This window comes from Actibacterium sp. MT2.3-13A, assembly GCF_018139985.1.
In the GTDB taxonomy this organism is placed as follows: domain Bacteria; phylum Pseudomonadota; class Alphaproteobacteria; order Rhodobacterales; family Rhodobacteraceae; genus JAGSOU01.
In genome coordinates, this window is the sequence record NZ_JAGSOU010000023.1 from 1 (window position 1) to 43,996 (window position 43,996).

The 43,996-nt window shown below is 68.6% G+C and carries 35 protein-coding genes, 1 tRNA gene and 1 pseudogene; 22 read left to right on the forward strand and 15 right to left on the reverse strand.

Going from position 1 to position 43,996, the window contains the following annotated elements; genetic code table 11:
* The 11 genes and pseudogenes from KCI33_RS17965 to KCI33_RS15815 form a co-directional block, all read left to right on the forward strand.
* Positions 1–96: pseudogene (locus KCI33_RS17965) on the forward strand (ferredoxin--NADP reductase); the annotation flags it as partial.
* Positions 97–204: 108 nt separating this feature from the next.
* A tRNA-Met gene (locus KCI33_RS15765) sits at positions 205–281 on the forward strand.
* Positions 282–823: 542 nt separating this feature from the next.
* Positions 824–1,690, forward strand: coding sequence for a xanthine dehydrogenase family protein subunit M (locus KCI33_RS15775; protein WP_212525765.1), 867 nt, complete (start codon positions 824–826; stop codon positions 1,688–1,690).
* Entirely contained in the window at positions 1,687–2,166 is a 480-nt protein-coding gene (locus KCI33_RS15780; protein WP_212525766.1) for a (2Fe-2S)-binding protein, read from the forward strand. Before KCI33_RS15775 ends, KCI33_RS15780 begins: the two co-directional genes overlap by 4 nt.
* Positions 2,166–4,415, forward strand: a complete 2,250-nt coding sequence (locus tag KCI33_RS15785) for a xanthine dehydrogenase family protein molybdopterin-binding subunit (protein ID WP_212525767.1) — start codon at positions 2,166–2,168, stop codon at positions 4,413–4,415. Before KCI33_RS15780 ends, KCI33_RS15785 begins: the two co-directional genes overlap by 1 nt.
* Before the next feature lie 16 nt (positions 4,416–4,431).
* Entirely contained in the window at positions 4,432–4,677 is a 246-nt protein-coding gene (locus tag KCI33_RS15790; protein WP_212525768.1) for a MoaD/ThiS family protein, read from the forward strand.
* 255 nt (positions 4,678–4,932) lie between these two features.
* Complete coding sequence (locus KCI33_RS15795) at positions 4,933–5,589, forward strand: hypothetical protein (RefSeq protein ID WP_212525769.1); 657 nt, start codon at positions 4,933–4,935, stop codon at positions 5,587–5,589.
* Positions 5,586–6,647, forward strand: a complete 1,062-nt coding sequence (locus KCI33_RS15800) for an ABC transporter ATP-binding protein (RefSeq protein ID WP_212525770.1) — start codon at positions 5,586–5,588, stop codon at positions 6,645–6,647. The genes KCI33_RS15795 and KCI33_RS15800 overlap by 4 nt, the downstream gene beginning before the upstream one ends.
* 161 nt (positions 6,648–6,808) lie before the next feature.
* Entirely contained in the window at positions 6,809–7,915 is a 1,107-nt protein-coding gene (locus KCI33_RS15805) for an extracellular solute-binding protein (protein WP_212525771.1), read from the forward strand.
* A gap of 43 nt (positions 7,916–7,958) precedes the next feature.
* Positions 7,959–8,834: an ABC transporter permease gene (locus tag KCI33_RS15810; RefSeq protein WP_212525772.1), complete on the forward strand. Its 876-nt coding sequence runs from the start codon at positions 7,959–7,961 to the stop codon at positions 8,832–8,834.
* Positions 8,831–9,625 carry an ABC transporter permease subunit gene (locus KCI33_RS15815; protein ID WP_212525773.1) on the forward strand — a complete coding sequence of 265 codons (795 nt, stop codon included), beginning with the start codon at positions 8,831–8,833 and terminating at the stop codon, positions 9,623–9,625. Before KCI33_RS15810 ends, KCI33_RS15815 begins: the two co-directional genes overlap by 4 nt.
* Positions 9,626–10,001: 376 nt before the next feature.
* Here KCI33_RS15815 and KCI33_RS15820 read toward each other — a convergent pair whose 3' ends face one another.
* Positions 10,002–10,916: a LysR family transcriptional regulator gene (locus tag KCI33_RS15820; RefSeq protein ID WP_212525774.1), complete on the reverse strand. Its 915-nt coding sequence runs from the start codon at positions 10,914–10,916 to the stop codon at positions 10,002–10,004.
* A gap of 97 nt (positions 10,917–11,013) precedes the next feature.
* On the opposite strand from KCI33_RS15820, the gene KCI33_RS15825 reads away from it, so the two are divergent.
* The 5 genes from KCI33_RS15825 (at position 11,014) to KCI33_RS15845 (ending at position 15,887) form a co-directional block, all read left to right on the forward strand.
* A complete protein-coding gene (locus tag KCI33_RS15825; RefSeq protein ID WP_212525775.1) occupies positions 11,014–11,988 on the forward strand; it encodes a TRAP transporter substrate-binding protein in 975 nt (324 codons plus the stop codon).
* Between the two features lie 72 nt (positions 11,989–12,060).
* Positions 12,061–12,561, forward strand: coding sequence for a TRAP transporter small permease subunit (locus KCI33_RS15830; protein WP_212525776.1), 501 nt, complete (start codon positions 12,061–12,063; stop codon positions 12,559–12,561).
* Positions 12,558–13,856 carry a TRAP transporter large permease gene (locus tag KCI33_RS15835; RefSeq protein ID WP_212525777.1) on the forward strand — a complete coding sequence of 433 codons (1,299 nt, stop codon included), beginning with the start codon at positions 12,558–12,560 and terminating at the stop codon, positions 13,854–13,856. Before KCI33_RS15830 ends, KCI33_RS15835 begins: the two co-directional genes overlap by 4 nt.
* A 10-nt stretch (positions 13,857–13,866) precedes the next feature.
* Positions 13,867–15,006, forward strand: a complete 1,140-nt coding sequence (locus tag KCI33_RS15840) for a mandelate racemase/muconate lactonizing enzyme family protein (protein ID WP_212525778.1) — start codon at positions 13,867–13,869, stop codon at positions 15,004–15,006.
* A gap of 293 nt (positions 15,007–15,299) precedes the next feature.
* Positions 15,300–15,887, forward strand: coding sequence for a carbon monoxide dehydrogenase subunit G (locus tag KCI33_RS15845; RefSeq protein WP_212525779.1), 588 nt, complete (start codon positions 15,300–15,302; stop codon positions 15,885–15,887).
* On the opposite strand, the gene KCI33_RS15850 is transcribed toward KCI33_RS15845, so the two are convergent.
* The gene (locus tag KCI33_RS15850; RefSeq protein WP_212525780.1) at positions 15,884–16,525 is read right to left on the reverse strand and encodes a TetR/AcrR family transcriptional regulator; all 642 of its coding nucleotides are present in this window, start codon (positions 16,523–16,525) and stop codon (positions 15,884–15,886) included. The genes KCI33_RS15845 and KCI33_RS15850 overlap by 4 nt on opposite strands.
* Before the next feature lie 111 nt (positions 16,526–16,636).
* Here KCI33_RS15850 and KCI33_RS15855 point away from each other — a divergent pair, with 111 nt between their 5' ends.
* The 6 genes from KCI33_RS15855 to KCI33_RS15880 all read left to right on the forward strand — a co-directional run bounded on the left by KCI33_RS15855 (position 16,637) and on the right by KCI33_RS15880 (position 23,474).
* A complete protein-coding gene (locus KCI33_RS15855; protein ID WP_212525781.1) occupies positions 16,637–17,506 on the forward strand; it encodes a xanthine dehydrogenase family protein subunit M in 870 nt (289 codons plus the stop codon).
* Positions 17,499–17,984 (forward strand): (2Fe-2S)-binding protein, encoded by a 486-nt coding sequence (locus tag KCI33_RS15860; RefSeq protein WP_212525782.1) that lies wholly within the window; start codon positions 17,499–17,501, stop codon positions 17,982–17,984. The genes KCI33_RS15855 and KCI33_RS15860 overlap by 8 nt, the downstream gene beginning before the upstream one ends.
* Positions 17,981–20,350: a xanthine dehydrogenase family protein molybdopterin-binding subunit gene (locus KCI33_RS15865; RefSeq protein WP_212525783.1), complete on the forward strand. Its 2,370-nt coding sequence runs from the start codon at positions 17,981–17,983 to the stop codon at positions 20,348–20,350. The genes KCI33_RS15860 and KCI33_RS15865 overlap by 4 nt, the downstream gene beginning before the upstream one ends.
* A 76-nt stretch (positions 20,351–20,426) precedes the next feature.
* Positions 20,427–21,497, forward strand: coding sequence for a C4-dicarboxylate TRAP transporter substrate-binding protein (locus KCI33_RS15870; protein ID WP_212525784.1), 1,071 nt, complete (start codon positions 20,427–20,429; stop codon positions 21,495–21,497).
* A 65-nt stretch (positions 21,498–21,562) separates the two neighbouring features.
* A complete protein-coding gene (locus tag KCI33_RS15875) occupies positions 21,563–22,111 on the forward strand; it encodes a TRAP transporter small permease (protein ID WP_212525785.1) in 549 nt (182 codons plus the stop codon).
* A gap of 40 nt (positions 22,112–22,151) precedes the next feature.
* A complete protein-coding gene (locus tag KCI33_RS15880; protein WP_212525786.1) occupies positions 22,152–23,474 on the forward strand; it encodes a TRAP transporter large permease subunit in 1,323 nt (440 codons plus the stop codon).
* 133 nt (positions 23,475–23,607) lie between these two features.
* Here KCI33_RS15880 and KCI33_RS15885 read toward each other — a convergent pair whose 3' ends face one another.
* From KCI33_RS15885 to KCI33_RS18075, 13 genes are all read right to left on the reverse strand, one after another.
* Positions 23,608–24,786, reverse strand: a complete 1,179-nt coding sequence (locus tag KCI33_RS15885; RefSeq protein WP_212525787.1) for an MFS transporter — start codon at positions 24,784–24,786, stop codon at positions 23,608–23,610.
* A 90-nt stretch (positions 24,787–24,876) separates the two neighbouring features.
* Positions 24,877–27,975, reverse strand: coding sequence for an efflux RND transporter permease subunit (locus KCI33_RS15890; protein WP_212525788.1), 3,099 nt, complete (start codon positions 27,973–27,975; stop codon positions 24,877–24,879).
* A 24-nt stretch (positions 27,976–27,999) separates the two neighbouring features.
* Positions 28,000–29,133: an efflux RND transporter periplasmic adaptor subunit gene (locus KCI33_RS15895; protein WP_212525789.1), complete on the reverse strand. Its 1,134-nt coding sequence runs from the start codon at positions 29,131–29,133 to the stop codon at positions 28,000–28,002.
* Between the two features lie 231 nt (positions 29,134–29,364).
* On the reverse strand, positions 29,365–30,240 hold the full coding sequence (locus KCI33_RS15900; protein ID WP_212525790.1) for an EamA family transporter: 876 nt from the start codon (positions 30,238–30,240) through the stop codon (positions 29,365–29,367).
* Between the two features lie 57 nt (positions 30,241–30,297).
* The gene (locus tag KCI33_RS15905) at positions 30,298–30,936 is read right to left on the reverse strand and encodes a DsbA family protein (RefSeq protein WP_212525791.1); all 639 of its coding nucleotides are present in this window, start codon (positions 30,934–30,936) and stop codon (positions 30,298–30,300) included.
* On the reverse strand, positions 30,936–31,577 hold the full coding sequence (gene wrbA, locus KCI33_RS15910; protein WP_212525792.1) for an NAD(P)H:quinone oxidoreductase: 642 nt from the start codon (positions 31,575–31,577) through the stop codon (positions 30,936–30,938). Before wrbA ends, KCI33_RS15905 begins: the two co-directional genes overlap by 1 nt.
* Before the next feature lie 108 nt (positions 31,578–31,685).
* Entirely contained in the window at positions 31,686–32,579 is an 894-nt protein-coding gene (locus KCI33_RS15915) for a LysR family transcriptional regulator (RefSeq protein WP_212525793.1), read from the reverse strand.
* A 112-nt stretch (positions 32,580–32,691) separates the two neighbouring features.
* Complete coding sequence (locus KCI33_RS15920) at positions 32,692–36,438, reverse strand: translocation/assembly module TamB domain-containing protein (protein WP_212525794.1); 3,747 nt, start codon at positions 36,436–36,438, stop codon at positions 32,692–32,694.
* Entirely contained in the window at positions 36,438–38,234 is a 1,797-nt protein-coding gene (locus tag KCI33_RS15925) for an autotransporter assembly complex family protein (RefSeq protein ID WP_249139106.1), read from the reverse strand. Before KCI33_RS15925 ends, KCI33_RS15920 begins: the two co-directional genes overlap by 1 nt.
* 154 nt (positions 38,235–38,388) lie before the next feature.
* Positions 38,389–39,513 (reverse strand): ABC transporter permease, encoded by a 1,125-nt coding sequence (locus KCI33_RS15930; protein WP_212525795.1) that lies wholly within the window; start codon positions 39,511–39,513, stop codon positions 38,389–38,391.
* Between the two features lie 3 nt (positions 39,514–39,516).
* The gene (rbbA, locus tag KCI33_RS15935) at positions 39,517–42,249 is read right to left on the reverse strand and encodes a ribosome-associated ATPase/putative transporter RbbA (protein WP_212525796.1); all 2,733 of its coding nucleotides are present in this window, start codon (positions 42,247–42,249) and stop codon (positions 39,517–39,519) included.
* A complete protein-coding gene (locus KCI33_RS15940; protein WP_212525797.1) occupies positions 42,239–43,219 on the reverse strand; it encodes an HlyD family efflux transporter periplasmic adaptor subunit in 981 nt (326 codons plus the stop codon). The genes rbbA and KCI33_RS15940 overlap by 11 nt, the downstream gene beginning before the upstream one ends.
* Positions 43,220–43,350: 131 nt before the next feature.
* Positions 43,351–43,996 (reverse strand): energy transducer TonB (locus tag KCI33_RS18075; protein ID WP_212525798.1); only part of this gene is annotated, 646 nt, incomplete at its 5' end.

A 43,996-nucleotide genomic window follows, 5' to 3' on the forward strand; every position in this document is an offset into this window, starting at 1 on the left:
CTGGAGATCAAGGCCCTGCTGGAGGGCTACGGGCTGCGCGAGGGCGCCAATTCCGACCCCGCGGAATATGTGGTCGAGAAGGCCTTCGTGGACTGAGGCGGGGCGTGCCGCGGAGGCCCGGCGCGCGGGGCCGGGAATTCCCGGAAAATGCGCGATTTCTCTCTTGACGCTCCGCGCCCCCTCCCCTAAATCCCCTCGCACCGTGGCGGAGTAGCTCAGTTGGTTAGAGCAGCGGAATCATAATCCGCGTGTCGGGGGTTCAAGTCCCTCCTCCGCTACCAAAACAATCCCACCAGCGCGAAGAACTGCATGCAGTCATCCATGGCATGGGTGTGCCACGCCGCCCCGACATTTCGTCGCTCTTTCGGCAGATCCCTTGGGCTGGGCGCGTGCTCCAGCTTCAGACTCAACAAGCTGACGGGATAAGGGGCCACCCCTAACCCGACGTTCAGCTTCCGCGCGCTCCGGCATGGCGCAGCCGCGCCCTTCATCGGGCAGAGTTGGCCTCCGAAGAAGATTCAGGCACTGCTCGGGCACTCCTCGATCAACATGACCATGGATGTCTAGGGCCATCTCTTCGAGAGCCCGGAAGCGGACGCTCAGTTGTTCGCTCAGGTGGAGGGAACGCCGCTGGCCGCCTGACGAATTCTGAACTCTAGGGTTGAGAAAGTCATGAGCTTTGGCGAGAAAGAAGAAACAGCCAAAGCGAACTTTGCCCCGCATTCGTGTCCCAAGGACAATGTTAAAGCTCTTACTCCGTGAGATGGCCCCGGAATGTGGTCGCTGGGTCGTACACGCGAACTGAAGGTGCCGATAGCGACAAATGCAGTATCTATCTCCAACCACCATCGAAGAGGCCGTCGGCTTGCTGAGCGCACAGACCGGCGACTGTAGAATTCTGGCCGGGGGAACGGACCTTCTGGTTCAGTTGCGTTCAGGTCAGACCGAACCGGAGACCATCCTCGATATCAAGCGGATCGACGACCTTCGTCAGATCAGCCGTGAAGATGGGGGATGGCGCATCGGCGCGGCGGTTTCAGGTGCGGAAATGGGCGAGCATGCGGCGCTTGCCACCGACTGGCCCGGCGTGGTTGAGGCCGTCAATCTGATCGGTTCGACGCAGATCCAGGGGCGGGCGACGCTGGCAGGGAACCTTTGCAATGCTTCTCCGTCCGCCGACAGCGTGCCCGCCATGGTCGCCGCCGGCGCGGTGGCCCGGGTCGTCGGCCCGGACGGGAGCCGCGACGTTCCCGTTCTCGACATCCCGACAGGCCCAGGGCGGACCTCCCTGGCGCGGGACGAGTTTATTGCCTCGATCTTCCTGCCCGCCCGCGCCGAACGATCCGCGGATGCCTACCTGCGCTTCATTCCGCGCACGGAGATGGACATCGCGGTTGTCGGTTGCGGTGTCTTCTTGAAGCTTGGCGAAGACGGGACCTGCACCGATGCGCGCGTGGCGCTTGGGGCCGTGGCTCCCAAGGTGCTGCTGGTTGAAGACGCGGCCCGGGCGTTGATCGGCACATCGCTTGATGACGCGGCGCTTCAGGCGTTGGCCAGCGCCTGTTCAGCCGCCGCCAAGCCGATTTCCGACAAACGCGGCACGGCCGAATTCCGCGTCCATGTGAGCGGCGTGCTGGCCCGCCGGGCTGCCCTGATCGCAAAGAACCGCGCGGGAGGTGCGGCACAATGAGCAAGATACACGTGACGACCACCGTCAACGGCGATCCTGTTGAGTTTCTCTGCGAGGCCAGTGAATCCCTGCTCGATGTCCTGCGCGACCGGCTCTCGTTGACCGGCTCGAAGGAGGGTTGCGGCACAGGTGACTGCGGGGCCTGCTCGGTTACCGTCGGCGGCCGACTCGTCTGTTCCTGCCTGGTTCTGGGGGCCGAGGTCGAGGGGCGCTCCGTCGAGACGATCGAGGGCATGGCCGAGGGTGAAACCCTTCACCCTTTGCAGCGCATGTTCATCAAGCATGCCGCCCTGCAATGCGGCATCTGCACGCCGGGCATTCTCGTGGCGGCCAAGTCCCTTCTCGAACGGAACCCGGACCCGACCGAAGAGGAGGTCCGTTACTGGCTTGCCGGAAACCTGTGCCGCTGCACAGGATATGACAAGATCATCCGCGCCGTGCTCGCCGCAGCGGCGGAAATGCGGGAGGCATCGTGATGGCGCTCGGCAGCAAACGGGACACCAGCAAGCGCGACTTCAAGATTGTCGGCACCAGGCCGCTCCGACCCGACGGCATCGACAAGGTCACGGGCCGCGCCCGTTACGGCGCGGACATGTCGGCCCCCGGCATGCTGGTGGGCCTGGTCCTGCGTAGCCCCCATGCCCACGCCCGCATCAAATCAATCGACACGTCCAGGGCCGAGGCGCTGACCGGCGTGCACGCCGTCGTCACGCGGGCCGATTTCGGCGACGTGGAGGATGCGGCCACCGCGGACACGCTGGACAATTGCATGGCGGGGGCCAAGGCGCTCTACGATGGCCATGCCGTTGCCGCCGTCGCAGCCGCGTCGGACGCCGTCGCCAAACAGGCGCTGAAGCTGATCGAGGTCGAATACGAGCCGCTGCCCCATGTCACCGACGTGGACGAGGCCATGGCCCCCGGGGCCCCGGTGCTGCACGAAGGCCGAACGGACGAGACCGTGCCGCAGGGCATGTCGGCCAATGTGATTTCGCGTTGCCAGTTCGGCCACGGCGACATCGAGGCCGGGTTGGCCAAGGCTGACCGCGTCCTCAAACGCACATACCGGACCGAGGCCACGCACCAGGGGTATATCGAGCCGCACGCGTGCCTTGCCTCCATGGGCCCCGACGGACAGGCTGATCTGTGGTGCTGCACGCAGGGTCACTACATGGTCCGCAACACCTGCGCCGCGATCCTCGGGCTTGAGCAGGGGAAGCTGCGCGTGACCGCCTCCGAGATCGGTGGCGGCTTCGGGGGAAAGACCACCGTCTTTCTCGAACCTGTGGCGCTGATGCTCTCCAAGAAGGCGGGGCGCCCCGTCAAGATGGTCATGACGCGCTCTGAGGTTCTGCGCGCCACCGGGCCTACGGCGTCAAGCTCGATCGACGTGCGCATCGGCATGACCAAGGACGGCCGCATCACCGCCGGGTTTGCCGAGCTGCGGTATCAGGGAGGCGCTTATCCCGGGTCGCCGGTGAACATGGGGGCCATGTCCGCCTTCGCGCCCTATGACCTGGAAAACGTCAGGACCATCGGCTGGGACGTTGTCACCAATCGGCCGAGACAGGCGGCCTACCGCGCCCCCGGCGCGCCGATTGCGGCCTTCGCGGTCGAGAGTGCGATCGATGAACTCGCCAAGGGGTTCGGCCTTGATCCCCTGGAGGTGCGTCTCAAGAATGCCGCGCGCGAGGGGACCCGGGCGTCATACGGCCCCACATATCGCGCCATCGGACTTGAGGCGACGCTGCGCACCGCCAAAGACCACCCCCACTGGACTGCGCCGCTCGGACCGAACCAGGGGCGCGGCGTGGCCTGCGGGTTCTGGTTCAACTTCGGCGGCGACACCTGCGTGAGCCTGAATATCACCCCCGACGGAACGGTGACGCTTACTGAAGGGAACCCGGATATCGGCGGCTCGCGTGCGTCGATGTCGATGATGGCGGCCGAAGAACTGGGCATTCCCTACGACAAGGTTCGCACGGTGATCGCCGATACCGGATCGCTGGGGCAGAACGAGGTGACCGATGGCAGCCGCGTGACCTTCGCAGTGGGCCTCGCCACGATCGAGGCCGCTCGTGCCGCCAAGCGCGAGATGTGCAGGCGGGCGGCGAAAGTGTGGGGCATCGACGAGGAGGCCGTTGTCTGGGAGGACGGCGCTGCCAAGCCGTCAGGCCCGAATGCGGGAGAGTTCCCGCCGATGACGCTCGAGGAGATCGCGGCCATCGCCTCGAATACCGGCGGACCCATTGCAGGGCATTTCGAGGTCAACGCCGAGGGCGCCGGCGTCAGCTTTGCCACCCACATGGTGGACACCGAGGTGGATCCGGAAACCGGCGCGGTGAGGGTCCTCCGCTACACCGTCTTCCAGGACGCGGGCAAGGCCGTCCACCCCGACTATGTCGAAGGCCAGTTCCAGGGCGGTGCTGCGCAGGGGATCGGCTGGGCGCTCAACGAGGAATACATTTACGGAGAGGACGGCACCCTTCAGAACCCCGGCTTCCTGGACTACCGTATCCCGGTCGCTTCCGATCTGCCGATGATCGATACGGTGATCCTGGAGATTCCCAACCCCGGTCACCCGTATGGCGTTCGCGGCGTGGGTGAGACCTCGATCGTGCCGCCGCTTGCGGCGGTTGCCAACTCGGTGTCGGATGCCTCGGGAGTGCGCTTGACCGACCTGCCGTTGTCGCCGCCGAAGGTGCTCGCGGCGATCCAATCGAGGTAGCAGAGGCGCGAAACCGATGGTTCAGGTCCGGCTCTGGGGATCGCTTGCCTCTGCCATCGGTGACCAGACCGAGGTGGAGATCGAGGCGGGTACACTGGGAGAGTTGCTGGAAGGTCTGGCCGAGCGCTATCCGGCCCTCCGGCCGCAGCTCGACAGGGGCGTATCCGTCGCGATCGACGGACTCCTGTATAACGACAGCTGGTTCACGCCGATCAAGGAAGACAGCGAGGTCGTGCTGTTGGCCCGGTTGGAGGGGGGATAGCGGGTAATTTGTTTCGATACCGGGACGCCCTGGCCGGAAGGGCACCGTCCGTCGAAAAGTTCTTCAGAGCTGAGACCGTTTCTTTCCTGTGGGTTCGTGGCGCGTTTCGAAGCGTTTCGCCCATAAAAAGGGCGCACTTGAAGTGCGACGCACGCCCACGGGGACAATATGTCGATAAATTGTCGCTTTACTTCCGAAAGCGGGTTATACGTCGCCAAACGACGACAAGCGGATTGCGCGGCGCGGGGGCGAAGAATGATCTTGGTGACTGGCTTCGAGAGCTATGGAGGGCGCGCAGTGAATCCGGCGGAAATGGTCGCGCGCGCGCTGGATGGCAGCCGCATCGGCGGCGCGGAGGTCAAGGGCGTCACCCTGCCTGTAGACTACGCAGCCATGCGTGAATCCGTGCCGCGGCTATTGGATGAATTGCGCCCGAGAGCAGTTGTTTCCCTGGGGCTTTGGCCGGGCGAGGCAATGATCCGGCTGGAGCGTGTTGCGCTGAACCATGCAGCGTTCGAGATCGCCGACAACACCGGCCTGCTGCTGGAGGAGACGATAGACCCGGAAGCCCCGGCGGCCTTCAGGGCCACCCTTCCGGTCGAGAAGATCTGCGCCGGTCTCCGCAAGCGCGGCATTCCCAGCCGGATTTCCGAAACCGCTGGGACCTTTCTGTGCAACGCCCTGATGTTCACGGTGATTGAACGGTGTCATCGGGCCGGAGGCGAGACCGCCTGCGGTTTCATCCACCTGCCGTATCTGCCCGAGCAAGTAGCGCAGTTGCTTGACGATCTTGCGGCCGAAGGCCAACTCGAACTGCACCAGCGTGCTGATCTCGCGTCCATGGCACCCGAGATGATGATCGAGGCGGTTCGCTTCGCGATCGCCGCGACGCTCGACGGAATGGGGCAATGAACGACACGATCCTTTCCCTGCGCGGCGTCAACAAGCGATACGGCAAGACTGTCCCGGCCGACGATTTCTCGATCGACATCGAGCGAGGCGAATTCTTCACCATGCTGGGGCCCAGCGGCTCGGGGAAATCCACCATCCTGCGGATGATCGCGGGTCTGGAACAGCCCGACTCGGGGCAAATCCTGTTCGAAGGTCGCGACCTGACCCATGCGCCGCCTTGGGAGCGGCAACTGGGTATGGTATTTCAGCAATACGCGATCTTTCCGCATATGAACGTCCAGGGGAATGTCGCCTACGGGTTGCGGCGCAGCGGGCTGTCGAAAACGGAGATCGACGCGCGGGTCGAGGAACTGCTCGATCTCGTCGGCCTGTCCGGCTTCGCGCCTCGGCGCGTCGCTCAGCTCAGCGGCGGTGAGCAGCAGCGCGTGGCAATCGCGCGCGCGCTGGCTCCGCGCCCGGCCATCCTGCTGCTGGACGAGCCCCTTTCTGCACTGGACGAGAAGATCCGTCGCGAGATGCAGGCCGAACTGCGCGCGATCCAGCAGCGCACGGGCACCACTTTCATCTATGTCACTCATGACCAAGAAGAAGCGCTTACCATGAGCGACCGGATCGCCGTGCTGAATGCTGGACGTTATGTTCAATGCGACCGGCCCGAGGCGATCTTCAAGCGGCCACGCACGCCGTTCGTGGCGCGTTTCTTTCGTGGCTGCAACGTGCTGGAGGCCGATCTCGCACCCGAGGGCGCGGCGGTTCTGGCCAGGCTGGCAGGTATCACGCTGCGCGTGCCGGGGCAGATCGACGCCCCGCGCAAAGGCCATCTGGCGATCCGGGGTGAAACCATACTTTTGGGTGAAGAAGCCGCGGCGGGCGACCTGCAACTCAGCGCGCATTTGGACAGCGTCACCTATCGCGGGCTTTACAGCAGCTATGCGCTGCGGCTGGCCGATGGCCAAGCACTTGCTGCCACACATTCACAGCAGCCGGAACTGACCGAAGGCGTGGAGGTCGCCATTGGGTTGCGTGCAGCGGATGTGGTGGTGCTTGACGAGGAATGAGGCCGCAAGGCCGGAGACTTCATAACGACAGAGGGCGGAGAAAATCGCCTCATTTAACAACAACAAGGAGAGATATGATGTCGGAACCTGACAAGTATTCAAATCAATTCGGACGCCGCGCTTTTCTGCGGGGCACGGCGGCGATCGGTGGCGCAGGCCTGATGGCGCCGCTGCTGGGCGGCCGCGCATTGGCGGCGGGCGGTCTGACCGTGACACTGGCCGATATCGGCGTCGGCGACCCCGGCGGCGACTGGAGCAAGTTCGCCGAGGCCACCGGCAATGCGGTGAACCTCGTGGCCATGGGCAACGCGCCCTCGGCGGTGATCAACCAGCTGCTGGCCGGCGGCGGGCTCAAGACCTTCGACATCGTCAACATCGTCGGTGGCATGCAGAAGCCGCTGGCCGAGGCCGACCTGATTGCCGAGATCGACACCGCACGCCTGCCCAACTGGGAGCGCAACAGCTACATCAACCAGTATCTCGCCCCCGGCACCCCGGGTTTCGACTTCATCGGCTATGACGGCAAGACCTACGGCGTGCCGACGGTTCTGCAGGCCGACAGCTTCGCCTATCTGCCCGACATCACGGGCGAGCTCGACAGCTATGGCGCGCTGTTCGATCCCAAGTTCCGCGGATATGTCTCGCTCGAGGACAACTACACCACCGCGGGTCAGAAGACGGCCCTCTACCTCAAGGCCAACGGCCTGGCCGAGATCGAGGACCCCGCCGACATGACACCGGGCGAACTGAAGACGGTGATCGACTTCCTGATCGAGAAGAAGAAGGAAGGCCAGTTCCGCGTCATCTGGTCGAGCTTCGAACAGGCAGTGTCGCTGCTGGTCAGCGAAGAGGTCCACGTCATGGACTGCTGGGAGCCGATGGTCTTCGTCGCCAACGCCCAGGGCAAGAACGTGAAATACGCCGCCCCGCGCGAAGGCTACCTGCTGTGGGCCATGGCCGCCTACCTGGTCAACAACCCGGACCGCAGCGCAGAGCAGACCGAGGCCGCCTATCAGCTGCTCGATTTCATGCTTGGGCCCTGGTACGGCGCCACGATCACCGGTCTGCGTGGCTACATGACCAACCCGATGGCGCCGGAGTACGCCGCGGCCCACCCCGACGAGTTCCCGGCTGACGCCGCGGCCCGGATTGCCGCCATCGACAAGGGCGTGCAGGACAAGTTCGCGGTGGGTGGCACCTGGCAGAACCGCTGGCCGACCGAGGTCGACCTCTACGAAGAGGAATGGCAGCGCTTCAAGGCCGCTTGAGCCGCGCGCGACACGAGGGGGCGCCAGCAACAGGAGCCGTGACATGACCGTTCTGCGCAGATCGAACCTGCTGCGGCTTGTGGTGCTTGGCGCCCCGCTTGTCCTCGTGGCCGCCATGATCCTTGGCCCCTTGGCCATCATGGCGGCCGTCAGCTTCTGGAAGAAGACGGGCCTCACCATGAAGCCCGCCTTCACCCTTGATGCCTACGCCACCTTCCTCGGGGGTGTTCGGTTTACGGTGTTCTTGCGCAGCTTCTGGATGGCGGTGTCTTCGACGGTGATCATGCTGCTGATCGCCTATCCGGTAGCCTATGCCGTCGCGCGCAAGGTGCGACCCGATTTGACGCGGGCGGTGCTGTTCCTGTTCTCGGTGCCGTTCCTGGTCAACTATATCCTGCGCACCTTTTCCTGGGCCGATATCCTGGGGCGCGCGGGCGCGGTGAACGACGCGCTGACCGGGCTGGGCCTGATCGACGCGCCGCTGAACTGGCTGCTGTTCAGCGAGTTCGCGATCTATCTCGGTCTCGTCACCGCCTACATGCCCTTCATGATCTTTCCGATCTGGCTGTCGCTCAGCGGCATCGACCGGCGCATGCAGGAGGCGAGCTGGATGCTCGGTGAAGGCCCCATGCGCACCTTCCTGCGGGTAACGCTGCCCCTGTCCTTGCCCGGCGTCTTCGCCGCGGCGATCTTCGGCTTCGTCGGTGCCTTTGGCGAATTCGCCGTCTCCTCGATCCTGGGCGGGACCGGTTATCAATTGATGGGCAACTCCATCGTCAGCGCGCTGAACGTGATCAACTATCCGCTGGCTGCGGCGATGTCGTCCTTCTCGGTGCTGATCATGTTCGGGCTGCTGTTGGCCTGGTTCCGGCTGTTCGACCTTCGGCTCTTCCTTGGCAAGATTATGGGGCGCTCATGACCCGGTCCCTCAAATCGCGCCTGTCCACCTGGGCGGTCTGGCTGTTCCTGGCGGTGGTGCTGGGGTTCCTCTACTTGCCGCTCTTCCCGCCGGCGATCCATTCCCTGCAAGGCCCGGCCGTGCAGGAAGGCGGGATATGGGCCAATTACCGCGCCATCGCCGACGACCCGATTCTGGTCGGCGGGATCTGGAACACCCTGCTGATCGGAGTGCTGGTGGCGCTGGTTACGCCGCTGCTGTCGCTTCTGATCGCGCAGGCGCTGCGCGCGTGGAAGAAGCCCCGGCTGATCCTCGGGCTGGTGCTGCTGCCGCTCTTCATCCCCGGGGTCAGCATGGGGGTGGCCACTGCGCTGTTCTTCCGCATCCTCGGGGTGGACCCCTCGCTCCTGACCATGGCCATGGTGCAGGTGCTCTGGGCTCTGCCCTTCTCCACGCTTGTGATACTTACCGTGATGGCGAATTTCGACGACGTGTATCTCGAAGCTGCGCACATGCTGGGAGCGAACCGGTTGCAGGCCTTCTTTGAGATCGAGTTGCCGCAGGTTTATCAAGGCATTCTTGGTGGCGGCATCTTTGCTCTGATCCTCTCCTTCAACGAGACCATCCGCACCTCGATCGTGCAGGGCGGTGAGAACACAGTGCAGACCTATCTGTGGTCGCAGTACCAGCAGATCGGCTTGAACCCGACTCTGTTTGCACTGATGACGCTGTTGATTGGCCTGACATTGGTTCTGGTCGCGCTGATGGCGGTGCTCGAGATGCGGCAAGCGAGGATGCGCCGCGCCGGATAATAGCCGGTCCGAGGAGGGGGAGGGCCGTTCCCTGAAATCTGAACAGGGCCGCTCTGTGCCCCGTCCCGCGATGAAGGGAGATCTCTCTTTCGCGCCCCTGTTCAGGCTGTTGGGTCAACGGATTCCGCTCGTCTATGACCCGGTGCGTTGGTTTCGATCCGCTGATCTCAGGCAGCGCCTATCCATGATCTCGGTGAGGTGTTTCAGGCTGGGGCGGTGATCGGAGGCAATCTCCGGCACGCTGCGGACTGCCGTGGACTGTGCCGTGTGTGGTGCCCATCGAACACGGAGGGTGCCACCTCTGCGCGCTCGACCGCCTCCCGCGTCAGGGCCCGGGGATCGCGGGGAAGACGGGACCCGCAGCTTGTGCCTTTCTTCAGTTCGGAGGCTCCGGCGTCATGTCAAAGCCGGAATAGTTCCGCAGTTCGTCCATGAAGGCCTTCGCGATCAGCGAGGGGGGCTGCTCCGGGTGGGTCAGGATGGCCGTCTTGATGTGGGTCCGCGGCTTGATGGGGCGCATTTCCAGATCGGGAAAAGCCCCGTTGGCCTTGGCCAGCCAGTCCACGAGGGCGATGCCGGTTCCGGCCTTCACGAAGGCGCAGGCCAGGAAGGAAGAGCTGACTTCGATGGTCATCGGCGAGACGATCCCGGCGCTTCGGAAGACGGCCTCGATGCGCTGCCCAATGGGAGCCGATCCACTGAAGGAGACGAGCGGCTCTCCCACCAGATCGTGGGGGCTGAGTTCCGGCAAGGCGCAGAGCGGGTGCGCGGGAGGCAGCACGGCGGCAAGATGGGTTTCGCCGATCGGCTCTACCTGGACCTCCGCGTCCGCCAGCGGCAGAAAGGCGAGGCCGAAATCGGCGCGCCCGCCCGCCACCATTTCGGGAACCTCCGCGTTCACGACCGATGACACGATGATCGTCACCGCCGGATGTTCCCTCAGGAAGCGCTCGGTCGCCCAGGTGAGATAGGTGGCGGCCAGCGAGGGTATCGTCGCGACATGCAGGCGGCCCGCCTGCAGACGGTGCAGGTCGCCGGCGATTTTCTGGACGTAATCGACGCTGTTGAAGATGCGATCGACCTCGGGAAACAGCGCCCTTGCCTCGGGGGTCGGCCGCAGGCGGCCGTTTTGGCGGTGGAACAATGCGGTTCCGAGCTGTTCCTCTGCGTGGCGCAGAAGGCGCGATGCCGCGGGCTGGGTAATGTTCAGGGCCTGCGCGGCGGCCGTCATGGTGCCGAGGCGCATGATGTTGCGAAAGACTTCGAGTTGTCTGAGGCTCAGTTTACTCATAACCAAAAGCTATAAAGACCACATTTATAAGCATTGGACATTATTCTTTCGAAGGTCAATCGTGACGATCACAAAGGACGTGAGGGAGGAGATCACGATGAAATTTCTAAAGACTGTCGGGCTTGCCACGGCGTTTACGCTGAGCGCCGTGGGCGCAGGCAAGGCCGAGGATTTCCGGCTGGCGCACCAGTTTGCGCCGGACAGCCTGCCGGGCAAGAGCGCGCAGCATTTCGCCGATCTGGTCGCCGAGAAGACGAATGGCGAAAGCAAGGTGACCGTGCTTCCCGGCGGCGCCCTTGGCGACGAACGCGCGAACCTTCAGCAGATCGGGTCGGGCTCGGTCGATTTCGCGCTGACGGGGGATCTGGTGATCAGCTTCATGGCGCAGCCCTACATGCTGGTCTCGATGCCTTTCATCTATGAGAGCCCGCAGCACAGCATCGCCGTGTTCAACGGCGAGATCGGGCAGGAGATCAACCAGTATCTGGAGGAGAACCACAATCTTCAGGCCCTCGGCTGGCAATATGTGGGCACGCGGATGCTGACCGCCAGCAAGCCGGTGAGGAACCTCGACGAACTCAAGGGGCTGCGGACCCGCCTGCCGGGCGCGCAGATGTGGGTGGCGACCTGGGAGAAGACGGATGTCGAGATCGCCTCGATCGCGTTCACCGAACTCTACCTCGCGCTCCAGACGGGCACCGTCGAAGCCGAGGAGAATCCGCCGAACTTCGTCAGGGCCCAGAAGTTCTACGAGGTTCAGGACTACATCATGACGACGAACCACGTTCCCCAGATGCAGGCCTTCTTCGCCAATCCCGGCAGCATGGCGGCGCTTGACGAAGCGACGCGCAACGCGATTCTCGAAGCGGCCAGGGAAACCACCGAGTGGACCTCGCAGGAGGCCGAGAAGGCGCATCAGGCCGACCTCGACTGGCTGACCAGCGAGGGCGGGATGGAGCTTGTCGAGATCGACATGACCGGGATCCAGGACCTCATCAAGGATGTCCCGACCCAGGTTCTGGGCGAGGACGGCCCGGCGCTTTACCAGCGGATCGTTGACACGCGTTACTGAGCTGCCATCGAAAACGCAGGAAGATGCGAACGGCCCCACGGCCGTTCGCATCCAGATGCCGGAGCATAGACCATGAAATCCTTTCCTCTGCGCCCTGCCGTGGCCGGGATCGCCGCGCTGCTGCTCTTGTCGCTGTTCTTCGTCATCCTCGCCCAGATCATCCTGCGCCTGATCGGCATGCCGCTGGTCTGGTCCGAGGAGTTCGCCTCGGTGGCCTTCATATGGCTGGTCTTCCTCGGGGCCGCGCTCGCCTGCGAGCGGCGGGAGAATCTTGACGTCGATCTGCTCTTTAACGCTGTGGCCAAGGGGCGGAGGATGCGGCGCTGGGAAATCCTGATCGCGGCCCTCCAGATCGTGTTCCTTGGCGTTCTCGCCGTGGGCTCGGCGCAGATGGCCGACCAGACCTGGAAGAACTCGATGGGTGCGCTGAAGGGGTTCCCCTATGGCGGCATCTATGTCGGCGTGCTGATCGGGGCGCTGCTTTACCTGGTGTTCCTGATCCGTCAGATCGTGCGCCTGTCCCGCGGGGCGGATGAGGGTGACGGGGCCGGGCGGGAGAACAGCCTGTCATGATGACGCTCATCATCGCAATCGGTCTCATCTTTCTGCTCATGGCGCTCCGCATTCCGGTCGCCGTGGCGATCGGGCTCGCGGCGATGGCCGCGGTCACCGCCGAGATGGGCCTCCGCGTCTTTCCGGTTTCGGCGCAGGTCATGGTCAACGGCGTGAACAGCTTTGTTCTCATCGCGGCCCCGTTCTTCATGCTGGCGGGGGAGATCATGAACAGGGGCGGGCTGACGAAACGGATCTTCCGGCTGGCCAATGCGCTCGTCGGTTCGTTGCCCGGCGGGCTGGCGCAGGTCAACGTTCTGGCGAGCATGCTTTTCGCGGGCATGACGGGCTCGGCCATTTCCGACGCCGTGGGCCTCGGAACGATGGAGATCCGCGCGATGAAGGAGCGGGGCTATGACCCGAAGTTCGCAGGCTCGATCACGGCGGCCTCGTCCATCATCGGGCCGATGATCCCCCCGAGCGTGCCGATCGTGATCTACGGCGCCCTCGCGGGTGCCTCGATCGGGTCGCTTTTCCTGGCCGGCATCGTTCCCGGCATCCTGATGGGCGGTGCGCTCATGGCGGCCATCGTGATCTACGACCGGATGGGCCTGTGCCCGCGCGAGGCGCGCCCGCCGCGGTCCGAGCTTGTCGCCGCGCTTTCGCAGGCCCTGCCCTCGCTCGCGCTTCCGGTGATCGTCGTCGGCGGCATCTACAGCGGCGTGACCACCCCCACCGAAGCCGCGATCATCGCCTCCGCTTATGCGGCCCTTCTGGCGCTTCTCTACCGCGACCTTTCCGTCAGGGATTTCTGGCCCATTCTCGTGCAGGTCGCCTCGGCCACGGGCGCGCTTTTCCTGATTGTCGCCTCGACAGCGCTTCTCGGCTGGATCGTCACCCGCTCGGGCGTGATGATCGAGGTCGCGCTGTGGCTGAGCGGCGCTGTGGAAAGCCAGACCCAGCTTCTGCTGATCATCACCGCGCTCTGCCTTGTCGTCGGGCTCTTCATGGAACCGATCGCCGCGCTTGTTCTGCTGGTGCCGATCCTGCTGCCTGCCGTGAAGATCCTGCAGATCGATCTCGTGCATTTCGGGATCGTGATGATCCTGGCCCTGATGATCGGCCTTCTCACGCCGCCGGTCGGCCTGATCCTCTTCATCGTCGCGCGGATCGCCGAGGTGAGCGTCGCACAGCTCGTGCGCGGCGTGCTTCCGTTCCTGCTGGTCCTGATCGGCGTGCTCATCCTGATCATCGTCTTCCCGTCCATCATCATGGCCCTGCCGCGCATCGCCTACGGGCTGCCGCCCTTCGGCTGAGGATTACCCGTTGAGAATTGCTTCCATCACCTGTGAGACCTATCGCCTTCCGCTGCGGGAGGCGTGGATATCCGCCAAATACAAGATCACGCATCACGAACTGGTGCTCACGCGGGTCGAGACCGAATGCGGTCTGACCGGCACCGGCTGGTGCACGACGATCGGGGTCGGCGGGCTTGCCATCGCGACGCTGGTGAACGGATACATGGCCCCGATCCTGATCGGCGAGGAGCCGAGGGATACCGAGAGGCTCTGGGAATTCATGTGGCAGGATCTGCATTTCGCGGGCCCCGCCGGCACCACGACACAGGCCATCGCAACGATCGACATCGCCCTTTGGGACATCAAGGCCAAGGCGGCGAAGATGCCTCTCTGGCGCCTTCTGGGCGGGGCGCGTTCCAGCGTCGGGGCCTATGCGAGCGCGGTCAACCTGCATCTCACGCAGGACGAACTGGTTGCGCAGGTGGAGCGCCAGCTTTCGGAAGGATACGACGTTTTCAAGATCAAGATCGGGCGCAACGAGCCGCTGGAGGATCTGGAGCGGCTGCGCGCCGTTCGCAAGGCCATCGGCCCGTCGCGCACGCTTCTCATAGACAGCAATCAGCGCTGGCGCGCGGCGGACGCGGTGCGTCATGTCACCCTGCTCGAAGAGGTGCGGCCCGGATGGATCGAGGAGCCCTGCCTGTCGGACGACGTGGCCGGCCATGCGCGGCTCCGCAATTCCATCAAGACGCCGGTCGCCGTGGGGGAGCAGCTGTGCAACCGCTTCGAATTCTGGGCCTATGTGCGCGAAAATGCGGCCGACATCCTTCAGCCCAACGCCGGAAAGGTCGGTGGCATCACCGAGTGGATGAAGATCGCGCATTTGGCGCAGTTCGCCAACCTGACGGTCGCGCCGCACAATTCGCTCGAACTCTCCGCGCATCTCGTCTGCGCGATTCCGAACGGATATCTTGTTGAAAACATCGAGGGCGGGAACCTCGCCGATTTTGGCATTCAGATCGAGGGGCCGCGCATCGTCAATGCCCGCGTCGTTCCGGGCGACCGGCCGGGGCATGGCGTCATCTTCGACGAAGACGCCCTGGCGGCGCACCGGCTGGACCCCACCGCCGCCATAATGCGCGAAAGCAGCGCCCACGGCGGATTCTGAGAGGCGCGCGGGCCCGGCTCTTGCCGGTGCGAAGCGCGCGGTTCGCCTCCGCCCGCGCCATGTCTTGCGGCACCTTGCGCTGCATGGGGTCGATGCATCTGCGTCGGCGCGACGGGCGCACGGGTTTCCCTTTCCGCCTCGGTCAGGATGAGCCTGTCCATCCGGTTGTCGCCGGCGCGGCGCCCTCGGGCGGCGGTGTCCTGAACTCGGGCCGCCTGTCGCCCCAGATTCCAGTGGACGATCCACCGGGAGGTAGTTTATCATTTGATAAATAGCGAGAAGGAGGGACTCAAGTGAAGCTGACCGGGCACCACGATATCGACGCCGCGCCAATGACTGTCTGGAACGCCTTGAACACGCCGGATGTTCTGGCGCGCATCCTGCCCGGTTGCGACCATCTCGAAGAAACCGGGGCCGACCGTTTCGAGGCGACGGCGACGGTCCGGGTCGGGCCGATCAACGCCCGGTTCCGCGGCAAGGTCCGCCTTTCCGAAAAGCGTCCGCCGAGCGCCTTCCGCATCGAGGGTGAGGGGGCTGGCGGGGCGGCGGGCATGGCGCGCGGCCAGGCGGCAATCACCCTTGACCCGCTGGACGGAGGCCGCGCGACGCGGCTGACCTACGATGCGGATGTCGAGATCGGCGGCAAGATGGCGTCGCTGGGCGGCCGGCTGGTCGAGGCGGTGTCGAAACGCAATATCGACAACATGATGGCGGCCTTGTCCGCCGAGGTTGCCAGGGGCGGGGCGACCGCCGCGCAGACCCCGGTGCCTGCGCTGCCCCAGGGCGGCGACATTCCCGAAAAATTGCTGTTCCACGCCCGGCTGCAAAGCGGGCTGCTGGCGCTGATCCTCGGCATCGTGACCTTGATGGCCTTCGCCTAGCGCGTCGTCGCCAGATGCGTCCGGGCCAGTGCCAGGAACCCGTCGATCTGGGTTTCGACGAAGCCCGCCGCATCGTCCGATACCTTTAGCCCATAGACCCATTTCCGGATGGCGCGGTAGAAGAACGTGCCGTGGAAGGACCAGACGATCTCGCTCAGCAGGGGCGACGGGCCCCCGCCGAGCTCATGCGCGACCTCGGTGCAGATAGGCTCGACGATGCGGGTTTTTACGATGTCGAGATAGCGCTGGTTCAGCGGTTCCTCGTGGATCCCCGCCAGGAGCAGGATGCGCACCCATTCGCGATTGTCCGCCACCTTGATGTATTCGCAGTAGACCTCCAGCAGCCGGTCGCGCAGGGGCCGGCTGCGGTCGCGCAGCGTGACCTCCCATTCATCCTTCCAGCGCCCCGCGAAGACCTCGTCATACACGCGGTCGAGCAGTGCGTCCTTGCTGTCGAAATAGCGGTAGAGCAGCGGCTGGGTGATCCCGATCCGCCGCGCCAGCTCGCGGGTCTGACCGGCGAAGCCCTCGTTCGCGAAGAAGCGGATCGCCTCGTCCACGATCTGGCGTTCGCGCTCGGCGGGCGAGAAGCGGCGCCGCGGCGCCTTTTCTGCGTCAGGTTTTTCTTCGGTCGGCAATCGTCTTTCTCCGGATGCGGGACAGTTGCGCAGAAAGCGATTGACATCGCAAGAGATACTTAATTATCGTTTGATAAACAGCGAGTCAATCGCCGTGGGGGAGGGGACAGCATGAAGGCCGCGCCTTTCGACTATGTTCGTGTCGAAAGCCTCGAGGAACTGTTCTCGCTGATGGGGGCCATCGGCGACGACGCCCTCATTCTGGCGGGCGGGCAAAGCCTTGTGCCGGCCATGGCGATGCGCATGGCGCGCCCGCGGCTTCTGCTGGACGTGAACCATATCCCCGGGCTGTCGGGCGTGACGCTGGGCGACTCCGCCCTCCATATCGGCGCGCTGACCCGCTACCACGAACTTGCCGCCAGCCCCGAGATCGCCCGCCACGCGCCGCTGATCGCGGCCGCCGTTCCGCTGATCGCGCATGAGGCGATCCGTTCGCGCGGCACATTGGGCGGAAACATCGCCCATGCCGATCCGGCCTCGGAAATGCCCGCCGTATTGCTGGCGCTGGATGCGACGATCCACGCCGAGAGCGGCCAGGGCGGCCGCACGATCCCGGCGTGCGACTTCTTTCTGGGCACTTACGAAACCGCGCTGGCGCCAGGCGAGATCGTGCGCTCGGTCTCGATCCCGCGGCCGCAGCGGGCCGAGCGCTCGGCCATCGACGAGGTGGTGCGCCGCGCCGGGGATTACGCCATGGCCGGGGCCGCGATCCGTCTGGTCGCCGAGGCCGGGCGCGTGGCCGAAGCGCGGATCGCGCTCTTTGGCGTTGCCGACCGCGCCCTGCGCTGCGCGCCCGCCGAAGAGGCCCTGCGCGGCGCCGAGATCGCGGCGCTGCCGATCGAAGAGGCGGTTGCCGCGCTGCGCGACGCCCTGGAGCCCCTGGCCGATCTCCATGCCGGTGCCGCGACCAAGCGGCACCTCGCTGGCGTCGTGACGGGCCGGCTGCTGGCCGGATTGCAGGAGGAACACGAGAATGGATAGCCTCTTTCCCCTCACCCTGCGCCTGAACGGGCAGCAGGTGCGCCACGAGGTCACGCAGCGCACCACCCTGGCCGAATTCCTGCGTCAGACCGCCGGCCTGACGGCGACCCATATCGGCTGCGAGCATGGCGTCTGCGGCGCCTGCACCGTGATGGTTGACGGCCGGATCGTGCGCGGCTGCCTGATGTTCGCGCTGCAGGCCGAGGGCGCCGAGGTGACAACGCTGGAGGGTCTGGCGCAGGACGCCGCGATGCAGGCACTGCAGAAACGGTTTCATGAGCACAACGCCCTGCAATGCGGCTTTTGCACCAGCGGGATGCTGATCACCGCACGCGCGCTGCTGGAGGACAACCCGCGCCCCAGCCGCGACCAGGTGCGTGAGCACCTCTCGGGCAATTACTGCCGCTGCACCGGCTATCAGGCGATCGTCGAGGCGACCCTCGGCGCGGCCGGCGATATCGAAGAGGGCGCGGCATGACGGAACAGCGCACGCTGCCCGGGGCCGCCGGGCTGGTCGGCAGCCGCCTCCCGCGTGAGGCGGCGCGGCGTCACGCGCGCGGCGGCGGACGGTTCGTCGACGACATCGCCTTTGCCCGGCTGGCGCATGTGGCCTTTGTCCGCAGCCCCTATGCCCATGCCCGCATCACCGGAATCGAGACCGCGGCGGCGCGGGCCCTGCCGGGGGTTCTGGCCGTCGTCACCGGCGAGGATCTGAAGCCGCTTTGCCATCCCTGGGTCGGCGTGCTGAACCACTTCCCCGGGCTGAAATCGGCGCCGCAATATCCGCTGGCGATCGATGCCGCGCGCTGGAACGGCGAACCCGTGGTCGCCGTGGTCGCCGAAAGCCGCGCCCTGGCCGAGGATGGCGCCGATCTGGTCGAGGTCAGCTACGAGCCGCTGCCGCCGGTGCTCGACCTCGATGCCGCACAGGCGCCCGGCGCGCCGGTCGTGCATCCCGACCTCGAGGACAATCTGGCCTTCGCGCTGGAACTCGACACCGGCGGGGTGGAGGCGGTCTTCGCCGAGGCCGCGCTGGTGGTCGAGGATGAATTCCGCTTCGGCCGCCACACCGCGCTCACCCTGGAGCCGCGCAGCCTGGTGGCCGATTTCGACCCGGCCCTGCGGCAACTGACCGTGCATCACGCGACCCAGACGCCGTTCCAGATGCAGGATGTCTATGCCCGCCACCTCGGCCTGGAGGAGGCCGATGTGCGCGTCGTCGCCCCGGATGTCGGCGGCTCCTTCGGGATGAAGCTGCATGTCTATGGCGAGGAAATGGCCACCTGCGCCCTGTCGGTCCTACTGGGCCGACCGGTCAAGTTCGTGGCCGACCGCCTGGAAAGCTTCCAGACCGATATCCACGCCCGCGACCACAGGGTCCGCGCCCGCATGGCGGTGTCCGAAGAGGGCGAGATCCTCGCGATGGACGTGGTGGACGAGACCGGCATCGGCCCCTATTCGGTCTATCCCCGGACCTCGGCGGTCGAGGGCAACCAGGCGATCCGGCTGATGGGCGGGCCCTACCGGATGCCCGCCTACCGCGGGCGGCTGAAGGTCGTGTTCCAGAACAAGACGCCGATGTGCCAGTATCGCGCGGTGGGCCATCCCGTCGCCTGCGCGGTGACCGAGGGGCTGGTCGACAAGGCCGCCGCCCGGCTGGGCCTCGACCCGCTGGAGATGCGCCGCCGCAACGTGGTGACGCAGGACATGTATCCTCACCGCTCGCCCACCGGCTACATGTTCGAGCGGCTCAGCCATGAGGAATGCGCCGCCCGGATCGAGCAGATGATGGGTTACGCCCGGCTGCGCGACGAGCAGGCCGAGCTGCGCGCGCGCGGCATTCATCGCGGCATCGGTTTCGCCACCTTTATCGAGATCACAAATCCCGGCCCGGCCTTCTACGGCGTCGGGGGCGCGCGGATCTCGGCGCAGGACGGCTGCGTGATGAAGATGGAGCCATCGGGGCAGATCCGGGTCGATGTCTCGGTCACCGAGCAGGGGCAGGGAACCGAGACCATCATGGCCCAGATCGCGGCCACCCATCTCGGCGTGCCGCTGAGCGACGTGCGGGTCTACACCGGCGATACCCGGTCCTCGCCCTATGGCGGGGCGACCTGGGCGTCGCGCGGGGCCGGGGTCGGCGGGCCGACGGTGATGAAGACCGCCCAGGCCCTGCGGGACAATATCCTCGACGTCGCCGCGACCATCCTGCAGGCCCGGCCCGAAGAGCTGGCCCTGCGCGACGGCTGCATCGTCGATGCCGCGGGGTCGGTGCGGATGGACCTGGCGGAACTGGGGCGCATCGCATATTTCCGGCCCGACACGCTGCCGGCGGATTACCATCCCGAACTGACCGTGGCGCGGCATTATGTGCCTCAGGGCTATCCGTTCGCGTTCACCAACGGCATTCAGGCCAGCCATCTTGAGGTGGACACCGAGACCGGGCTGGTGCGGCTACTCGATCACTGGGTGGTCGAGGACTGCGGCACGGTGATCAATCCGCTGCTGGTCGATGAACAGGTGCGCGGTGGCGTGGTGCAGGGGCTGGGCGCGGCCCTGTTCGAAGAGGTGCTCTACAATTCCGAAGGCGCACTGACCACGGCGACCATGGCCGACTACCTAGCGCCGATGGCCGGCGAGATGCCCGACATCCATGTCGGCCATGTCGTCACCCCGACCTTGACGTCGCCTCTGGGCGCGAAGGGCGTGGGCGAGGCCGGCACGGCGGCCGCACCCGCGGCCGTTATGAACGCGATCAACGATGCCTTGTCGCCCTTCGGCGCGGAACTGCGGCAGATGCCGTTCACCCCGGAGCGGATCCTGGCGGCACTTGGAAAGATCTGAGACTGCGCCTCCCCGCCCCGGGGAGGGACACAATCGGCTCCGGGGAGGGAGCCGGAACATGGGAGGAAGAGACCACATGAACATGCACCTGAAAGGCGCCAGCCTGCTGGCCCTGATGATCGCCGCCGGTCCCGCCGCGGCGGAAAAGACCATCAACCTGACCATCGCGTCCAGCCATCCGACCACGATCCACTGGGTCGGGGTGATGGACGAGGTGTTCAAACCCGCCGTCAACCGCATGCTGGAAGAGCGCGGCTCGGAATATCGGGTCAGCTGGACGGAGGCCTATGGCGGTTCGCTCTACAAGTTTCGCGAGACGCTGAGCGCGGTCGAGAGCGGCATCACCGATATCGGCTGGATCGGCACGCTGTGGGAAAGTTCGGCGCTGCCGCTGCAGAACGTCACCTATTTCGCGCCCTTCGCGGCGGACGACCTCGGCGTCGTGCTGGAGGTCATGGACGGCATCCAGCAGGAATTCCCCGAGATCGGCCGGACCTGGGAAGAAAACGGCGTGACCTTCCTGGGCGGCGCGGGTACCGACAGCTATCACCTTCTGACCACCTTTCCGGTGGACAGTGTCGACGACCTGAAGGGGCGCAAGATCTCGGCCCCAGGCGTGTCGGCGGCCTGGCTTGAGGGCACGGGCGCGATTCCCGTCGATGGCGGCCTGACCACCTATTACACCGACATCCAGACCGGGGTGTCCGAGGGCACCCTGTCCTTTGCCACCGGCATCCTGCCGACCAAGGTGCACGAGGTCGCGCCCTATATCACCAAGGTGAACATCGGCGCGATGTATCTGGGCGCGGTCGGCATGAACAAGGATCGTTTCGATTCCATGCCGCCCGAGGTGCAGGACGTCATCATCGAGGCCGGCAAGCTCTATCGTGACGCCCTGGCCGAAGAGATCACCTCGAACTCCGAGGCGGCGATGGCACAGATGGCGGCCGAGGGCGCCAAGGTCAGCGAGTTCCCGGCCGAAGAGCGTCAGAAATGGGTTCAGGGCCTGCCCGACATCGCGGCCCAATGGGTCAAGACCAACGAGGCCCGTGGCCTGCCCGCGGCCCTGGTGATGAAGGAATATATCGCCCGCCTGAAAGCGGCCGGTCTGACCCCGGCCCGCGACTGGTCCGCCGGGATCGAATGACGTCAGTCCTCCGGCCGGCCCCGTCCGGGGGCGGCCGGAGACCTTTTGCCGAGGGAGAGCGCATCATGGCCGACTCATCCGTATCCGAACAGCGCCCCGCAGCGCGGCGCTTCGGCCTGTTCGGCGCAGCTCTGCACATTCTGGCGTGGCTGGGCGGGCTGTGGCTGGTTCTGCTGATCGCGTTGATCTGCGCCGACGTGATCGGCCGCTCCTTCCTGAACGCGCCGATCACCGGCGTGGCCGAGATTGCGGCCTTTTCGGTGATCGCCATCGTCAGCCTGCAACTGCCCGAGACGGTGCTGCACAACCGGCTGACCCGCACCGACCTGCTGATCGCGCCGCTGGGCCGGCGCGCGCCGGGTCTGGCCAACCTTCTGGAGGTTCTGTTCGCGGCGACCGGGGCGGGGATCTTCGCGGTCGCGCTCTATGGCAGCATCGCGTTGCTGGAGCAGAGCTGGCAGAGACATGAATTCTACGGAGTGCAGGGGGTCTTCACCTTTCCGAGTTGGCCGGTCCGGCTGGTTCTGGTGATCGGCCTGGCGGCGACGGTCGCGGCCTTCCTCGTGCGGATCGCAGTCCATTTCAGGGCGGGCCGCGCGCGGCACGAGGCATGAACGCATTGTCCCGGACCACGCCCCTATCGGAGGAACAGGCATGAGCCCCATTGAAATCGGACTGAGCCTCGTCGGCGTCCTCGTGCCGCTGATCCTGATCGGCATGCATATCGGCGTGGCGCTGATCTTTCTGTCCTTCGTCGGCGTCTGGCTGATGCGCGGCAATTTCGAGTTGGCGGTCAAGCTGGTGTCGCTGACCGTCTATGGCGGCATCTCGGACTACATCTTCGCCACCATCCCGATGTTCGTGATGATGGGGCTGCTGGTGTCGGTCTCGAATGTCGGAAAGGACACCTTCGACGTGGCCGAATGGGGTCTGCGGCGGATCCGCGGCGGGCTGGGGATGGCGACCGTGATGTCGAACATGGTTTTCGCGGCGGTCACCGGCATCTCGATCGCCTCGGCGGCGGTGTTCACGCGCGTCGCCGTGCCCGAGATGATCCGGCACGGCTACAATCCCCGGTTCGCGGTGGGCACGGTCGCGGGCAGTTCGATCCTGGGGATGCTGATCCCGCCGTCGCTGCTGCTGATCGTCTATGGCGTGCTGGCCGAGGAATCGATCGGCCGGATGTTCCTGGCCGGCGTCGTGCCCGGGATCATGATGAGCGTCGCCTTCCTGGCCCTGATCGCGGTCACGGCCCATCTGTGGCCGCGCAGTGTCCAGAGCGCCGCCGACAGGCTGGAATTTTCCCACAGCGAGACGCTGGGCAGCGCCACGGTCAAGCTGACGCCCCTGGTCGCGCTGGTGGCGCTTGTGCTGGGCGGGATCTACACCGGCTATTTCACCCCCACCGAGGCCGGGGCGGTCGGCGCGGCCGGGGCGCTGGTCGTCACCCTTCTGCGCCGCCGGCTGACCGCCGAGAACAGCCGCTCGGTGATGCGCGAGACCGGCTATATCTCGGTCGGCATCCTGTTTCTGCTGATCGCGGCGGGCATGTATTCGCGGATGCTGACCATGGCCGGCATCCCGATGGAGGTCGGCCGCCTGATCGCGACCCTGGGCTTGGGCGAATACGGGTTCCTCGCGGTCTATATCCTGCTGGTTCTGCTGTTGGGGATGCTGCTGGACAGCACCTCGATCCTGCTGATCGTCGTGCCCATCGCGGCCCCGATCGCCAGCGGCATGGGCATCGACCTCATTCACTTCGGCATCATCACCGTCATCGCCGTCGAGATCGGCCTGCTGACCCCGCCATTCGGCATTTCGGCCTTTACGGTGAAATCGGCATTGGCCGATCCGAACATCAAGGTCGAGACGGTGTTCCTGGGGGCGCTGCCCTATGTGCTGGTGATGCTGCTGGTTCTGGTCCTGATCGTGGTGATGCCCTGGACGACGGTCTGGCTCGCGCGCGGCGCGTTCTGAGCCGGGGCCGGTCACGGCCCGCATTGTCCGGGGGCGGGCGGAAGGGGGGCACGGGAAGCGGCCTGAGCGCGCATCTCCCCCCGGCGCATGCCCCGCATGCCCGCCCGCCGCGGCGGATGTTCCGCCGCCGGTCTCAGTCCCGCTGCATCCGGGTCGCGGCGGCGATCGACACCGCGCAGGCGGTCAGCATCGGGATCAGCGCGAAGCGCCAGTCATTGCCGGCGGCGGAGACCGTGGCAGCCACGATCGGCGCGCCGGCGAACTGGCCCAGCGCCGAGCCCTGCATCAGCATCCCATTGCCCGCGCCCAGATGGCGCGGCGACGGCGCCCTCAGAGGCACGCAGCCGAACAGGCCCGGCGGGATCAGCCCGCCGAGCAGGGAAAAGGCGATACAGAGGGCGATCCGGGCACCGTCCCCCAGAACCGGAAGGAAGATGCCGATCTCCGCCACGCCCATCGCGGCGCCGCCGAGCAGGACCAGCCGCCGCGCCGACCGCCCGCCGCGCAACAGCCAGCCGCCCGCCAGGCAGCCGACGATATTTGACAGGACCACCAGCGCGGTCGCGACGGAGGCCTGGGCGAGGTCCAGCGACAGGCTTTCGGTCAGGAAGGTCGGCAGCCACACCATCAGCGTGACCCACTGGAACGCGTAGACGCAAAAGATCAGCGCCAGCAGCAGAAGGCCCGGGCTGGAGACCGCTTCGCGCAGGGTTCCGACAAGGCGGCCCGTCGCGGGCGCCGGAAGCGTGACTTGCCGCATCGCCCAGAGCACGCCATAGGCCATGAAGGGACAGAGTGCGGCGATGACCCACCAGATGCCGCGCCACCCCACGACCTCCAGCGCCACCGGCGCGCTCAGAAGGACAAGCGTCATTCCCGTCGGGGTGTAGACGCTCCACAGGCTCAGCGCCATCGGCCGGTCGCGTTCGGACGCGGCGGCCAAGACCACCGCCGGCATCGAGACCGAGATGGCGATGAAGCCCACCCCCTCGACCAGCCGGCTGATCATCAGCGGGGGCAATGTGTGCGACAGCGCGGCCAGGGCGCCGCCCGCGGCCAGGCAGGAGAAGCCCACGATCACGAGGCGCCGACGGCCCAGCCAGTCGCACAGGCCGCCGACGAAGACCGACAGGCTCATGCCGAGGACATTGAACAGCGAGATGACGAAGCCGCCCGCGACCAGGCTCAGACCCAGGTCTTCGCGGATGCGGGGCAGGGCCGGCGGCAGTTTGCCGACATGCATCGCCGCGACGACCCCGGCCAGAACGGCCATTCCGACAACGCCCCAGCGCGTGGATCCTTCAGCCGCCAACACTGCGCTCCCATGGCTGGAAAATCGCGCTCGCGTTCGGCGCCGCGCCGTGGCGCCGCCCGCGCCGGGACGGCTCCGCTGCCGCGCGCCTCACCTCTCGCCACGCCCGACGAGACGCATCACGACGACGAAGAAAAGCGGCACGAAGAGCACGCCCAGAACCGTCGCCGAGACGGTGCCGCCCAGAACGCCGGCCCCGATCGCGTTGCGCCCCCCGGATCCGGCGCCGGTGCTCAGCACCAGCGGGAGAACGCCCAGCGAAAACGCCATCGAGGTCATGATGATCGGCCGGAACCGCTGCGCCGCCGCGTTGCGCACCGCGTCCAGCAACCGCTCGCCCGCCTCGACCCTGTCGCGCGCGAATTCGACGATAAGGATCGCGTTCTTGCCGGTCAGGCCGATGACGGTCAGCAGGCCGACCTGGAAGAACACGCCATTGTCGAACCCACCCAGCCAGGCGCCGACAAGCGCGCCCAGCACGCCGATCGGCATGGCCAGCATCACCGCGAAGGGGACCGTCCAGCTTTCGTAGAGGGCGGCCAGCGACAGGAACACCGCCGCCAGCGACAGCGCGTAGAGCAGCGGCGCCTTGTTGCCGGATTCGCGCTCTTCCAGCGACAGGCCGGTCCAGGCCACGTTATAGCCGCCGGGCAGCTGGGCGGCGAGGCGCTCGATCTCGGCCATCGCCTCGCCGGAACTCACGCCCGGCGCCGGGCTGCCCTGGATCCGCAGCGAGGGCACGCCGTTGTAGCGGTAGAGCCCCTGCGGGCCGTAGCTCCACGCCCCTTCGGCGAAGTTCGAGAACGGAACGAGCCCGCCGCTGGCGTTGCGCACCCGCCATTTCTGCAGGTCCGAGGGCACCGCCCGCGCATCGGCCTCGCCCTGGACGTAGACCTTCTTGATGCGGCCGCCGTCGATGAAATCGTTCACATAGCGCCCGGCCCAGGCGACCGTCAGCAGGTTGCCCACATCCGCGGCCGACAGCCCCATCGCGCCGGCCTTGCGCCAGTCGATGTTCAGGTTGAACTGCGCCGCATCCTCCAGCCCGCTGGGCCGCGCCGAGGCGATCAGCGGGCTTTGCGCGGCCATCCCCAACAACTGGTTGCGCGCCTGCACGAGCTCGGCATGGCCCTGCCCGCCGCGCGCCTGCAGGTAGAAATCGAAGCCCGAGATATTGCCCAGCTCGATCACCGAGGGCGGCACGATCGGGAAGACCATCGCGTCGCGGATCTGGCTGAAGGCGCCGAAGGCCCGTCCGGCGACGGCCTGGACGCTCTGGCCCGGCGCGGTGCGCTCGGACCAGTCCTTGAGCTGCACGAAGGCCAGCCCCATATTCTGTCCCTGTCCGGCGAAGCCGAAGCCGACAACCCCGAACATCGAACCGACGGTGCCGGTTTCGTTTTCGAGGAAATGGTTCTCGACCTGACGGACCACATCCAGCGTGCGCTCGGCGGTGGCGCCGGTGGGGGCCTGGATCATGGTGAAGAGGATGCCCTGATCCTCGTCGGGCAGGAACCCGGTGGGTGTGCGCGCGAACAGCATCACCATGCCCACGGCGAGCGCGACATAGACCAGCCCGACCCGCAGCGGGCGGCGCACCAGCCAGCCGACGCTGCCGCCATAGCCGCGCAGCGTGGCGTCGAAGCCGCGGTTGAACAACCCGAACGGCCCGCGCCGCGCCGGGTGGTCGCTTTTCTTCAGCAGGGTCGCGCAGAGCGCCGGGGTCAGTGTCAGCGCCACCACCACCGACAGCGCCATCGCCGAGACGATGGTGATCGCGAACTGCTGGTAGATCACGCCCGTAGAGCCGCTGAAGAACGCCATCGGCACGAACACCGCCGACAGCACCATGGCGATGCCGATCAGCGCGCCGGTGATCTGGCCCATGGATTTGTAGGTGGCCTCGCGCGGGGACAGCCCGTCCTCCTCCATGATGCGCTCGACGTTCTCGACGACCACGATCGCGTCATCGACCAGCAGGCCGATCGCCAGCACCATCGCCAGCATGGTCAGGGTGTTGATGGTGAAGCCCGCCGCGGCAAGGATCCCGAAGGTGCCCAGCAGAACCACCGGCACCGCCAGCGTCGGGATCAGCGTGGCGCGCAGGTTCTGCAGGAACAGCAGCATCACCAGGAAGACCAGCCCGATCGCCTCGAACAGGGTCTTCACCACCTCCTTGATCGAGATCTCGACGAAGGGCGTCGTGTCGTAGGGAATGACGTAATCCATGCCCTCGGGGAAGAACCGGGCGAAATCCGCCAGCTTTTCCTTGACCGCTCCGGCTGTGTCCAGCGCGTTCGCCCCCGGCGCCAGGCTGATCGCCATGCCCGCCGCGGGGTTGCGGTTGAACCGGGCGATGGTGCCGTAGCGCTCGGCGCCGATCTCGACCCGCGCCACATCGTCGAGCAGCACCAGACCGCCGTCGGTTTCGGCGCGCAGCACGATCTGGCGGAAATCCTCGGGCGTGCGCAGCAGCGACTGTGCGGTGATCGTCGCATTGAGCTGCTGGCCCGCGACCGCCGGGCGGCTGCCGAAGGCGCCGGCCGAGATCTGCGCGTTTTCCGCCGCGACCGCGTTCACCACGTCCTGCGGCGTCAGCTCGAAGGCGGCCAGCCGCGACGGGTCGAGCCAGATCCGCATGGCGTATTGCGCGCCGAAGACGCGCACGTTGCCGACGCCCTCGACCCGGCTCAGCTCGTCCACCAGATTGGTGATCATGTAGTCGGCCAGATCGACCTCTTCGTACTGGCCATCGCGCGAGATCAGGCCGACCACCATCAGGAATCCGGAGGTCGATTTCTGCACCTGAACGCCCTGCCGCTGCACCGGCTCGGGCAGCAGCGACGTCGCCTGCGCCAGCTTGTTCTGGACCTGCACCTGCGCGATGTCGGCATCCGTGCCGGTCTCGAAGGTCAGTTCGATGCTGGCGCTGCCCGCCGAGGTGGAACTGGACGAGATGTAGCGCAGCCCGTCGAGCCCGGTCATCTGCTGCTCGATGATCTGGGTGACGGTGTTGGCCACGGTCTCGGCCGAGGCGCCGGGATAGGTGGCCTGAACCGTGACCGAGGGCGGGGCGATCTGCGGATATTGCGCCACGGGCAGGCTGCGGATGGCCAGAATGCCAACCCCCATGATCAGGATCGAGATCACCCAGGCGAACACCGGACGGTCGATGAAGAAACGGGCCATGATCGGCGCTCCTGTGGTTGGGGATCAGTTGCCGGCGGCGGCCGGTTGTCGTTCCTCGGGGGTGACGGTGGCGCCGGGGCCGGTCTTCTGGAAGCCGGCCACGATCATGCGGTCGCCGGCCGCCAGCCCCTCGCTGACCACCCAGTCCGCGCCGCGATCCTGCAGGACGGTCAGGGGGCGTTCCTCGACCACGTTTTCTTCGTTTACGATCCAGGCGATGGGGCGGCCGCGGCGATCGCGCATGATGCCCTCCTGCGGGGCTAGGAACACGCCGTCGAGTTTCTGCGTGGGCATCTCGACCTGGACATACATGCCGGGCAGCAGCAGCCGGTCGGGGTTTTCGAATGCCATCCGCAGGACCACGACGCCGGTCTGCGGATCGACATGCGGCTCGGCCGCGGTCAGGGTGCCCGTCTGGTCATAGGCCGAGCCGTCGGCCAGCGTCAGCTTGACCTCCAGATCGGCGGAGCCCAGCACCTCGGCGGTGTGGCCGCGCCGCCAGCGCAGCAGGTCGGCGGCGGATTGCGTGACATCCACATGCACCGGGTCGATGTCGCGGATCACGGCCAGCGGCGCGGCCTGGCTGGCCGTCACCAGGGCGCCGGGGCTGGTGCGCGACAGGCCGATCTCGCCCGACAGCCGGGCGCGGATCGTGGTGCGATCCAGCTCGATCTCGGCGACCCGGCGCCGCGCCTGTGCGACCTGCAGCGCGGCGGCGGCCGCGTCGCGCGCCGACAGCGCGTCGTCCAGCGCCTGCTGGCTGGCCACGTTGCGCGACTGCAATTCGCGGACCCGCTCGGCCTCGGTTCCGGCCAGGTCGAGCTGCACCCGCGCCTGGGTCACGGCGGCCTCGGCCTGGGCCAGCGCCGCCTCGTAGGTCGCCGCGTCGATCCGGTAAAGCGCGTCGCCCTCGCTCACCTCAGCGCCTTCGCGGAAAAGCCGCTCGGTGATGATGCCGTTGACCTGAGGGCGGACCTCGGCCTCGGCCGAGGCGCCGACGCGCCCGGGCAGGGTCGAGGTCAGCGTGACGGATTGGGGCTGCATCGTGACCACTGTGACCGCGGCGGGGGGGCGCTGGTTCTGGGCCGTGGCCTGTCCGGCCCCGCACAGAGCGGCCCCTGCGCAGAGCGCGGCGATCAAATTCCTGGTCCGGGTCATGGAATAGCCTCCTGCCGATCGGGTTGCGCGGGTCCCTTTCGGACGAAGGAACCGGGCGTGGGTTTCTGTTAAAGACTGCATGCGCGGCACGCAATGCGGCTTGGAACAGATGCGATGTGCGTCCACGCCCGCCCCCGGCAGGCCTGTGCCTCCGGAGGACGCCGAGGGGCAGGCCGCTGGCATATATCCCGCAATCGCGGGGATCGCCGGATTCCGCCTGCCGAGGGCCTGTCAGCGGGTCATGCCCGGCCGGTGCGCGGGGCCTCGGGGGGCGGATTGCCCCAGCCACACCGACCCCAGCACGATCACGCCGCCCGCGATCTGCAGCGGCGTCAGGCTCTGGCCGAGAAACAGCCAGCCGAGGCTCACCGCGGTCACCGGGCTCATGAAGCCGAGCAGGGAGACCGCCGCGGGCTCGATCCGGGCGACGCCGCGGAACCACAGCGCATAGGTCAGCGCCGCGCCGACCAGCCCGAGATACAGCAGCCCGCCGAGATTGCGCGCGTCCAGCGCGGGCAGCGGCGGCTCCAGCGCCAGCGCGACCGGCACCAGCAGAAGCCCGCCCGCCGTCAGCTGCCAGGCGGTAAAGGCCAGCGGCGGCACCGGCGGCTGCCACTTCCGGCTGAGCACCGTGCCCGCCGCCATCGAAAAGGCCCCTCCGATGCCAGCCATCAGCCCCAGCGGGTCGAACCCCGCCCCGGGCCGCAGAAGCAGGAGCGCCACGCCCCCCGCGCCCGCCAGCGCCGCCGCCACCGACAGCGCCGCGATGGGCGTGCCCAGCCAGCCGCGCGCCAGGAAGATGACCAGCAGCGCCTGCACCGAGCCCAGCGTCGCCGCGACCCCGCCCGGCAGGCGGTAGGCGGCGACGAAGAGCAGCACCCAGAACACCGCGAAATTCAGCGCGCCCAGCGTGAACACGCGCGCCAGCCAGTCCCGCGGCGGCATCCGCCGCACCAGCAGCAACAGCAGCACGCCGGCGGGCAGGGCGCGCAGAACAGCCAGCGTCACCGGGTAGCCCTGCGGCAGGAACTCGGTCGTGACGAAATAGGTGCTGCCCCAGATGGCGGGGGCCAGCGCGGTCAGAAGCAGGTCGGCGGTTCGGGGCATGGGGATCTCCGTTCGTGAGGCGGGGCAGGCGGGGCGGTTGCCGCCGGCCCCGGTCTGTCAGGCCACCAGCCGCTGGCAGGCACGCAGTTGCGCGCGCAGATCCTCCAGCGGGCCGTTGACCAGCCGCGCGCCGGTGTCGCGCACGATCACTGTCGGCACCGAGGTCACCTGCAGGCGACGCGCCATCGCGCGGTCGGCCTCGACCGCGCGCCGCGTGGCCGGATCGGCCAGGCCCTGCGCGAAGGCGCGGGGGGCGAGGCCGCAGTCCCGGGCCACGGCGGTCAGAACCTCCGGGTCGGCGATGTTGCGGGCCTGGCTGATATGCGCGCGCTGGAGCGCGTCGAAGATCCGCCAGTGACCTTCCCGCCCCGCCAGCCGCTCGGCCGCCTTGCAGGCCAGCGCGGCGGGCAGGCCGTGGGGATAGGCGAAGGGGGCCGCGCGCATGCCGTCGATGTCGAAGGCGCCGGGGTCGTCGCTGGCCGCGCGGCAGGCGGCCCAGTGGCCGAGGATCGTCTCCCTCGCGCGCGGCAGCGATCCGAAGGCCGCCACCATCTGCGCCGGACTGTCCTGCAGCACGAATGTCCGGTGGTGGATGTCGAGGTCGAACTCGCCGGCCAGCGCGCGCAGCCTCGGCGAGAGGTTGAAGCACCAGCCGCAGACCGCGTCGTGAAAGAATTCGAGGGTCAGCCGGGTCATCACGCCACCTCGCGCGCGTCTGCATCGGTGTCGGCCGCAGCCGCGGTTGCCAGCCGGGCCGCGATCCGGGCAACGTGGCGGCCCTGGAACCGCGCGCCGGCAAGCTCGGTTTCGGAGGGCTGGCGCGACCCGTCTCCGCCCGCCACCGTGCCCGCGCCATAGGGCGAGCCGCCGACGATTTCGTCCATCCGCATCTGCCCGGCGAAGCTGTAGGGCATGCCGGCGATCAGCATGCCGAAATGCAGCATCGGCACATGGGTCGAGAGCACCGCCGCCTCGTGCCCGCCATGTTGCGAGCCGGTCGAGGTGAAGACCGCCCCGACCTTGCCCACCAGCGCGTTCTGCGCCCAGAGCCCGCCGGCGGTGTCCAGGAACTGCTTCACCTGCGCCGCCATGTTGCCAAAGCGCGTGGGCGTGCCGAGGATGATCGCGTCATAGGCGGGCAGGTCGGCGACCCTGGCCTCGGGCCTGTCGTCCGGCAGGTATCCCGCGCTTTCGCGGATCGCCGGCGGCACGGTTTCGGGCACGCGGCGCAGATCGACGGTCACGCCGGGCACGCTGCGCGCGCCGTCGGCCTCGGCCTCGGCGAGGGCGCGGATATGGCCGTAGCTGGAATAGTAGAGAACAAGAACGCGGGTCATCGGGGGGCCTCGTGTCGGTTGGGTTTCGGTTGGACCCAACATGCCCCCCGGCCCGGCGCGGAATAAGCTGCCCGGGGGAAAGTCATTCTTTACGCTTCGTGAAGAATGTCAGCGCGGGTCGCGCAGCGCGTCTTGCAGATGGTCGAGGAAGGCCGCGGTCTTGGCGTCCGTGCCAAGCCGCGAGGCGGTGACCGCGAAGATCTGCCGCGGCGGCAGCTCATGCTCGGGCAGCACCCGTTCCAGCCGCCCGGCAGCGACCTCGGGGTCGGCGATGAAATCGGGCAGTGCGCCGACGCCCATCCCGGCCGCCAGCATGTCGCGCAGGAACAGGCTGCTGCCCAGCCGCAGCCGCGGCTCGAGCGGCAACTCCTCGGTGCCGCCGGGGCCGATCAGCGTCCATTTCTGGGCGTGGTCGGCATGTTCGAAGGCGACATGGTCGTGGCCCCTCAGATCCGCGACCGCGCCCGGACGCCCGCGCGCGTCGAGATAGAACGGCGCCGCGAACAGCCGCTGGCGGATGCCGCCGATCCGGCGCGCGAACAGGCCCGAATCCGGCAGTTCCGCGCGCAGCCGCAGCGACAGGTCGAAGCCGCCCTCGACCATGTCCAGCACGCGGTCCTCCAGCGTCAGCGCCAGCGTGAGATCGGGATGGCGCCGCAGGAAGGGCGGCAGCAGCGGCGACAGCACGCTCAGCCCCCAGGAGACCGGGGCGTTCACGCGCAACCGCCCCTTCACCGTCTCGGCGCCGCGGCGCAGGCGGTCCTCCATGGCGCCGATGTCGTGCAGGATGCGCCGCGCCTCGTCGTAATAGTGCCGGCCGTGATCGGTCAGCGACATCGACCGCGTGGTGCGGGTCAGCAGCGTGCAGCCGAGGCTTTCCTCCAGCAGGCGCGTTTCGCGGCTGAGCAGGGCGGGGGATACGCCCATGTCCTCGGCCGCCCTGGCGAAGCTGCCGCGCTCCACGATCCGGCAGAACGCCTTCATGACGTCGAGCCTGTCCATTCCGCTGTCTCCGGGTCAGGGGCCAGATGGCCGTGGATCCTCCGGCCGCAGCCATAGCACGGGCGCGCGCCGCCTGTCGCCCGCCTTTGCGCCTGCCACGCCCCCCGGCGCGTCAGTAGTCGCGCTCGAAAAAGACGCCAAGGCTGGTATCGCCGGTCGAGCTGAGCTTGCCCCTGAGCCGGGTCGAGGGGGTGAGGTCGAGGTTCAGGTGAATCTCGCTCTCGCCCTCGTTGTCCACGACCACCTCGGAATAGATGTTTTCCGACAGGTATTTGCCGGCGCGCACCTCGGTCGCGCCGGTGTCGGTGGTGGTCACGTCGAGATCGCTCAGCCCGAAGCCCTCGCGCAGCTTACCGACCACGCCGCCGCCGCCGCGGCCCGCCAGCGTTGCCACCGCGCCGGCCAGCCGGGCCGCCTGGAAGGGCGAGATCGTGTCCAGCCCGCGCCCGAAGATCAGCCGCGAGACGACCTCCTCCTGCGGCAATTCGGGCTCCGACCGGAAGGTGATCTCCGGGTCGCTGGCCAGCCCCTCGACCAGGATGCGGATTTCGACCTCATCGGCCCGCGTCGTGGCGACGAAGCGCAGGTAGGGGTCGAAGGCGCCTTGCAGGTCGACCCGGCCCTCGGTCAGTTCCAGCCGCTTGCCGAGGATGTCCAGCCGCCCGCGGACCAGCTCGAACAGGCCCGAGGGGATGACGTCTTCGGTCGTGCCCGACAGGCGCAGCTGGCCGCCGAGTTCGGCATCCAGGCCGCGGCCGCGCACGAAGATGCGGTTCGGCGCGTCGATGGTCAGGTCGAGGGACAGGCCGGGCCCGCCCCCGGGGCCGTCGCCGGTTTCCAGCAGGCCGGCGCGGGCGCGGGTGGCATGCACCGCCGCCGGTTCGTTGGCATGGCGCAGTCCGGGCAGGCTGCCGATCTCGGCGATGCCGTCGGCGGGGATGCGCAACTCGGTTTCCTCAAGGCTCAGCGCGCCGGTGATGCGGCCGGCGCCGGTTAGCGGCCCGCTCAGCGCGATCTGCCCGTCGACGCGGGTGTCGTAGAGCAGCGGATCGCGCACCCGCACGCGCTGCAGGGTGACGGTCAGGTCACCCTCGTTCGGCGCGCTCAGCGCCACCGGACCGGAGACCGAGATTCGGCCGCCGCCGCGCACCTCGCCGGTCATTGCGATCTGAGCGCGGCCCGCCGCAATCTCGATCGTCGCGTCGAGCGGGTCCAGCGCTGTGTTGAAGGTGGGCGCCGACAGCCGCGCCCCGGCGGCGCTGACGCGTCCCGAAAGCGCCGAGAGGGCGGGCGCGCCCTGCAGTCGCAGGTCGTAGCGGGCGGTGCCCTGGACGTTGCGCGGCGCGATATAGGGGTTGGCCAGCCCCAGCGGCGCGGTGCCGCTGAGCGTCAGGTCCACGGTCGCGCCGTCGCCCGCGACCAGCCCCTCGATCGCGGCGCTGGTGCCGCCCGGGCCGCTGGCCGTCAGGGCGAGATCCCAGGTGCCGTCCTCGGCGGGACGGGCCCGGCCCTCGGCCTGAACGGGGCCGCTGAACTCGGGCACCAGAAGGCCGAGATCGGCCAGTTCGGCGCGGAAGGCGATGGCGTCCGCGGGTGTATCGCCGCCCTCGGCGCTGGCGCTGAGGCGGGGCGTTTCCAGCGTGAGGCGGCGCAGCCCCGGCCGGCCTTCGGCGCGCCACAGCGACGTCTCCAGCGTGACCTCGCCGCCGGTGATCCGGTCAAGCTCCGCCATGCCGGAGCGCAGGCCGCTGCCGCGCAGCCGTGCCGACAGGTCGAAGCTGCTGCCGCGCAGTTCGGCGCGGCCTTCGGCGGTGGCCTCGAGCTTGCCGGCGACCGGGCGCCCGGCCAGCGCGGCGAAGCGCGCGATTTCCTCGGCGCTGAGCGTGACGCGGCCCACGACCGGCAGGTTCTCGTCCGCCGGATCGACCGTGCCGCTGAGCTGCAACTGCGCCGCGCCGCCGCCGGCGCCGCCCGGCGCAGTGGCGTCCAGCGCGATCTCCCAGGTCTGGCCATCCGCGGGCCGGGCCTGCCCGCTGGCCTGAAGCGGCCCGTCGAGGCCGGGCAGCAGCAGGCCGAGGTTGGCCAGCCGCGCGTCGAAGGTGATCGCATCGGCCGGCGTGGCGCCGCCTGCGGCGCGGGCGGTCAGGCCGGGCGAGTCCAGGGAGAGGCGGCGCAGCCCCAGCCGCCCCTCATCGCGCCAGAGCGCGGTGTCGAGCGTCAGCGTGCCGCCGGTGATGCGGTCCAGCTCGGCGATGCCGCTGCGGACGCCGGTGCCGGTCAGCTGCGCCGACAGTTCGAAGGCGTCACCGATCAGCGCGATCCGGCCCTCTGCCGTGACCTCGATCGCGCCGGCGATGTCGCGGCCGGCCAGCGGCGCGAAACGCGCGATGTCGCGGGCGCTGAGCGCGACGCGGCCCTCGGCGGGCAGGCCCTCGTCCTGCAGGCCGAGCGTGCCCTGCGCCTGGAGGCTCAGCCCCTCGCCCGCGGCGCGGAGGGTTTCCAGCCGCAGCGGGCCGCCGGCCTGCCAGTCCAGCGCGGCCTCTCCGGCCAGGCTGGTCCCGAGGGCGCGCGCCAAATCCGGGTCGGCATGGGTGAGCCCGTCGAGCGCGTAGTCGAGCCGCGCGGTGATCGCCTGCGGCGCCGCCTGTCGGATCGTGCCCGCGCCGCGCAGCCGGGCCTGGTCGAGGGCGATATCGGCGCGGCGCAGCCCGGTCACGCTGAGCTCGGCCTGCCATTCCTCGCCCTTCGCCGCGTCGAAGCGGGCGTCGATGAGGGCGCTGTCCACCCATGTCGCGGGCCCCGGCAGCGGCAGGCGCACCGCGCCCCGCCCGCCGATCCGCCCGCCGAGGGCGAAGCGTTGCGGCATCCCGCCCGGCGCCAGCTCGAGCGCGCCGGAGAGGTCCAGCTCGGCGGTGCGCAGCGTGAATGTGTCGAGGGTGACGGCGCCCTCCGGCCCGGTGCGGCCGGACAGGGCGAAGGCGGCGCTGTCGCCGAAGAACGGGCGCAGTTCAGGCGTGAAGAGCGGCCCCATGTCGCCGGCCAGATCGGCGGCGAAGCGCCGGCCCGGCGCCTCGGGCGTGCCCTCGGCGGCCAGCGTCACCGCGCCGGTCAGCCGGGGTTCGCCATCGGTGGCGAGGGTGATCTCGGCGCGGTAGTCCGACAGCGGTGCGGTGCCCCTGGCGGCCAGTTCCAGCGCCGGCCGGCCGGGCAGGCGCATCAGCGTCGCCGCGATGCCCTCGGGGCCCTCGCTGAGCGCCATGTCCAGCGCCAGGATGCCGGTGGCATTGGCATAGCCCGCGTCGAGGGTCAGCGTGCCGGGCCGATCGGTGCGGGTGACCGCCAGCCGGGCCTGCCCCTCGCCGCCCTCGAGCTGCAGCGCGGCCACCATCGACAGCTCCGCCGCCTGTCCGAACACCGCCTCGCCGATCACCGCTCTCTCGGCGGCCAGCCGCGCGATGTTCACCGAAACCGGCAGTTCGGGCAGGGCGAAGGGCCGCGCGGGGGCCTGTTCCCCTTCCGGCGCGGCCGGCGCCGCGGGCAGGCGCGGCAGAACGATCTCGCCGGCCTTCAGCTCCTTGACCTCCAACCGCCCGTCCAGCAGCGCGCGGCGCGACCAGTCGAGCGTCACGTCGCGCAGGGTCAGCCAGACGCCGGTGTCGTCGGCGATGGTCAGTTCCTCGATCGTGGCGCGCGCGGACAGCGCGCCCTCGAACCCCTCGATCCGCACCTCGCGGCCGGCCGAGGACAGGTTGTCCTCCAGCAGCCCCTGCAGAAAGCCGCGGTCGTCGCGGGGTTTTTCCTGCGCCAGCGCCGGAACCGCCAGCGCCAGGATCATCGTGAGAAGTGCCGCGAACCGCATCAGAAGGCCTGCCCTATGCCGATGTAGATTTCCATCCGGCCGCCCTTGCCGCCGTCGAGCGGCGTCGCCACGTCCAGCCGGATCGGCCCGATGCCGGTCGCGTAGCGCAGGCCGAGGCCCGCGCCGCTGTGCCATTCGCCGCTGCCCTGACCCAGCGATCCGGCCCCGATATACCCGGCATCGGCGAAGCCGACGAGGCCGATGGTGTCGCTGACCCCCATCCGCAGCTCGCCCGACAGCCCGAGGAAGGAACGCCCGCCGACGCGCTTGCCGCCGCCGAGATCGACCGCCAGAGACTGATAGGGCTGGCCCCGCACCGTGCCGCCCCCGCCCGAGAAGAACAGCATGTCGGGCGGCACGTCCGCCACGCTCGCGTCGAAGACCGATCCCGCCTGCACCCGCCCGGCCAGCACGAAGCGCCCCGCGCCGCCGAGCCCGCGATAGGCCCGCGCGTCGGCATAGAGCCGGGCGCCGCTGTCGCCGCCGCTCAGGCCGAGGAACGGTGTCGCCTCCAGCCCGAGGTAATAGCCCTTGCTGGCGTCTAGCGGGTCGTCGCGGCTGTCCCAGGTCAGCGCGCCGGGCACAAGCAGCTGGTTCAGGTCGCGCCGACCCAGATCGTCCTTCACCTCCGCATAGCGCAGCGTCAGGCCGATCTCGCCGCTCAGCCGGTCGGAAAAGACGTGGCTCAGCCCGACCCCCAGCGCCGCGCTGCGCTCGGTATAGTCGGGCTCGTTCAGCTCTTCGAGCTCGCCCAGCACGAACAGGCCGGTGTCGGGGCTGAGGGTGGCGGGCCGGTCGAGGCGCGTGGACAGGCGGTAATCGGATCCGCCTGAGCGCCCGCCGAGGCCGCCGATCTCGCCCTCCACCCGCAGCCGCTCGGCCCCGCCCAGCAGGTTGCGGTGCATCCAGAAACCTGACAGCGCCAGCCCCTCGATCGACGACAGCTCGGCGCCCACGCCGAAGCGGCGGGGCTTGGCATCGACCACCGCGGCGGCGATGCCGAGTGTGCCGTCCGGCCCCGGCGTCTCGGCCTCGCTCAGCGCCACCGAGCTGAAGGCGCCGGTGCGGCGCAGCCGCTGGGCGGAGCGGCCCAGTTCGTCGGGCGAGAAGGTCTCTCCGGTGGGCAGGCCGGCGATTTCGTGGATGCGTTCGGCCCGCACCCGGCTGGGGCTGGTGACGGTGAGCGCGCCAAAGCGAAGGCGCGGCCCCGGGTCGAGCGCGATCTCGGCCGAAAGGGTCTGCGCGCGGTGATCGGCGGTCAGGCGCTGGCCGGCGACGCGCGCCTTGGCGTGACCCAGATCGCGCCAGCCGCGGATACCTTCCTGCGCGGCCTCCTGGATCAGCCCGCTGCGCGCGCGCCCGCCGGGGCCGAAGCCCTCGGGCAGCACGAAGCCGCCCGGCAGGGGCGCCACCTCGGCCCGGGCGAAGGTGAAGGCCGGGCCGGTCTCGACCACGATGGCGATCCGCTCGATCCGGGCCGGCGCGGCGAAGGGCGACAGCGCCGCCGCCTCGCGCCCGTCCACCGAAATGCGGATGACGCCGCTGTAGTAGCCCCCGGCGTAGAGCGCGCCCAGCAGCCGGCCGTAATCGGCCCGCGCGGCGGCCAGCAGATCCTGCGGCGTGGTCGATTTCTGATCGGCGCGGGCGATGCTGAGCGAGGCGCCGCGCAAGGCGTCGCGCATCTCGTCCGGGGCGCCGGGCGCACGCAGCGTGACCTCTGCGCCCTGCGCGAGGCCGGCGCCGATGCACAGCGCGAAGGCCAGGATCGCGCGTCGGATGATGGATGCCTTGGCCAAGACGGGCCCCCCTTCGCTTCGTGCCAGTTCGTCGCCGGAGGTGGCGGGCGACTCGCCGCCCCGGCGTCCTTGCCCGATGCAGGATAGGGCGTTCGGCGGCTCGGGGACAGGGGCGGCGGTTGTTGCCGGTCTTTCGCCCGCCCGGCGCGCCGCGCTAGCGGCTGGCGGACATGGTGGCGCGAAACCGCGCGAGGGCAAGGGCGAAAAATGCCGCTCCGATGCCGGCCACGGCCAGCAGTTCGCGCCAGACCAGCGCCAGCCCCGCGCTGCGGTAGAGCACCGCCTGCGCGAAAGCGGTGAAATGCGTGGCCGGCGAGAATTGCATCAGCGTATGCAGCGGCTCGGGCATGGCCTCCAGCGGCGTCACCCCGCCCGACAGCAGGTAAAGCACCACGAACACCGGGATCGACAGCAGCCCGAACTGCGGCATGGTGGTGGCGATGGTGGACAGCATGATCCCCAGCGATGTGACCGAGAACAGGTAGACCGCCGCCCCCAGCGCGAAGATCCCGATCGAGCCCGGCACCGGGATGCCCAGCGCCCCTTGCACCACCAGCTCCAGCGACAGGACCGCCGCGGCCACGATTACCAGCCCGTTGGCCCAGATCTTGGCGGCCATGATCTCGAACGGCGTCACCGGCATGACCAGAAGATGCTCGATCGTGCCGCGCTCGCGTTCGCGGATCACTGCCGCGCCCGACAGCACGACCGAGAGGATGGTCACATTCCCGATCACCTGCATCACCGACAGGAACCAGGTCGAGCGCAGGTTGGGGTTGAAGCGCGCGCGGGTGACGATGCTGGCGGGCAGCGCGGTCTCGGGCTCGGCCCGGGTCAGGAAATCGGCGATCTCGGTCTGGACGATGCGGCGGATATAGGTGGTGCCGGTGCCCGCCGTGGTCATCGCCGTGGCGTCGACATTGAGTTGCAGCACCGGGTGCCGCCCGGCCAGAAGGTCGCGCTGGAAGCCCGGCGGGATGTCGAGAACGAAGCTGTATTGCCCGCGGTCCATCGCGGCGTCCATCTCCTCCAGCCCGATCAGCGCGGCCGGCTTGAAATAAGGCGCCAGGAACGCGCCTCCGAGCCGCGCCGACAGCGCCGAACGGTCCTCGTCCACGATGGCGATGGCGGCGTTGCGCAGCTCGGTCTGCACGCCGCGGGCCACGGCGACGACCCCCATGGTGAAGGTGTAGACGATCAGCACCATCAGCACCGGGTCGCGGGCGAGGCTGTAGATCTCCTTGACGCCCAGCCGCAGGATGTTGCTCAGCGCGCGCATCGCCTAGGTCTCCTGCTTTCGCAGCAGGGCCGCGGCCAGCGCCCAGAACAGCAGGCAGAACCCCGCGAGAACGAGGTGGTTGTGCCACAGGTCTGCGATGCCCAGACCCTTGTTAAACACGCCGGTGCTGATCTTCTGGAAATAGAGCGGCGGGAAGGACTGCCCGATCACTCGCGTCGCCCCATCGAGCGTCGCCACCGGGTAGAGCATCCCCGAGAAATTGACCGTCGGGATCATCACGATGATCGCGCTGCCGAAGATCGCCGCGATCTGCGAGCGCACGAAGCTGGAGATCACCAGCCCGAAGGCGGTGGTCGCCAGCGTGTAGACCGCGGCGCCCGTGACCAGCGCCAGCGCACTGCCCTGAATGCGCAGCCCGAAGATGGTCATCAGCATGCCCAGAAGGATCGCGAAGCTGACCATCGCCACCGCGCTGTAGGGCAGCTGCTTGCCCAGCAGGAACTCCAGCTTTCGCACCGGCGCGGCGTAGAGATTGGTGATCGAGCCCATTTCCTTTTCGCGCACGATGCCCAGCGCCGTCATCATCGTGGGGATCATGATCAGCATCATCATCAGAACCCCTGGCGGGATGGCATAGGCCGACCGGAACGCCTGGTTGTAGCGAAAGCGCGGCTCGATCCCGGCGAGATCGGGTGGCGGGGCGGCGCCGGCCTCGGTGGCCGCGAGTTCCTGCAGGAAATCGAGGAAGGCCGCCTCGACATAGCCGCGCGCGGTCTCGGCGCGGGTGGTGTTGGCGCCGTCCAGCCAGGCGGCGACCTCGGGGCGGTGCCCGGCCAGCAGGTCCCGTCCGAAGCCGGGCGGGATGACCAGCGCCAGCGTGATGTCGCCCTGCCGCAACCGCCTGTCGATCGCGGCGAGGCTTTCGATCTCGGGCTGTTCGGCGAAATAGCGCGAGCCCGACAGTTGCCGCAGCAGGGCGCGGCTTTCGCGGCTGCGGTCCTGGTCGAGCGCGGCGTAGCGCAGGTTCTCGACGTCGAAGGAGATGCCGAAGCCTATGGCGATCATCAGCACCATCGGCCCGATCAGGGCAAAGGCCAGCCGGATGCGGTCGCGGATCAGCTCGGTCGCCTCGCGCCGGGCGAAGGCCCAGGCGCGGCGCGGCGAGAACAGCGCGCCGTTGGCGGGGCGCGGGGCGGCGGCCGCGGGCGGCGGCGGCGGCGCGGCGATGCCGGCGGCGTCACGCCCGGCGGCCTCCTCCAGATGGCCGATGAAGGCCTCTTCCAGCGTCGCGGCGTCGCGTTCAGCGCGCAGCGCTTCGGGCGGGCCGACGGCCAGCACCCGGCCCGCGTGCATCAGCGAGACGCGGTCGCAGCGCTCGGCCTCGTTCATGAAATGAGTGGAGATGAAGATCGTCACGCCATCCGTGCGCGACAGTTCGATCAGCAGCTCCCAGAATGCATCGCGCGCCACCGGATCGACGCCGCTGGTGGGCTCGTCGAGGATCAGCATCTCGGGCCGGTGCAGCACCGCCACGGCCAGTTGCAGCCGCTGGCGCAGGCCCAGCGGCAGGCTGGCGGGCCGGGCGTCGGCCGCGCCGCCAAGGTCGAACCGCTCCAGCAGCTCGGCCACGCGCGGCATGCGCTGGGCGCGCGGCAGCTGGAACAGCTGGGCATGCAGCGCCAGGTTCTGCCGCACCGAGAGCTCGGAATAGAGCGAGAATGACTGCGACATGTAGCCCACCCGCCTGCGGATCGCGAGCCCGCCGCCATCCACCGCCTGTCCGAACAGCCGGGCCCGGCCCGCGCTGGGCTTCAGCAGGCCGGTCAGCATCTTCATGGTGGTGGTCTTGCCGCAGCCGTTGGAGCCGAGAAAGCCGAAGATCTCGGCTTTCGCGATGCGGAAGCTGACGTCATCGACGGCGGTGAAATCGCCAAAGCGCATGGTCAGCCCCTCGGCCTCGATCGCGGGCAGATGCCCGTCGGCGGGGCGCGGCGGCAGCACGATCCGGCGGTGGCCGTCGCGCCGCCCCGCGGGCAGCAGCGCGACGAAGGCCTCCTCCAGCGTGTCGGCGCCCGCCTGCGCCTTCAGCTCTGCGGCCGTGCCGGTGGCCAGCACCCGTCCGCCCTCCATCGCCACCAGCCGCTCGAAGCGCTGGGCCTCGGACATGTAGGCGGTGGCGGTGAGCACGGTCATGCCGGGGCGGCGGTCGCGCAGGCGGTCGATCAGGTCCCAGAACTGGCGCCGCGACAGCGGATCGACGCCGGTGGTGGGCTCGTCGAGGATCAGGAGGTCGGGGTCGTGGATCAACGCGCAGCACAGCGACAGCTTCTGCCGCATCCCGCCCGAAAGCTGGCCCGCCGGGCGGTCGGGAAAGGGGGCGAGGCCGGTGCTCTCCAGCAGTTCGCCGATGCGCCAGGCGCGTTCCTCGGCCCGCTGGCCGAAGAGGCGGCCGAAGAAATCGACATTCTCGCGAACCGTCAGCGTGGGATAGAGGTTCCGCCCCAGCCCCTGCGGCATATAGGCGATGCGCGGGAAGCTGGCGGCGCGGTGCCGGGCGTCGGCCATGTCGCCGCCCAGCACCTCGATCCGGCCGCGTTGCAGTTTGCGCACCCCGGCCAGCAGCCCCAGCAGGGTGGATTTTCCCACCCCGTCGGGGCCGATCAGCCCGATCATCCGCCCCGCGGGAAAGTGCAGCGACACGTCGCTGAGCGCCGCCGTGCCGCCGTAACGGTGGCTCAGCCCCGCGACCGCGGCGGCGGCGGCCTCAGCCGTCATCGGGCAGGCGCACGGCCAGATCGGCCGGCCATTCGGCATCGGGGTCCAGCCGCACCGTGGCCACGCCCGGCACGCCGGTCTTCACGAATTCCTGATGCGCGCGCAGGACGTCGGGCGGGATCTGCAGCCTGACCCGGAACATCAGGTTCTCGCGCTCCTCCTCGGTCTCGACGTATTTCGGGGTGAACTGCGCCTCGCTGGCGACGAAGCTGACCGCGGCGGGCACCACGAATTGCGGCGCCGCGTCGAAGACCAGCCGCGCCTCGGCGCCATAGGCCAGTCGACCGGCCTGCGCGGTGGGCAGGTAGATGGTCATCGACACGTCGGTCAGGTCCAGCAGGGTGACCACGCGGGCGCCGGCGGCCAGCACCTCACCGGGTTCGGCGAGGCGGTATTGCACGCGCCCCGCGCGCGGCGCGGTCAGGGCGAATTCGGCCAGATCGGCGCGCAGCCGGTCGACCGTGGCCTGCGCCGCCTCGATCCGGGCGCGGGCCGAGGCGATGCCGGCGCGGGCCGAGGCGACGGCGGCCTCGGCGGCGGCCTTCTGGGTGCGCCGCAGGTCGACGACCTCGCCGGGGGCATAGCCGCGCGCGCCCAGGGTCTCGGCGCGGAACAGCTCCTGCTCTGCGAAGGTGAGGTTGCTTTTCCGCTCGGCCAGCACGGCGCGGGCCTCGGCCAGGCCCTGCCGTGCGGCGCGCACGCCGGCCTCCGCCTCGCGCAGCTGCGCCTCGATCTGGGTCGGATCGAGCTGCGCCAGAACCTGCCCGGCCTCGACCATCTCGCCCTCGGAGACGAGGATCTCCTGAAGCCGCCCGCCGAACTTGGTGGCGACATCCACGCGCTCGGCCTCGATCCGGCCATTGCCGCGGGCAAAGCCGGCGGGCAGCCCGGCGGCGCGGTCCCGTTGCCACACCCACAGGCCCGCAGCGGCGAGCAGGCCGAGCACGACGACAAGGGCGATCCGTTTCATCTTCTGCCAGCCTTCCGTCTTGCCGCGGGGCCACAGGGCGCCCGCGGCCCATGCCCGAGCTAAGCGCGAATTGGCGGTGCGGCGCAACCGTGCGATGCCTCGGCCCGCATCTGGCCGCGCCCCCGCCTGGCTCAGGGCGCGAGGGAGAGCGACAGGCTGAAGCTGTAGCGCGGCTCGCTCAGCGCCTTGGGCGCCGCGGGCAGACGGGCGCGGCGCACGGTGCTCAGCGCGGCCTCGTCGAGCAGCGCCGATCCAGAGGAGCGCGTGACCGTGACCGAGGCCAGATCGCCCTGCCGGGTGATGACGATGCCGAGCTGGACGCGGCCGGCGGCGCGGGTGCCGCGGGGGTAGCGCTTGCGCCGCTCGATGGCGGCGCCGATCGCGCTTTTCCAGCGCGCCATCTCGCTCTGGCGCAGGGCGGCCTCGGCGGTGCTGACCTCGGCGGGGCCGTGATCGCCGGCGGCCTGCCGCCCGCCGCTGCCGGCGGCTTTCTGCGGCGGGGCCGGGGGCGGCGCGGGCGCGGGCCGCGGCGGCGGCGCGGGCGCATCCGAGGGCGGCGCGGCGGGGCCGGGCAGGGCGGCAGGCGCCGCTGGAGCCGCCGGGGCGGCGGCGCTCAGCCGCGGCGCGGGCGCGTGCACCGGGGAGGGTGTCGCGTCCGGCGGCAGGGCCGGGGCCGGGGCCTTCGCCGCTGTCGGCGCGGCGGGCCGGGGCGCGGGATCGGCCGGGCTGGGCAGGACGGTCTCGCGCGGCGCGGACGGCGCGGTCAGGTCCGGCGGC

What these genes read in the sequence shown, in the direction of transcription:
- KCI33_RS15790 (WP_212525768.1), top strand. Translation starts at nt 4,432, where the DNA reads ATGGTTCAGGTCCGGCTCTGGGGATCGCTTGCCTCTGCCATCGGTGAC.
- KCI33_RS15930 (WP_212525795.1), bottom strand. Translation starts at nt 39,513, where the DNA reads ATGCGCGCGCTGAGCAACATCCTGCGGCTGGGCGTCAAGGAGATCTAC.
- KCI33_RS15915 (WP_212525793.1), bottom strand. Translation starts at nt 32,579, where the DNA reads ATGGACAGGCTCGACGTCATGAAGGCGTTCTGCCGGATCGTGGAGCGC.
- KCI33_RS15860 (WP_212525782.1), top strand. Translation starts at nt 17,499, where the DNA reads ATGGATAGCCTCTTTCCCCTCACCCTGCGCCTGAACGGGCAGCAGGTG.
- KCI33_RS15830 (WP_212525776.1), top strand. Translation starts at nt 12,061, where the DNA reads ATGAAATCCTTTCCTCTGCGCCCTGCCGTGGCCGGGATCGCCGCGCTG.
- KCI33_RS15795 (WP_212525769.1), top strand. Translation starts at nt 4,933, where the DNA reads ATGATCTTGGTGACTGGCTTCGAGAGCTATGGAGGGCGCGCAGTGAAT.
- KCI33_RS15800 (WP_212525770.1), top strand. Translation starts at nt 5,586, where the DNA reads ATGAACGACACGATCCTTTCCCTGCGCGGCGTCAACAAGCGATACGGC.
- KCI33_RS15880 (WP_212525786.1), top strand. Translation starts at nt 22,152, where the DNA reads ATGAGCCCCATTGAAATCGGACTGAGCCTCGTCGGCGTCCTCGTGCCG.
- KCI33_RS15780 (WP_212525766.1), top strand. Translation starts at nt 1,687, where the DNA reads ATGAGCAAGATACACGTGACGACCACCGTCAACGGCGATCCTGTTGAG.
- rbbA (WP_212525796.1), bottom strand. Translation starts at nt 42,249, where the DNA reads ATGACGGCTGAGGCCGCCGCCGCCGCGGTCGCGGGGCTGAGCCACCGT.
- KCI33_RS15905 (WP_212525791.1), bottom strand. Translation starts at nt 30,936, where the DNA reads ATGACCCGGCTGACCCTCGAATTCTTTCACGACGCGGTCTGCGGCTGG.
- KCI33_RS15805 (WP_212525771.1), top strand. Translation starts at nt 6,809, where the DNA reads ATGGCGCCGCTGCTGGGCGGCCGCGCATTGGCGGCGGGCGGTCTGACC.
- KCI33_RS15890 (WP_212525788.1), bottom strand. Translation starts at nt 27,975, where the DNA reads ATGGCCCGTTTCTTCATCGACCGTCCGGTGTTCGCCTGGGTGATCTCG.
- KCI33_RS15895 (WP_212525789.1), bottom strand. Translation starts at nt 29,133, where the DNA reads ATGACCCGGACCAGGAATTTGATCGCCGCGCTCTGCGCAGGGGCCGCT.
- KCI33_RS15865 (WP_212525783.1), top strand. Translation starts at nt 17,981, where the DNA reads ATGACGGAACAGCGCACGCTGCCCGGGGCCGCCGGGCTGGTCGGCAGC.
- KCI33_RS15835 (WP_212525777.1), top strand. Translation starts at nt 12,558, where the DNA reads ATGATGACGCTCATCATCGCAATCGGTCTCATCTTTCTGCTCATGGCG.
- KCI33_RS15825 (WP_212525775.1), top strand. Translation starts at nt 11,014, where the DNA reads ATGAAATTTCTAAAGACTGTCGGGCTTGCCACGGCGTTTACGCTGAGC.
- KCI33_RS15940 (WP_212525797.1), bottom strand. Translation starts at nt 43,219, where the DNA reads ATGAAACGGATCGCCCTTGTCGTCGTGCTCGGCCTGCTCGCCGCTGCG.
- KCI33_RS15810 (WP_212525772.1), top strand. Translation starts at nt 7,959, where the DNA reads ATGACCGTTCTGCGCAGATCGAACCTGCTGCGGCTTGTGGTGCTTGGC.
- KCI33_RS15815 (WP_212525773.1), top strand. Translation starts at nt 8,831, where the DNA reads ATGACCCGGTCCCTCAAATCGCGCCTGTCCACCTGGGCGGTCTGGCTG.
- KCI33_RS15900 (WP_212525790.1), bottom strand. Translation starts at nt 30,240, where the DNA reads ATGCCCCGAACCGCCGACCTGCTTCTGACCGCGCTGGCCCCCGCCATC.
- KCI33_RS15920 (WP_212525794.1), bottom strand. Translation starts at nt 36,438, where the DNA reads ATGCGGTTCGCGGCACTTCTCACGATGATCCTGGCGCTGGCGGTTCCG.
- KCI33_RS15870 (WP_212525784.1), top strand. Translation starts at nt 20,427, where the DNA reads ATGAACATGCACCTGAAAGGCGCCAGCCTGCTGGCCCTGATGATCGCC.
- KCI33_RS15785 (WP_212525767.1), top strand. Translation starts at nt 2,166, where the DNA reads ATGGCGCTCGGCAGCAAACGGGACACCAGCAAGCGCGACTTCAAGATT.
- KCI33_RS15855 (WP_212525781.1), top strand. Translation starts at nt 16,637, where the DNA reads ATGAAGGCCGCGCCTTTCGACTATGTTCGTGTCGAAAGCCTCGAGGAA.
- KCI33_RS15775 (WP_212525765.1), top strand. Translation starts at nt 824, where the DNA reads ATGCAGTATCTATCTCCAACCACCATCGAAGAGGCCGTCGGCTTGCTG.
- wrbA (WP_212525792.1), bottom strand. Translation starts at nt 31,577, where the DNA reads ATGACCCGCGTTCTTGTTCTCTACTATTCCAGCTACGGCCATATCCGC.
- KCI33_RS15875 (WP_212525785.1), top strand. Translation starts at nt 21,563, where the DNA reads ATGGCCGACTCATCCGTATCCGAACAGCGCCCCGCAGCGCGGCGCTTC.
- KCI33_RS15820 (WP_212525774.1), bottom strand. Translation starts at nt 10,916, where the DNA reads ATGAGTAAACTGAGCCTCAGACAACTCGAAGTCTTTCGCAACATCATG.